We start from the raw sequence: 56828 nt of genomic DNA, 5'->3' as shown, positions 1-56828 counted from the left end.
GAGGCCTTTGGAACAGCACAGCTCCACTTGCAGACCCCAGAAGGCCCATTGCTTTGTGACCTCAGTTCAGCCAGATCGGAGCGTTATGCCTTTCCTGGCGCTCACCCTGAGGTGAAGCCTGCGGATCTACTGAACGACCTCAAGCGGCGTGACTTCAGCATCAATGCGATTGCCGAGCGACTGCCATTGAGCTCGAACCCGTTGCTTGATCCCTTTGCTGGCGAAGCGGATTTGAAAGCAGGGCAGCTCAAGCTGCTGCATCCCCTCAGCCTTGAAGACGACCCCAGCCGGTTGCTGCGGGGAGTGCGCTACGGAACGAGGCTTGGGCTGGAACTGGCGGCAGAAACCACGGCACAGGTGGACAGCACCCTGGCCGCCTGGCCCTGGACTAACGACGCACCAGCACTGGCCTCCCGCTCGCGGATGGAACTGGAGCTGCTCCTCTCAGAATCTTGCTGGCGTTCAGCCGTTGAACTTCTGGAGAGCTGGAGAGGTTTGGAGCTCATTCAGCGCGGCTGGAAGGCATTACCACCAAGAAGCTCGGCTTGGCTGCAACGGCTTGGCCAATGGGGCCATGCCATTGATCCGAACTGGAGCGCTGAAGAGCTGAGGCTTGTGGGGCTGCTCTGGCTCGTGCCCCATCAATATAATTTGGTGGCTATCGCCAAGCGCCTGCAACTGGCCCACCGCCAACAGCAGCTGCTGAGCCGCGGCCTGGAGCTGCAAAGGTGGCTTGAAGGCCTGAGCCCTCAGAACACAGACGCTTGGAAAGCCAGCGATTGGACTTTTGCGCTGGAAGAGCGCGGGGCTAAAACAGAGCCATTAATGGTCTTGATGCCATTAGGCCCAAGCAGACATCTGCAATTTCGACGGCCCCTGCTGCGCTGGCTCATGTGCTGGCGCTTAATCGAGTCACCACTCAGCGCCAAGGAGCTCATGAATCAGGGGCTATCAGCAGGCCCCAAGCTAGGGAGCCGGCTTAAGGAACTTCGAGGCCAAGCCATCAACCAGCACGCTTAAAGCCGCGCCAGATGGCGCCGGCCCGCCGCGGCCGAAGCAACGCCGACAGCAACAAGCGCAGTTGCCGCAGCTGCCTCACCCAAGGCGGGCAATGGCGGCGCAAGAAGCGCAAATAACTAATTGTGGAGAGCTCAATTCGGCGACTCGATGGGGTGACACTGCCCTCCCCCTTCTGATGGCTGACGACCACCTGCGGCAACCAGAGCACAGGTGCCCCTTGCTGCGCCAAGCGCAGACAGAGGTCCATGTCTTCGTAATACAGGGGGAAACGGGAATCGAAACGCGCGGGCGGCTGATGAGCCGCAGGTTGCAGCAGCAAACTGCAACCGCTGAGCCAATCCAGCCGAACTGGCTCACGGCGCAAAGAATCAGCTGAGCTGACTTTGCGTCGGCGGAAATTCAGCCCCTGATCAAGCCAGCCGGCACTGGGTTCGATGGTGCCGGTTGCGTCCTGCACAGCGGTTCCCACAACAGCCTGATCTGTCAGATCAACCAGAGCCTCAAGCAACTGCTGAGCTTCATCACCCTGGGGCAAAGACGTATCGGGATTGAGCAGCCAAACCCAGCCTGTGTATCCGGTTTGCTGCAGATAGTCGAGAGCGCGATTGCAACCCGCCCCAAAGCCACCACCCTGTTCTCCTTGCAGCACCAGCAAAGGGAGCGAGCCCAAATGCCGGCGCAATGGCCCTGGATCCAACGGTGCGGACCCCGGGGCCTGATCCACCACAATCCAACGGGCTAGGCCGCCTTGATGACGGCCGAGATCAGCGGCCAGGCTCGCCAGGGAGCTCTGGCTGTGATAGGCAACACTGACCACCACCAGAGGCGACGCCGTGCCCACCGTTCTCAAGTTCAGCTCAGAAGACTGTGGCACCTGTCACCGCATGAGCCATTACGACGGCAAGGTGGCCGAAGAACTGGGGCTTGGCTTTGTCAGCGTGATGTTGCAGGACACCGAGACGTACCGCAAATACCGCAAGGTGTTGATGGCCCAGTACCCCAATAAAGAAGGCATGGGCTGGCCGACCTACCTGATCGTGACTAATCCCGAGGGGGAGTTCGTAATCCATGGCGAGCTCAAAGGCGGCATGCCCAAAGGCGATTTCCGCGACAAGCTCAGCGCGCTGATTCCGGCGTCTTGAGCTGCTGCTCAACCGCCTGTGTTGCTGCTGGCAGCGAACGACTGGCAGCAGGTAGACGCCACAGCTGACCGCCCAGAACTCCACTGAGATCTCCCAAACCCTCCAGCACAGGCGTTGGATTCAATCCCTGCGCCTGATCGGCAACTGCACTGGCCTGCCAGAGGCGTCCAGCTGCGGTGAGCACCACAGCCCGATAGGCCGCAGGCCAGGCGCTCTTGGGCTCCAGCTTCTGTAAGCGCTCAAACCAGTGATCAGCCTCTAGTGGCCTGTTCTGCAGAACCTTCAGAAGAGCCAGGCTCCACAGCGCCTGACGATCATTGGGATCAGCTGCAAGAGCAGCAGTTGCCTGTTGCTCCACCCGCTGCTGATAGAGCCGATGACCATCAAGCTGGTGCTCAACACCCACAGCTGCAAACACTGGATCAAGCCCGGCAGGGCCTAGGGCCAAACCGGCCGCTAACTGAGGGAAGCGTTGCTCAAAAGGCACCGGCTGGGAAGCCTCCGGCCGGCGCGCCCACAGCTCATAGGTGCCCCCCTCGGGCCGCTCCCACTGCTGCTGCAGTGCAAAGGAGCCACTGCTGCGAATCGCCTGCGAGAACTGCTCAGCGCTGCGGCGCACTGAGCCCTGATCACCTGTCGCCAGGAGCACTTGCTGCGCCTGCTCAAGCGCCGGTTGGATGTCAGCGGAGCTGGAACCGAGCTGCCGGCCAACCAAGCCGCCGCCCCCGCGGCGCCCCAAAAAACTGATGCTGTGTTGATTGAGCTGGGGCCGACTGGGCACCACGATCAGCGTGCGCGGCGTTGCAGGGTCAGCACCCTGAGCAGCCTCCACAATCTGCTCGATCGGCTGCGGGAAAACAGGCGCCCAGAGAATCGACTGAAAACGGGTCTGAACGGTTCCCCAAGCGGCAACTAATAAACCAACCCCCAGCAGGGGCTGGCCCCAGCTTTTTGGCATCACAGCCAGCAGAACCAACCAACTACGGGCTAACAACAAGGCCAGCAAGGGCAGCAATGGAGCGAGATAACGGGGATCTTTGTTGGGGCTGAGGGTGGTCAGCAACCAACCGCTCAAGAGAACGAACCAAAGCCAGGCCCCATCGCCCCGCGGCCAACTCGGCCTGCGGGAGGCCACCACGGCTCCTGCCAAACCGCCGATCAACGGGATCTGACCGATCAGGCCAGGCAACCGCTGGGGGTACCACAGCCAGCCCGCCAGAGACGTGGCATTGGGATCCCCCTCGCGGGCCGCCGACTCCAAGGTGGCGCGGTTGGTGCCACCTATGGCGGTGATCAGGTTGTGGCCCAGCCAGGGAGCCACCAAAGCCAGCACAAAGCCGAATGAGGCCACCAACTGCCAGCGCCGCTTTCGCTCCTGCAGCCCCACCACCACAGCCCAAAGCGCCGGACCCAACAGCACCAACAAGGCGCTTTGCTTGATCAACAGCGCGCTAGCCAGCGCCAGCGCAGCCAAAAGAGCGGTGATCCAGGTGGCCCCGTTTGGCCGCAGCCATCGCCCCAACAACCACTGCGCCCAAATGCACCCCGCACAGAGGGGAATCTCCAGCACGTAGTCGACGCGCCATTCCGCCAGCCCCGGAGCCACAACACAAAAAAAAGCCGCCAACAGACCAAGCCCAGGGCCTTGCCATTGCCGGCCCCAAAGCGCAACGCCCACCAGCAAAAGACCAAACCAAAGGCTCAAGCTCCAGGCCGCCTGATCAGGGCTATCGCCTGAAACCGCCATCACCGTGCCGTTCACCAAGGAGGCCAGCGGCGGGATCTTGGGGGAATGGTCCAGCAGCGCTGGCCAGCCTTGCCAGCTGCCAGCGGGCAGCAATCCCAAGGCGCGGCCGTGGTCTAAAGCGCTGTTGAGATAGTCGGCTTGATCCCAGGAGGGCAAGCGCTGATCCAAAGCCAGCCAGCGCCGATCCAACAGCGTGCTCAGGAGCCACAGCAGCGTTAGTAATGGCCAGAACAACGCCTTCAAAGCGGCCCCTGGCTTTGGACGGTGCCAATCAGCGCTGCCTGAGCAAACGCGGCTGATCGCATGGCTGCCAAGCAGGGGCCAGCCTGCTGCTCAGGAACAGCAGCTAGCAAAGGCCCGCAGGTCTGCGGATCAATCAACAACCGCGCACGGGTTCCCAACAGCTCTGGCCACCTCGCCAGCGCAACAGCATTGCTGGGCGCCAAGGTGCTGGCAACTCCTGCCTCCAGGAGCTCCATGGATCCCGCCAAAGACGGCACCTGATCAGCCTGCAGCTGCACATCCACCCCCGTTGAGGCATCGAGCATCTCGTTGAGATGGCCCAATAGGCCAAACCCTGTCACATCAGTGCAAGCGCTGCAGCCATGGGCGGCCAGGAGCTCAACCAGCGGCGCCTGGCTCTGTTGCATCACCTCCAGCGCAGCTGTCAGCCAATGGGGCTCTGCCAAACCAGCCTGTGCTGCTGCAAAGAGCACGCCTGTGCCAATCGGCCGACTCAACAGCAACGCATCACCAGGCCTCAGCGGACCCTTCCCCCAGCTCATTTGGCCGCCAGGCAGCTGACCGTTGACGACCAAGCCCAGGCTGAGCTGTTTGGCCAAAGGCTTTCTGGGATCGCTGGCCTCCAGGGCCTGCAAGGTGTGCCCGCCAATCAGCGGCATCACCGATTGCACCCCCGCCAGGGTCTGCGTGAGCAGTTCCTGCTGCACTGCCTCAGAGCATCGGGGCAAGGTGACCAGCGCCTGACCATGACGCAGCGACGCCCCGCAAGCCCAGAGATCTGAGCTGGCATGCAAAGCCGTGAGGCGTCCATTAAGCCAAGGGTCGGCCAGCAGAGCAGGGAAACCATCCACGCTCTGCAGCCAGTCATCGCCAGTAGCCGCTGCATCCTCCGCAGGGAGCAGCTGGCCGCCTGCCAACTGCTTCAAAGCGCCACGCAGTGGCCCATCAGGAAGCTTGGCAGCACAGCCACTGCAGGCCATGGGCTGATCACTCCCCATCTGGGGCGGGAGCAGCATCGCCATAAAGCGTTGATCGAGGTGTTGTTTCCAGCGCCAGATCCGGCGGCTGGGGCCGACCTGCCGGCCTGCCCATAGGGCCCAAGCGCGGCCGCGGCCGTCGCCCAGCAATTGAAGGGCATGGGGTTGCGGGCGCCAGCGCCGTAGAGGTCGACGCGAAACAACGCGCTGCAGATTGGCTGCCAGAACAGGGGCTGCTCGCACCGCCCAAACACCACTGGAGGGACGCGGTTGCCCATCAATCACGCCGCAGTCACCGGAAGCGAACACGGCGGAGTCATTCACCGAACGCAGATCGGCTCCTGTGAGCACGCGGCCGCGGCCGTCTAGGGCCAGGCCGCTTTGAGCAAGCCAACTCGGGCCCCAGCTGCCCGTGCAATGGAGCTCCAGTTCCACATGACCACGCATGAGCGAAGGATCCAAAACCACTCCTGCCGCATTCAGCGCGCCACGAAAGGCCTGCCAAAAAGTGCGCTCTGGATCACCCGACAGACTGACGGCAAAGCCACGAGCAGCGAGAGCCAAACTGACTTCCACCGCCGCAGGACCACTGCCAACCACCCGGACGGCAGCACCCAGTGGCAAGGCCGCCAGCACAGCCAACACCGGCTCAAGCGGCTTGATCGGTAAGCACCCCGCACGCTTGGGGGCCCTGACTTCAGCACCCAAATTGAGGCTGAGCCACTCATAAGCCAGAGGCGGGCGATCGCCTTTGAGGCTGAGCTGCCTGTTAGCGGTGTCCAAACCAGTGACCCTGGCCTGCACGAAGTTGACCGCCGCGGCCCGGCAAAGGCCCCAGAGATCAAGGGCACAAGCCTCAGGCGCCACAGCACCGCTAAGGCACGCAGGGATCAAGCCGGAATAGAGGCTGGTGGGCAGAGCGCTCACCAGGGTGATGGCTTCCACCGCTGGCCGCGTCGACGGCCGCATGGCCCATTGCCGCAGCAACAGGGCATGGCTATGGCCACCACCAGCGAGCAGCAGATGGCTCACCGGTAACCGCTGGGGTTGGCCTGCTGCCAAGCCCAACCATCACGGCAGCATTCCTCAAGGCCTCGCCTGGTGCTCCATCCCAAAAGCTCTTTAGCCAAAGCAGGATCAGCGACGGTGCTCGCGGCATCACCAGGACGGCGCGCCACCAGCTCATAGGGAACAGGACGGCCTGAAGCCTTTTCAAACGCCTGAACCACCTTCAACACTGAATGGCCCTGGCCGCTGCCGAGGTTGAGGGTCAGCTGCTGATCAGCTGAATCCAGCAACACCTCCAACGCAGCCCGGTGGCCTTCCGCCAAATCCATCACGTGGATGTAATCGCGCACACCGGTGCCATCGGGCGTGGGCCAATCACTGCCAAACACCTTCAGATGCGGCCGTTGCCCTACAGCCACCTGGCTCACAAACGGAAAGAGGTTGTTGGGAATCCCCAGCGGGTCTTCACCGATCTGGCCACTTGGATGGGCCCCAACAGGATTGAAATAGCGCAGAGAAGCCACCCGCCAGCCGGGCTCACTGGCCGCCACATCAGCAAGCATCTGCTCAACGGCTGCTTTGGTGCGGCCGTAGGGGTTGTTGGGCTGCACAGGCGCTGCCTCGGGGATCGGCACATGATCGGGGATGCCATAGACCGTGGCACTGCTGCTGAACACCAACGTGCGGCAACCCGCAGCAGCCATGGCTTCCAGCAACACCCTGGAACCTGTGAGGTTCACATCCCAATAGAGCAGAGGCTTCTCAACCGATTCACCCACGGCCTTCAGGCCAGCGAAATGCACCACCGCGTCGACGCCATGGGCCAAAGCGCGCTCCACCGCATTGGGATCACGCAAATCACCTGTCACCACATCGATGGATTGCCCAGTAAGGGCCTCCACCCTGCGCAAGGCTTCTGGTGAGCTGTTGGAAAAGCTGTCAAGCACCACCAATTGATGGCCGGCCTGTTGCAACACCACAGCGGTGTGGCTGCCGATAAAACCAGCTCCCCCGGTCAGCAACAGTCGTGCCATTCGGCTGGTTCGCCAACAAAGACGTGCATTCTGCTCAGCAGGGCAAGATGAACTGCAATTGCAGGGCGAATCTCGGGTGGAGCAGCTGCAGAGCTTGCGGGGCATGGTGGATCTGTTGCCAGCCGCAACGAGCCGGTGGCAGTGGCTCGAGCAAACCGCCCGGGAACACTTCCGTCGCTCCTGCATCCGAGAAATCCGCACGCCTCTGCTGGAAGCCACCGAACTCTTCGCCCGCGGCATTGGCGAAGCCACCGATGTGGTGGGCAAGGAGATGTACAGCTTTAACGATCGAGGCGATCGCTCCTGCACCCTGCGGCCGGAAGGCACCGCCAGCGTGGTGCGCGCAGCCATACAACACGGCCTGCTGAGCCAGGGGGCACAGCGGCTTTGGTATGGCGGGCCAATGTTCCGTTATGAGCGGCCCCAAGGTGGGCGCCAACGGCAGTTCCACCAAATCGGCATTGAATTTCTAGGCTTTGCTGATCCCCGCAGTGATGTGGAAGCGATTGCCATTGCCTGGGATCTCCTGGAAGCCCTGGGCATCACCGGCTTGCAGCTGGAACTCAATTCCCTCGGCAGCCGCGACGACCGCCAGGCCTACCGCGATGCCCTAGTGGCTTGGCTTACCGAACGCCAAGACCAACTCGACACCGACTCGCAGCAGCGTCTGGCCACCAATCCCCTGCGGATCCTCGATTCCAAAAACCCTCAGACCCAGCAGCTTTTGCAAGACGCCCCCAACCTGGAGCAAAGCCTCAGCGATGCCAGCCGCGAGCGCTACGAGGAGGTCAAAGCAGGGCTGAGCGCTCTGAACATTCCGCACCTCTGCAATCCACGCCTGGTGCGGGGATTGGATTACTACGGCCACACCGCTTTTGAGATCACCAGTGACGCCCTCGGCGCACAAGCCACCGTGTGTGGCGGCGGTCGCTACGACGGGTTGGTTGAACAGCTGGGAGGTCCAGCCGCAGCCTGCGTTGGCTGGGCCATGGGTCTGGAAAGGCTGATGTTGCTGCTCCCGGATAAATCACAGCAATCCCAGCCGCCTGATGTGGTGGTGATCAGTCAAGGGAGTGCAGCAGCAGCTCTCGCCGTGCCTGTGGCGCGCCAACTGCGCCAAATCGGACAAGCCGTCGACGTGGACCTCAGCGGTGCTGGCTTCGGCAAGCAGCTCAAGCGCGCCGGCAAAAGCGGCGCCCGCTGGGCCGTGCTGATTGGCGATGAGGAAGCCAGCAGCGGCCAGCTGCAACGCAAAGACCTGAACAGCGGCGACAGCAGCACGATTGCCCTGCAAAGCCTTGCTGAGAACTGGATCAGCTAATTGGTCAGCTGAAAAGTCACTCAGAGACCAGCAGGCTGTCGGTCGATTCCAGGCCTTCCAGCTGGGCTAAATCACGAAAGCTGGCGGAGCGTTCCTGCAGCTCCGCAAACGTTCCAGAGGCAACAACCTCCCCCTTATCGAACTCATAAATGCGATCGCAGCGGGCGATCGTGCTGAGCCGGTGGGCAATCACGACCATGGTGCAGCGGCGTCCCACCACCTCCAGAGCATTAATCACTTCGCTTTCGGTGCGGTTGTCCAAAGCGCTCGTGGCCTCATCCAGCACCAAAACGCTGGCGTTGCGATAAAAGGCTCTGGCCAGGGCAAGTCGTTGGCGCTGGCCGCCTGAAAGCTGGTGGCCGTTTTCCCCGACTGGCGTCAGCAAGCCGTAAGGCAAATCAGCCACATACTCCGCCAGTTGAGCGGCCTCTAAGGCATCCCAGACCTTGTCGTCATCGATGAACTGCTCATCAATGCCAAAGGCCACATTGGCCCGAACGCTGGCATCGAGCAGCTGAATCATCTGCGGAACCTGCGCGCAGCTGGCCTGCCAAGCTGGCAACTCTTCTGGCGTTAAGGGATTTCCATCGAGCTCCAGCTCACCCATCTCGGCTTTGAGCAAGCCCAAAAGCAAATGGGCAATAGTGGATTTGCCGCTGCCTGTTTGGCCCACCAACGCAATCCGCGAGCCGACCGGGATAGTCAAGTTGATGCCGCGCAGTACCCAGTCTTCGCTTTTGGGGTAGCGGAACCAGGCATCACGCAAACGAATCGTGTGCTGCGGGAACACCCCAGCCGGGCTGGGCACCCCAGGGCTACGCAGCGTGAAACGCTCAATCGGCAGCTCCAGCATCGCCACGGTGTTGCTCACCTGAGGCAAGCCGCCACGGAACTCAGTGAGCGAATGGAAGAGCTGCTGCAGTGGGGGAGTCAGCCGCTGGGCAGCAATGGCCAACGCAGAGAGGAACGGCAGGATCCCCAGCACCTTGCTGGGATCTTGTTGAACCAATGCAGGCACAGCACCGATCACGAAGATCAACGTGATCCCTAAAGGCTCAATCAGCTGACGCGGAATGATCGGCAGCAGCACCGAACGCAGGGCATAGCGGCGGGCCCGCTCGCCGGCACTGCTGAAGCTGCTTTGAAAGTGTTCTTCGGTGCCCGTGAGGGTGATGTCGCGAACTGAAGCGAGCGACTCAAGCAACAAGTGGGTAGTCCGCACCTCAAGCCGCAAGTTCTGCTGACGGGCATGGCGCAGATAGGGCGTCACCACCATCGACAGGCCCAGATAAGAAATCACCACCGTCACCAGCAGCAGGAAGCCTGGGAAACGTCCAATCCAAAGAACCCCCAACGAGAGCAGCAGGATCGAAACGGTGGCACTCACCATGCGCAGACAGGGGCTGATCACACCGTTAGCGGCCTGACGAATGTTCGACAGGATTGAGGTGGTGAGCTCAGCAGTGCTGCGGGTGAGGTGATAGCTGTAGCTCTGGCGCAGCACCCTGGCGTGGATCTCATTGGAGAGATCACGCCAAATGCGGGCCGTCACCCGCTCTTGAGCCAGCTGTAGAGCGATCTTTGAAAAAGACGCCAACCAGGCGATGCCAATGAACAGGCAAACCAGCCAAAGGCTTTGATCGATCTGATTACCGCCGAACACTTTCACGCCGGGGAGGTTGTCAGCCAGGCGCGTTCCCACCAACGAGCCCACCATGCGGGCACCGACGGCCACCAAAGCCAGATCCGTCAGGCCGGGGAGGACTGAGAACGGCAACAACCGCAGCAGGGTGCGTCGCCGCTGCGCAGGGAGATGACTGATTAACCGCACCAACAAATCCAACGTCTGACTCCGGCGCCGGATCCAGCCCAGCGGGCCGGTCATGTCATTGCGGTGGGGTTTCACAGCCAAACCCTATGGCCGGCGCGGCAACTCAGCTGCTGCGACGCAACCGGCTGAGCCGCCGGCCCCAGCGCAAACGCCAAGGAGAGAGGGCCTTTAGCGGCTGCTCGCCGCTAACAACACGATCCCAGTGGTCATTGACCACCTCCAACGCCTCGCGCCAGCGCTGACGGACAGCGGATTCGCTGTGGCTAGCCAACAAACGCTGCAGCAACGCAGGTTCAGGCAGCCATCGCTGGGGGTCTCCTGCAGCCGCGGTGATGCGATCGAGATCAGCGCTCAAAGTGCCGCAGCCGATCTGCCAGGCCAGATGCCCTGGATCCAAGGTGTCCGCTAGAGCGTGGTTGAAGCTGCTGAACACCACGCAGCCGCAAGCCAGAGCTTCGATGGGCGGCAGACCAAAGCCTTCACTCACCCCCGCGCGGCGCCAGTGATCGGCCGAGTCGTAGAGCACCACCTTGGCGCTGCGGAACAAATCGCCGAGATCATCCACCCATCCCTGCTGCAATTCCACCTGCAAGCCCCGCTGCCGCAAGGCTGGCAGCAGCTGATTTCGGACATAAGCGCTGCTTTTGCGGGCCTGCACCAGCACATCAATCGGGCGCTCACCATTGCCCCCGCCAAAGGATGGGTCGATGGCATTGGGCACCCATTGCAAGGGTGCACGGGGCGCACGGTCGCCCCAATAGCCCAGGGTGTTGCGGCTCACCGCCAACACCGGCACCCCTGCTGGCAGATCAAAGCCATAGCCACTGCTATGGGCGTGATAAGCCACAGGCCGGCCCCGCAACTGCCGCAGCAGCTCGGGCACATGAAAACCCCAACTCACCAACCAGAGGGCTTCACCAGGTGATCGTTCCTGCTTCAGCAGATCAGGCAGAAAAGCCCGACCAGGCTCGCGCCGCCGGTAGGTGACCACCTCAACACTGGGGGCCAAGCCCTCGCAAAGGCGAGCGCTCTGCAGCTCAACGGATAAGCCTCCACAACGGAAACGGTCCCCGGTGCCGGGGACCAAAAAACGCAACGGGCGCTGACTCACACTCAGGCAGCCACAGGCTCCTCAGTGCTGCCGGCGCGCTGACGGCGGGTGAGGAAACCAAACAGCACCTTGCCAATGGCCGCCACCAAGTTGCCTTCCAGCTCCTGGAACATCTTCATGTTGAGGTGGAAGGCGTGGTTGGCCTCTTCCACGATTCGATCAGCCATCGGTTGATCGATCGGCAGCTCATCCATCGCAGAGCGATAGGTGGTCTTGAAAGCTTTCTCGTCCTCGATCTGGGGGAACACATAAAAGTGCAGCCCGTCATCGGTGGGGTTGTTCATCGCCTTTTGGGCAATGGTCTTGAGGATCTGGCCGCCGGAGAGATCACCCAAATAGCGGGTGTAGTGGTGGCCCACCAGCAGTTCGGGAGAGCTCTGGGCGATCTCGCGAATGCGGGCGACGTATTCCTTAGCCGCCGGCGAAGTTTCCACTTGGTTGCGCCAGTCGGCACCGAAGTAGAAGGTGAGATCTTCCTCAAGCGCCTGACGGCGGTCGAGCTGCTCAAAGGCGATCGGCGCCAACACGGGATGGTCTTTGAGGCGATGCATTTCTTCCTCCATCGCCTCGTAGACGAAATAGAGGTCAGCCACCAACTTGCGGTAGCTGAGCTTGTCGACCACTCCCTTGAGGAAGCAGCTCACAAAACCAGTGTTCTCCGCCATCGTGTGGGATTTCTTTGTCCCTTCACGAAGCTGGGCAGCGAGGGCAACAGCCATGGGGCCAGGCGCGGTTAACAGTTTTCCAACGTAAGCGCCATGACTGGGATCAGGGGCAATCTGGTTGCGAAGGGTTACGGCAGCGGACCAACCAGGTCACGGCAGACCTGCTGAAGCTGAGTGCAAATCGCTTCATCTGGCACGCGTTCACCGCTCACGCTCCAAGGCCCCACGGTGGCGAGTCGCCACTGTTCGCCTTGAAAAGTCATGCCACTGATCAGCATCCCCATCAAGCGAGGCTGCTCGGCATCAGCCAAACGAAGCTGCACCAACAGACTGCGGCATTGCCAGCGCGGGCTCCAGCCGGGGAGATGAAAAGCCAGATCCAATGAGCTGCCTTCAGCAAAGGCGCGGGTTTGGGGGTCATCGCGCCAAGGCCGCAGGTTCGGCTTGAGCTCTGGGAAGCGCTGCCGGAACTGATTCAGCGCCGAAGCAATGAGCTGAGCCAACTCAACGCTGCGGGCCTGCTCAGCGGCATTCATGACAGCGCAGGTCGATCTCTAGGCTCACGATGCCGACAACCTCCGGCTTGCGCATCCCATGGTTAGTTACGAGAAGCTCACACCCCCCAGCAACGGCGGCGTCATCCGCTTCGACAACGGCCAGCCGGTGGTGCCCGACAACCCGATCGTTCCGTTTATCCGCGGCGATGGCACCGGGGTGGATATCTGGCCGGCAACCCAGAAAGTGATCGATGCCGCTGTGGCCAAGGCCTATGGCGGCAGCAAAGCCATTGAGTGGTTCAAGGTCTATGCCGGCGATGAAGCCTGCGACCTCTACGGCACCTATCAGTACTTGCCTCAAGACACCCTGACGGCGATCGAGCAATACGGCGTCGCCATCAAAGGACCGCTCACCACCCCCATCGGTGGTGGCATCCGCTCGCTGAACGTGGCACTGCGTCAGATCTTTGATCTCTATTCCTGCGTGCGCCCATGCCGCTACTACAGCGGAACGCCCAGCCCCCACAAAAGGCCGCAAGACCTTGATGTTGTGGTGTACCGGGAAAACACCGAAGACATTTACATCGGTATTGAGTGGGCCGCCGAGGACCCTGTGGGCCAAGAGCTACTGAGGCACCTCAACGAAACGGTCATCCCCGCCAGCCCGAAGCTGGACAACAAAAAAATCCGCGAGGGTTCAGGAATCGGCATCAAGCCTGTGAGCAAAGAAGGAACGCAACGCCATGTGCGCCGCGCGATCCAACACGCGCTGCGCCTAGAGGGCAAACAGCGCCATGTGACCTTGGTGCACAAGGGCAACATCATGAAATTCACCGAAGGTGCGTTTCGTGACTGGGGCTATGAGCTCGCCACCACGGAATTCCGCGCTAATTGCGTCACCGAACGCGAAAGCTGGATTCTCGACAACAAAGACCTCAATCCCGACCTTTCAACAGCAGACAACTCAAGACTGATTGAGCCGGGTTACGACAACCTCACGCCCGAGAAACAAGCTGCGATCGACGCTGAAGTTGATGGCGTGCTGAGCAGTATCGGCACCAGCCATGGGAATGGCCGCTGGAAAGAGATGGTGCTGGTGGATGACCGCATCGCCGACAGCATCTTCCAGCAAATCCAGACCCGCCCCCAGGAGTATTCGATCCTGGCCACGTTGAACCTCAACGGGGACTACATCTCTGATGCCGCTGCTGCTGTGGTTGGCGGCCTGGGCATGGCGCCAGGCGCCAACATCGGCGATAAGGCCGCCATTTTCGAGGCCACCCACGGCACCGCTCCCAAGCACGCTGGCCTCGACAAGATCAACCCCGGCTCGGTGATCCTCAGTGGCGTCATGATGCTGGAATTCATGGGCTGGCAAGAAGCGGCTGATCTGATCACCAAAGGGCTGAGTGGCGCGATCGAAGCCCAGAAAGTGACCTATGACTTGGCACGCTTGATGGAGCCACCGGTGGATCCACTGAGCTGCTCTGGCTTTGCCGATGCGGTGATTGAGCACTTCGCATGAGTGAGCAGCGCCGCTCTTGGCTGGTGCTCCTGATCACAACCGTGGTCTGCTTAGGAGCAGCGGAAGTCTTCGCGCGGCTGCTGCCCAAGAACTACTACGAGTGGCAGCACCGCTACATGTTCATCAGCGAGGGAGTGAACACCAATAAAACCTTTGCCGATGGCACCACGGCGCAGTGGTACAAACCGGATTCAGCCATCAACTGGGCCGTGTTCTATGGCTACCCATGGCAGAAGCCCAAGCAGGAATACTCGATCTGGTCAACAACCAACAACCTGGGACTTGTTCAAGCCAGTGATGCACAGCTAGGCAAGCCATCGATTGCCATCTTTGGCGATTCGTTTACAGAGCCCCAAGCCACCACACCCTGGTTTTATGCGCTTGAAAATCACTGGAAGCGCCTAGACCCTCAAGGCAACACTCAACTCTTGAATTTCGGCTTTCAGGGAACTGGTATTGGCCGCTGGGATCAAGTCAGCAGGAATCTCTCTGAGCCCTACAACTTCCAAAAGGTGATTTATGTGGCCATCGGCCAGGATTTCGCACGACTTGGAGAAACCGGTTGGAACAAGCGGGATCTGAAATGCCTGGATAACGCAGAAGCCTGCAAAAAAAATCACTACTACCAAGCCATTGCTGGTGACGATCAATCGGAAGCCAAGCTCCAAGAGCGAACGCAGCAACTGATGGGCAAGCGCAATAACACCTTGGACAAGCAACTCCGCTATGGGCTTTGCGGGGTCAGTGAATTAGCTCGGCAGGTCGCCAGTGTGATTGGCAGCCCTTGTTTCGATGGACGTCCGCCCACGGATTATCAAAGCAACCTAAAAACAGCTGTTGGCCATGGCCTGCACTTGTTCCGCCAGCAAGTTGCTCGTTATGGGGCAAACAACGTTTTCCTCGTTTGGATTCCTGAGCGCAATGAAGCCGCAACCGGCCGCGTCTCCCCGATTAGCCAACAATTACTCAAAGTTGCTGATCACGATCTACCCAAAGGTCATGTGATCCGCTGCCCGCTAACAGCAGCCGATTTCTACGACAAAGACGGCCATCAAAATGAGGCCGGCTCTCGGATGATTTATAACTGCGTGGCCCAGGCACTCACCCAGGCCAGCAACAACAATGATCAGAAAATGGAGTAGATGAAAGGCGCCACAACGGAACCTTGAGTAAACACAATCAAGGCGCCCATCAACACAATGGTGACAATCAACGGGGCCAGCCAATACTTCTTACGAACGCGCAGAAAATCCCAGATGTCCTTGGTCAGATCGAGCAGGGCATCCATAGGACTAAGGCAGCGCGAAAGCGTTAAAAGATGCGGGTCAGATTAATGCCGGCTGTGTGGCGTTTTTCGCGGTAAGTGGTCAGTTGCTGGCTGCGGCGGCGCAGGGGGTCATAGCCCGTCAGGCGCATCACCAATGCAATTGGTTGCAACACCAGCAAAAACACGGCGCCAAGAATGATGTGGCTGTTGAACCAGCCCAAGGCATGGCCCAAGGCCATCCACCACTGATAAGGCTGCCGCAGGGTGCGCGGAGCGACTAAACCCAAGCTGAGTGCTGGTATCGCAATCCAGAGGGTCCAGAAGTGAAAGCCGTGGCCGCGCAAGGCGGGCAGGAGCCATCCCAACAGAAGCGGGAAGGCAATGGCGAGCAGCAGACCGAACTCGCGCAGCTGCTTGGTGGTGGGTGAAGTGGCCATAGGGGTCAATCGAGTTCGAATTCCTGCATCCAGCGCTCGTCGCGCTCTTCTGCTGGTTGCTCTTCTTTCAGCAGCAGCTGATTTTCCAGCACCAACACATCCATCTCGGTGCGCATAAAGCAGCGGTAAGCATCCTGCGGGGTGCAAACGATGGGTTCTCCGCGCACGTTGAAGGAGGTGTTCACCACCGTGGGGCAGCCCGTGCGGCGCTGAAAGCTCTTGATCAGGTTGTAGTAACGGGGGTTGGTGCTGGGGCTCACGGTCTGCACCCTGGCGGAATAATCCACGTGGGTGATCGCCGGCAGTTCCGAGCGAGCAATGTTGAGCTTGTCGATGCCAAAAAGCTTCTCCTGCTCAGCCGTCATGGGTTTGCAGAGGCTCTGCTTCACGGGAGCCACCAGAAGCATGTAGGGGCTCTTGCTGGAGAGTTCAAACTGATTGCTCACCTCTTCTTCCAACACCGAAGGCGCAAAGGGGCGGAAGCTTTCGCGGTATTTGATCTTCAAATTCATCACGCTCTGCATCTGCTGATTGCGTGGATCACCAATGATCGAGCGGCCCCCCAACGAACGGGGCCCGAACTCCATGGCACCGTTAAACCAACCGATCACCTTGCCCTGATCCAGCAATTCAGCCAACCGCTCGAACAACAGACGATCCTCCAGGGCATGGAACGGGGCCTTGATCTGCTCGAGGTAGGAGCAGATTTCCGCGTTCTCAAAACGGGGCCCCAGATAGGTGCCATTCATGCCGTCGCCGCTCTGGACCTGACGGGGCTTCTCAAAGTGCTGATGCCAAGCGACCAAGGCAGCGCCAAGGGCTGAGCCCGCATCACCACTGGCAGGTTGAATCCAAACCTGATCAAAGATTCCTTCACGCAGCAACTTGCCATTGGCCACGCAATTGAGGGCCACACCACCGCTCAAGCAGAGATTGCGGGCACCGGTTTCCTGCTGCAATGAGCGGGCCAACTTGACCACGATCTCCTCTGTCACCACCTGAATCGAGGCGGCCAGATCCATGTGGAACTGGGTGAGCTCGGTTTCGCCTTTGCGCGGCGGCCTGCCGAACAACTTGTGGAACTTGCGGCCGGTCATGCGGAAGCCGCGATGGAACTTGAAATAGCTCAGATCAAGCCGGTAAGTGCCATCGGGCTTGATATCGATCAGATGATCTTTGATCTGATCGACGTACTTGGGCTCGCCATAGGGAGCGAGCCCCATCAATTTGTATTCGCCGGAATTGACCTTGAAACCGCAGTAATAGGTGAAGGCCGAATACAACAGCCCAAGGGAATGGGGGAAGTTGATCTCCCACATTGGCTGGAGGCTGCTGCCCTCACCAAGCCAAGCCGAGGTGGTGGCCCATTCACCAACCCCATCCATGCAAAGCACAGCCGCTGATTCAAATGGGCTGGGGTAGAAGGCCGCACCAGCGTGGGAAAGGTGGTGCTCACTGAACAGCAACTCCGGGAGCTCAACCTCGGCTCCCATCGATTCGGCCACCGCCTTGAGCTGTTTTTTGAGCTCGGTCTTGAGGAAGAGCTTTTCCTTCAGCCACACCTGCATGGCTGCCACAAACGAGCGCCCACCACGGGGGGCAGCACCGAGATAGGTCTCCAGCAAACGCTCAAAGGTGAGCAGCGGTTTTTCGTAGTAGATAACTGCATCGAGGTCAGCCAAGGTCAGCCCTTGGCTTTCCAGGCAGTAGCGCACCGCATGCTGCGGGAAGCGCGAATCGTGCTTTTTGCGGCTGAAGCGCTCCTCTTGAGCAGCAGCAGTGGCCACACCATCCACCACCAGAGCAGCCGCGCTGTCGTGGTAGTAGGCAGAGAGGCCGAGGATGCGCACCAAAAACCAGCCGGGGCGCGCAGTCTCCCATGGGGGGCCATCAAAAGCCAGACTGCAGCGATGACTAACCCCTTGCCCGCTAGCGACCCCTGCGTGCACTGCGGTTTTTGCCTGCCCACCTGTGCCAGCTACCGGGTGCTCGGCACAGAAATGGACTCGCCCAGAGGGCGCATCCATACCCTCAAAGCCATTGCCGCCGGGGAGCTGGAACTCGATGCCGCCGTGGCCCCGCATTTCGACAGCTGCCTGGGCTGCTTTGCCTGCGTCAGCGCCTGCCCAGCGGGGGTGCGCTACGACCAGCTGATTGAGCAGGTGCGCCCGCAGCTCAACAAAGCCGAATTGCGCAGCCCCTGGCAACGCCAACTCAGGCGCCTGCTGCTGGGAGTGATCCCTTACCCGCAGCGGCTCCGCGCACTGCTGCAACCCTTTCGGCTCTATGCCGGCGGGCCTCTTCAGCGCCTAGCTCGCATGAGCGGCCTGGTGAAGCTGTTCGGCCCGGAGGTGGCCGCCATGGAGCAGCTATTACCAGCCCTGCCAGAGGGCTCGTTTGGGCCCGACCCCCAAGGCGTATTGCCAGCACAAGGGAAACAGCGCGCCCGGGTGGGCTTGGTACTGGGCTGCGTGCAACGGGTGTTTGATCCAGCGGTGAACCAGGCCACCATCGCTGTGCTGCGAGCCAATGGCGTGGAGGTGGTGCTGCCAGCCAGCCAGGGCTGTTGCGGCGCGGCCTCCCATCACCAAGGAGAGCTCGAGCAAACCCGTGATCTGGCACGCGATCTGGTGAAGCAGTTCGAGGGAGAGCCCTTGGATGCTGTGCTGGTGGCAGCCTCTGGTTGCGGCCACACCCTCAAGCAATACGGCGAACTGCTGCCTGGTGAGGAAGGCTTTTCAGCCCCCGTGCTGGATGTGCATGAATTCCTCAGCCAAATCGGCTTGAGCGAAGCCTTCCAAGCCCAGCTGCAACCCCTACCCAAAGCCGTGGCCTATCACGATGCTTGCCACATGATTCATGGCCAGGGCATCGCCGCTCAGCCGCGGCGACTGTTGCGCGCCATTCCTGAGCTGCAACTGCGCGAAGCCACTGAAGCCGGCGTGTGCTGCGGCAGCGCAGGGATCTACAACCTGGTGCAGCCCGAAGAAGCCGCAGCCCTAGGCCAGCTCAAAGCCGCTGATCTGAGCGGCACCGGAGCTGAGCTGATCGCCAGCGCCAACATCGGCTGCAGCCTGCAGATTCGCCAGCACCTCGGCCCCGATGGACCGCCAGTGCTGCACCCGATGCAACTGCTCGCCATCAGTGCCGGGCTGCTTCCAACAACTGCCAGCAACGGCTGAGCGTTGTCCGGTCCCCCAAATTCCCAGGGAACGTCACCACCGGCAGCCGGCCAAAACGGGGATGGGGCACAGGCGGCTGCACCATGGACAGACCCGGCAGCAACTGACCCAACAGACGCACCTGCTGCAACTGCAATCCCTGCCGCAAGAGCGTCAGGCTGGTGGTGCCGCCTTTGGCAATCACGTATCCCAAAGGCAGCTCAAGGGTCATCACCACCTGGGCCATCTGCAGAGCCAAATCCCTTTGCTTCGCTGGGCTGTAGCCAGGCCGTTCGCCGCGGCTGCTGAACAACACAGGCGTGATGGCACGGCTCAACAACTGCTGGAGCTGATCTCTGAGCGCAGACGGCTCTTGGGGCTCATCAAGGCTGAATTCCACACCGCTGCAGCCGGGCTGCTCAAGCAAATCGACGAGTTGGGCATCGCTGAGCGGCACATGGGAGCCCACCAGCACCAGGCCAGGAGCAGCAATCGGCGGCACTTCACGTGGCTCCAGCAGCACCGACGGCATCCCGCTGAGGCCATTCAGCAGGCTGGCTGCGCTTTGGCAGAGATGCTTCCGGCCCAGGCCCAGCTCAGCGAGCACTCGCTCACCAATCAACTCCAGATCATTCGGGCTGCTGGCATCGAGCACAGCCCATTGCCCCGTCTTCAGCTCTGCCAAGGATTCGGCTGGCTTCAGCCGCACCACAACATTGGCTTGGATCAATCCAGCTGTTTTGTGCTCAAGCCACTGCGGCAAATCGCTGCTGGGGTAGCCAAAGCGCTGATCACGGGCAAACGCCGAGTGATGCAGCGGCTCCCCCTGCAACAGGTGCACGCCGTCTTTAGTCGTGCGGCCCCCCTGCGGAAAAGCTGGCACCAGCAGGTTGGCGGCAAACGGCCCCAGCTCAGCGCGGATCACCTCCAGCTCGAGCGGCGTGTGCCCGCGCAGGGTGGAGTCGCCGCGGCTCACCACCATCCAAGGCCGTGTCAATTGCGCGAGCAAAGGCTTGAGGCGCCGGCACAGGGCCGTGAGCTCTTGGCGCACTTGCTCGGGCTCCAAGGCACGGCTGTTGGTCAACAAAAACAGCAGCGGTGAGGGATCAGCCAAACCCGCCTGCAAGGTGGCGGTGCTGAAATCAAGCAGCAGAGGACAGCCCCGCACGGTCTGCGAGCCGGTGGGGTCATCGTCAAAGACGATGATCTTGGGGCTGCTCGCCATTGCCTGGCATGCCGGATCTGGCTCCACTCCTAACGCCCGACCGGCACGAGCTGGTGGAGCTGGTGCGCGATCTCCACAGCCAAGCCAACCCCTGGGTCCCTAGCGGCCTGGGCAACCATCTGCACTGGGGCCCGCAACCCCAAATCCAAAGCTCCGTGCTGAGCCTGCGCCGCCACAACCAGGTGCTGGAGCATGCAACCGGCGATTTCACCGTGACGGTGGAAGCCGGCATGGCGCTCAGTGAGCTTCAAGCCGTGCTGGCGGAGCGCGGGCAGTGGCTACCCATCGATCCACCACTGGCTGGCCCCAGCAGCATCGGGGGTGTGGTGGCACGGGGCGTCAGTGGCCCACTGCGCCACAAGGCCATGGGGCTCAAAGACCAAATGATCGGCATCAGCCTGCTGCGCAGTGATGGCACAACGGCCCACGCCGGCGGGCAAGTGGTGAAAAACGTGGCTGGCTACGACCTGATGCGCCTACTCACCGGCAGCTGGGGCAGCTTGGCCTTAATCACACAGCTCACGCTTCGCACCCAACCACTGCCCAACCACCGGCTGTGCTTTGGAGTCAAGGGTTCCCTGCCTGCCTTGCAGCAGCTGCGCCAAGACCTGTTGCTCCATAGCCCCCTGGCCCTGGAGCGGCTGGAATGGAAGCATCAAGCCGGCGAGATCAGCTTATGGTTGTCGCTGGTCAGCCTCAACCCTGAGGGTCTGCAGCAGCAGCAGCAGCAGCTCAAGGCGTCACTGGCTCCGGAGCTCAACCTGCAGCCACTGGACTGGGAACCAAGCCCCACGGATGTTGAGAAGGAACCATGGCTGCTGCGGATTGGCGTGGAGCCCCAACGCTCTGATGACCTGCTTGGCCTAGCGGCCATCAAGCCATGGACATTGCAGCTGGGTGCCGCCAGCGGACTCGGCCTCGCCACAGGCCAAGCCGCCAGCCACCAAGTTGCCGAACTGCGCCAGCACTGCGAATCCCTTGAGGGCTACCTGACGGTGCTGCAGGCACCTCAAGGCCAAGACATCCAGGCCTGGGGCAATGCTCCAGCTCGCCCGATCATCGAGGCGGTCAAACGCCAGTTCGACCCGCTGCAGCAGCTCAGCCGCGGCCGCTTACCCGGCGTTGCTCCGGTCCAAGCCGTTCGCGCGTAGGAAGTCCAGGAACCGTGGCGCCAACGATTGGCTGCCGCTAATCGTCATGTGGTTCGAGTCGAAATAACGCAACTGCCCATCGGGAAGCAGGTGGGTGACCCGGCCGTTTTGAAGGAACTCTTCGGTGGGATCAAACACCCGAACATTGGGGTGACCGTTCGCCACCGCAGCAAACACATCGCGCTGGGTTTGCTGCATCTGGGCCACGATCTTGGGATCAGGTGAACAGAGCAGCGAGCGGTTCTCGGGGCCTTGCAGATAAGCCCAGGCTTCACAGGCCACCGGCTCTCGGCGCAGCACCGGCGGATCCACCACAAGAATCAAATTGATGCCCTTTTGCTGCAGCTGGCTCGCCAACGCGCGCATGTCAGCGATGTAGATCTCACGCACCTTGGCGTGATCCTCCAGCCGCTCTCCATCCACCACATAGGGGTAGGTGTTGGTCCGTCCTTTAACGGTGATGTCGGTCAAATAAACGTTGAACCAATTGCTGATCATCAGGCTGTCGCCTGGATTCAACCGCTTCAACGTGCGCTCAAATTCGCCGCGTGAATAGCCCACGCAGGGTCCATAGGCCTTCTTCCGCAAGGTGGGAACCAAGCGAGAACTGTTGAGGCACGAGCCCTTGAAGCTGTAGGTGACTTTTTGGCCTGTGCTCTCGGCGGCGGTTTTCAGCATCGGCAGCATCGCCAACGCATGGGAATCGCCCATCAGGAAGATCTCGCCAGCAGCTGGATTGCCGCCCGCCTGGCTGCACTTCACCAGATCCGTTTGCGTCTCAGGGCCATAGGTCACCCAGGGATCCACCGTGCAGCCACCGAGGGAGAAGCGATCGCTGGTAGGCACAAACGCCGAACGGCTGCCTTGAAACACTGCGCCCCGGTAGGTGAAGCCCAAGGCATCAAGGCCGCACCAGGTCAGCACCACTGCCGCGATCGCCAAAAGCGCTTGCCACAGCCCTGGCAAACTCCAGCGCCGGCAGGGGGTTTCCACAAAGCGGTAGGCCCCCCAGGCCAGGGCCACCATCAAGCCCAAGGCCAACAGCATCAAGGCGGGCTGATCCAAACCGGTGGTCCAGCGCATCAGCGTCAGCACCGGCCAATGCCAGAGGTAGAGGGAATAGGAGAGCAAGCCCAGCTGCACCAGCGGGCGTTGCAGAACACTCCAATCACTGCCGGCATGCAACAGCAGCAAGGTGGCCACCACAGCTGGCAAAGCGCCAGGCGCCGGGAAGCCCTGCTCACTGCTGGTGGTCAGCAGCGCCACAAGTAGTAGGCCCACACCCAGGAGCCGCGCACCCACCAGCACGCGGGGGCCTTGGCAGGCACTCAACCAGTTCTGGCGTTGCGCCAACAGCAACAGTGCGCCAGCACTGAGCTCCCAAAAGCGGCTGGGCATCAGGAAGAACGCCAGGTTGGGGGCCTGGGCCGTCCACACCAGGCTCAACACCAGAGAAGCCGTGATCAGGCCCAGCAACACCTGCACCACCCGCGCCGGCCGCAACCAGCGCGCCATCACCAAGATCAGTAGAGGGAAGAGCAGATAAAACTGCTCCTCCACCCCCAACGACCAGGTGTGGGACAGGGGGTTGAGGTTGGCGTCCTGGGCGAAGTAATCAGTGCCGTTGAGGGCAAAGAAATTGTTGGACCAGCCGTAGAGCGATTTGCTCGCCGCGGTGAACATCCGGCGCGTTTCGCTCGGCGGCACCAGCAGGGCAATGCCGATGCTGGTGAGCCCCACCATCAGCAGCAAATTGGGCATCAACCGCCGCAAGCGGCGCAGATAAAAACCACCCAGTTGAGACCCCAGAGATTCGCCCTGGTGCTTGATCAGCGAGCCAGTGACCACATAGCCCGAGATCACAAAAAAGACGTCGACCCCAGTGAAGCCACCCGGCAGCCATGCCTCATTGAAGTGGTAAAGAATGACCGCCAGCACAGCGATGCCGCGCAAGGCATCGATGTCTGGCCGGTACGTCCAGCTGGATTTTTTACTTGCGACGCTGACAGGGTTTTGGAGAAGTTGCTGCACCCCAGACCCATTCACAGAAGCGCGAATGTATCAGCTTTAGACAGTTGAAACCACGTAGCGGGTACAGAGGCTGCGCTGTTCCCCAGGGGCCAGCTCAAGCTTGCAATCGCCACTGATCAAGCTCTGGCGCGGCCCCGTCCAGGGCTCCATGCACACCATCGATCGCGGCGGATCGGTCCAGAACACCGCCAGATTCCAGGGATCGCTGAGCTCCATCGTGAGCTTCTGGCCCGCCGCGGCGTCCACCAAGGCCACGTTGCCTGCGGGCCGCACCAACAAATCAATGCCCTGATCCAGCTGGGTGAGCACGCCTGCGGTGCTGGCTGCGGCCATGGGTTTGTGATCAAAGCCCTGCTCCGGCATGCCCTCAAAGCTCAAACCCGTCAGGCCGCTGACATTGAAATAAGGGTGCAAACCAAAGCTGAACGGCAACGGCTGATCGCTGCGGTTGTGCAGCGTCATCGCCACCTCAAGCACTCCGGGAGCCAGGCGGTAATCCAGCTGCAGCAAAAATTCGAAGGGAAATTCAGAACGGGTTTGCTCGCTATCGCTGAGCTCCAGCCGCACGCCCCGGCCATCACTCAAGGCACTCAGGCTCCAGGGCAAGTTGCGAGCAAAGCCGTGTTGCTTCAGCGTGGCCGTGCGGCCACCCGTCAACGGCAGGCTGTCGCCGGGGAGGTTGCCGCAGATGGGGAAGAGAATTGGCGCACCACCGCGAACCGATTGGCCAGGGGTGAGAAAGCGCTCTAGGTCCAAATAGATGATTTCGCGGCCCTGCACCTGCCAGCCGGTGAGCAGCCCGCCTCGCTCGGGAACCACCCGAATCAGATCACCGTTTTCAGCGGTGAACACGGAATGGGCATAGGGAGCCGACAGTTCCTGCAGAGGCATGGCTCAAGGCAAGGTGCCCAGCCATTGCAGCAACTCAGCGTTAACAATTGAGGGGACTTCATCGTGGGGGCAGTGGCCTGCCTCCAGCACCACCTCAGTGGTGGCCTCAGGGGCATAGCGCTGGAATGCTTCCCGGCGCCCGGCGGCATTGATCCAGGGATCGCGGATTCCCCAAAGCAACAGCAATGGAGCCTTCAACTCGGCAAACAACTCATCAAGGGGTTGGCCGCTGGGGATGTCGAACACCGTGCGAAACACGCCAAACGCCCCTGGATCGAGGGAGGGCTGGCGGATCGCCTCCACCAGCTCGTCATCGACGTTGGTCTGATCGATATACACCTGCCGCAAGGTGCGGCGAATGGTGGCGGGACGGCGCAGGTTTTCAAACAGCACCCTCTGCACCACAGGGCTTTTCAAGATGGCCGTGCCAATGCTTTTGCGGGCAATGGCGCCCCAACCCTTCAGGGGAGCTTTTTCCTCGCTGAATGGCCCGGCTGCATTCAGCAGCACCACCCCAGCGCAGTCATCGCCAAGGGCTGCACCAGCAGCCAGGGCTGAATAGCCGCCCAAGGAGTTCCCCACCAACACCGTGGGCCGGCCGATGCGCTCGCGCACATAAGCGCAGAGCAAATCGCGCCACAGCGCTCCCCCATAAGCCACCCCAGCTGGCTTAGCGCTGCGGCCAAAGCCGAGCAGATCGACGGCGTGCACCTCATAGCTCTCGGACAGCACAGGGAGGTTGTGACGCCAGTGGTCGGTGGAGGCACCAAAGCCATGCACCAGCAACACAGCGGGGCGCTGCTGATCATCACCAGCAGCAACGCAATGAATCGGGCTGCCGCGAAAAGTCCAAGACGCTGACACAGCGGCGCAAGCCAAGGGCCAGAGATGCTAGGGATACGCGGCGTTTGCCGCCGAGCCTTGCCCCTGAGCAGTAGCGACTGGATCACCTTGGCCAGCGGTTCAGCGCTATGGGCCTTGGCCCTCTACATCCCCTTGAGCGGACCCTTGGGCCGGCTAGAAGCCGAGCTCAGCGGCACGGGCCTCAGCGAGTCGCTGCAAACCACGATCTTGGTGCTGAGCAGCTTGCTGCTCGCTGCAGCCATCGGCCTGATCAGCCAAATCGCCATGAGTTGGGCTCTCGGGCCCAGCTGGGGCGCCAGCTTGGGGCTGATGGCTGTGCTCTCCGGCGCCTTTTGGAGCTTGGCCTCGCGCCGAGAGCAGGACGACTGATTTAAAAGCCAGGGAAGAAGGCTGGAACCCGCTGTTGATAGGCGCTGTAGTCGGGGTAGTAGCGCAGCAGAGCTTGCTCTTCCCGCTTGGCTTTGCCCCTCAGCAACCCCACTAAGCCCAGCAGCAGCAGGGGATGCAGTACACCGCCCTTGATCAACGCCATCCCCAGGGCGCACACCAACACCGCCAGATACAGCGGGTGGCGGCAAAAGCCATACAGACCCTGCGCCTTGAGCTCAGCATTGGGCATCGGCTCAGGAAGTGGCGTGAGGCTGCTGCCCAACTGCACAAAGGCCACTGCCGCCAGCACCAAGCCAGCGATCAGCACCACCACACCAACGACCATCAGCCCTTGCAGAGAGCTCCATTGCAAGGGCCAAGCGGGCAAGGCGATGTCCAAAGCAATCAGCACAAGCTGGCCCAAGAGCCACCATTCACCGCGCCGGTTATCGAGCCAGCCGCCCCAACTGAGTCCCCAATCCCGCATCATTCCGCCGCCTTAACGGTTCAGCCAACTTGCCATCGCTACGGTCCGTGGTGACCGTTGTGCCACCCAATCCCATGAGCGAGCAGCCTGCGGAATTTTCGATGCCTACCCCCGGCGGTTTTCAGGATCCTGAGCGCAGTGGCCTCAGCGCTGATGACCTGTTTGCTGGCATCACTGAGCATCTGTTCTTCACCCTGGGCAAGCTGGCCCCCAGCGCCACGCGCCATGACCTCTACATGGCCCTGAGCTATGCCGTGCGCGACCGGCTGATGACCCGGTATTTGGCTGGCAAAGAAGCCCTGAACGAGCATCCAGCCAAAAGCGTTGCCTACCTCTCAGCGGAATTCCTGATTGGCCCGCAGCTGGGTAACAACCTGCTAATGCTGGGCATCGAGAAGGAGGCAGCTGAAGCCCTACATCGCTTTAACGGCACCACCCTGGACGACGTCCGTGAGGTGGAGGAAGAACCAGGCCTCGGCAATGGCGGTTTGGGGCGCCTGGCCGCTTGCTACATGGAATCGCTGGCCAGCTTGGAAGTTCCAGCGGTTGGCTACGGCATCCGCTACGAGTTCGGGATCTTCGATCAGCTGATCCGCGATGGCTGGCAGGTGGAGATCACCGATAAATGGCTCAAAGGCGGTTGGCCCTGGGAGCTCACCCACCCTGATCAAGCGGTATTTGTGGGCTTTGGCGGCCGCACGGAGGGCTATACCGATGAGCACGGCCGCTACCGCTCCCGCTGGATTCCAGGCGAGCACGCCATCGGCATCCCCCACGACATCCCTGTCCTGGGCTACAAGGTCAACACCTGCGATCGGCTCCGGCTCTGGCGCGCCACAGCTACCGAGTCGTTTGACTTCTACGCCTTCAACATCGGCGATTACTACGGCGCTGTTGAGGAAAAAGTCGGCTCGGAGACCCTCTCCAAGGTTCTCTATCCCAACGACGGCACCGATGAAGGCCGCCGCCTGCGCCTGAAGCAGCAGCACTTCTTCGTCAGCTGCTCTTTGCAGGACATGCTGCGCAACCTGGAGCAGCGCAAGATTCCAGTGACGGAATTCCCGCAGCACTGGGCCGTTCAACTCAATGACACCCACCCAGCAATTGCGGTGGCTGAGCTGATGCGCCTGCTGATTGATGACAAGAACCTGGATTGGGATGTGGCCTGGGACATCACCAGCCGCTCACTGGCCTACACCAACCACACCCTGCTGCCTGAAGCCCTGGAGAAATGGGGCCTGCCCCTGTTCGCCAGCCTGCTGCCGCGCCATCTGGAGCTGATCTTTGAGATCAACCGCCGATTCCTGCAGCAGGTGCGGCTGAAACACCCTGGTGATGACGCCATCTTGCGCAAGCTCTCGATCATTGATGAAGAGGGCCAAAAAGCCGTGCGCATGGCTCACCTCGCCACCGTGGGCTCCCACCACGTCAACGGCGTGGCCAAGCTCCACAGCGATCTGGTGAAGAGCAGCTTGATGCCGGAGTTTGCTCAGCTCTGGCCTGAGAAATTCACCAACGTCACCAATGGCGTTACCCCACGGCGTTGGATTGGCCTCTGCAACCCACAGCTGCGCGGCCTGCTCGATGAGGTGATCGGCCAAAACTGGCTGCACAACCTCGATGAGCTCAAACAGCTCGAGCGCTTCCAAAACGATTCCAGCTTCCTGGAGCGCTGGGACCACACCAAGCTGGAATCCAAACGCCAGTTAGCGAGCTACATCCACCGCCACACCAGCGTGCTGGTGGATCCCGCTTCGCTCTTTGATGTCCAGGTCAAGCGCATTCACGAGTACAAGCGCCAGCACCTCAATGCTTTGCAGGTGATCGCGCAGTATCTGCGGATCAAGAACGGCCAAGGCGATGGCCTGGCCCCGCGCACGGTGATCTTTGGCGGTAAAGCAGCCCCCGGCTACTACATGGCCAAGCTGATCATCCGATTCATCAACGGCATTGCCGAAACCGTTAATTCCGACCCCGACATGGATGGCCGCCTGCGGGTGGTGTTCCTGCCGGATTACAACGTCAAGCTCGGTGAGCGGGTCTATCCGGCTTCGGATCTCTCTGAGCAGATCTCCACGGCCGGAAAGGAAGCTTCTGGCACCGGCAACATGAAGTTCGCCATGAATGGCGCGCTCACGATCGGCACCCTTGATGGCGCCAACGTCGAGATTCGCGAGCAAGTGGGAGCCGACAACTTCTTCCTGTTCGGCAAAACAACTCCAGAAATCGAAGCCCTGCGCAAGAGCGGCTACCGCCCCTGGGAACTCCTTGAGGCACTACCTGAACTGCAGGAGGTGCTGCATTTGGTGGAGCAAGGCCATTTCAGCAATGGCGACACCGAGCTCTTCCGGCCGCTGGTGGACAACCTGCGCGGCCAGGATCCGTTCTTTGTCTTTGCTGATTTCGCTGCCTACTTGGACGCCCAAGACAGCGTCAGCGAAGCCTGGGGCAATCGCCAGCACTGGAACCGCATGAGCCTGCTCAACAGCGCTCGCACGGGCTACTTCTCATCCGACCGCTCCGTGCGTGAGTACTGCGATGGGATCTGGAAAGCAGCGGCTGTCCCCGTAAAGGTGACCTGCCAAAGCAACCCCTAGGGGAGATCAGGCGTTTGGTGTAGCAGCCGGTTGAGCCGCAACCGATCCACATTCAAAGGATCAGGAGCGAGCTCGCCGGCCAGTTCTTGGAACTTCTGCTCAACAGCTTCTGGAACGCGCACATCAAAGATGCGCTCCATCAGCACCTCAATCGAGAAGAGGTGAGCATTGATGGTTTCTAGGTCGCCCAACGCCTGCTGAAGGCTGTTGTCTTCTGTTGCAGCGCCGCCTGCTGCTGCAGGTGACGCCTCACCAGGGTGGGGCTGATTTTTTTGAAGATCTTCCAGCACGCGGCCTGCCAAGGTGCGGAACGCTTGCAACGCCGCCCAATTGAGCTCTTGCTGCTGACGCAGGCTGGGATTTTCACGGATTAACCGGTCGTGCTCGCGGTAGAAGCGCCGGCAATCAGGGCATTGGCAGGGCTCTTCGGGCAAAGAGTGCTCCCTCAGGACCAAATTCCATCATGACATCAGGCAGCCATGGATTGGTCGTCATCTTCTTCCGCCTCATCGGTGGTCGCCGGCAGGGGAATTTCAATGGTGGTCACCACCTGGATGGCGTCACGCAGGCGCATGGCATCGGCAAACCAACCCATAGCTTGCTCGGTATCGCCGCGGCGTTCAGCGTCACTGGCCTGGTCCTCGTGGGCTTCAGCCAGAAGTGCTAACCAGCAGAGGCTGCGGGCCTGAACGACAGACAAATCAAGCTCGGACGGCTGAGTGCTAGCGATTCGCTCGCTCTCCTGCTGCACCAAAAGACGCAAGCGCAGATCGTGGAGCTGGGTCATGACTCCCTGTCAGACGCTTAAACGCTAGCGACAGGGGCAAGGTTTCAACAGGGCACCACCTGTGGAGGTGGCAGCGCCTTGTCACGGGGCTGGCGGGACTCGAACCCACGACCTACGGTTTAGGAAACCGTTGCTCTATCCGGCTGAGCTACAGCCCCTTGAAAGCTCAGTATTGCAACCGATCTAGGCTTTGAATTGGAAAGCAGGCGAGGTGATCGCAGTTGCCGCTGCTTGCAGTGGTGGCTGAGGAAAGTCCGGGCTCCCGAATGGCCAGGCTTGCTGGGTAACGCCCAGTGCGGGTGACCGTGAGGAGAGTGCCACAGAAACACACCGCCGATGGCCGGCTTGCCGGCACAGGCAAGGGTGCAAGGGTGCGGTAAGAGCGCACCAGCAGCATCGAGAGGTGCTGGCTCGGTAAACCCCGGCCGGGAGCAAGGCCCAGGGACGATGGTTGGCCATTGACCGGTCCCGACAACAGCGCGCCGCTCGAGGCCACCGGTAACGGTGGTCCCAGACAGATGATCATCCAGCGAACAGAACCCGGCTTACGTCCTGCTTTCCTTTAATTCCGAAACCCGGGCACAATCAAAAACAAAGCAATGAAAAGTCAGCGGTCGACCAAAACCCGTAATGGAAATAACAAAAGCGTGGAAGCCCGTACTGCGCTTGCAGCGTATCTACGTCGACAATGTAACAAAATAGGGTTAAGAAGTTAACCAGAGCCCATAAAAAAATTAGAACACATCGCGTTTGACTAATTATTGAGCTTGCTGCATGATAATGGGAAGGGCATCAACCAAAGGCTGCATAGTGACTAGCCCCACAGAGGATGCAATTAAATTGGACAAGGAACAAAAAATTTATCGTTACAGGCCAGAAATTGATGGCCTGAGAGCTATTGCAGTCCTCTTCGTTATTATAAACCACTTTAATAAAAACATTTTACCAAGCGGCTTCCTTGGTGTGGATATGTTTTTTGTGATATCAGGATATGTGATCACAATGTCTATTGCGAAGAGGCAAAATCAGGGAAGATACAGACAATTTGTCGGCGATTTTTTCAAGAGAAGGATCCAAAGAATTCTCCCAGCATTAGTGGCTTGTGTTGTAGTTACAAGCCTGATTATTTGCATGGTAAACCCAAGCCCATCGAGATACCTAATGACTGGGCTGTCTTCACTTGTAGGTGCATCAAACATATTTTTGATAATCAACTCCACGGATTACTTTGCGCAATCTGCAGACTACAATCCATTTCTGCAAACATGGTCGCTTGGTGTAGAGGAGCAATATTATCTATTTTACCCCTTAATATTACTCTTCGCAGTCAAAAATCAAAAAATAAGCACATCCGGCCGCATATTTAAGCTAGCATTAATGTGTCTTACCCTATTGTCATTCGCAGCATTTGTTGTTCTTAACATTAGCAACAATATTTCGGGATACTTTTTGATGCCTGCCAGATTTTGGGAAATATCTGTTGGCTGTATCCTGTTTATTAGCCAACAAAAGTCGAATAAATCTGAATTATTCAAAAACAAAGCTATTTCTACAATTGCCCTTTGCGGATTAGTTTTTATTGTATTTCTACCTAGAGGTTACATATTACTCTCGACATTAGCAGCCGTGATCTTAACCTTAATATTAATCTCCGGCTCTGCAAATAATCGCTTTGTAAACTCGGTATTGACAAATAAATTTTCAATTTACCTCGGCATCACCTCCTACTCTTTATACCTCTGGCATTGGCCAGTAATTGTTATAGGCAAATGGACAACGGGCATTAATCTTTTAACAACGCCTTTTTTGATTTTATTAATTCTATTAATTAGCCATCTATCATACAAATACATTGAAAAAAAGTATCGTGGTAAAAGAAGTTCAAGCTTTAGAGCTTATGTCAATGGCGCTCTTCTAATCACCATATCTTCTGCGCTAATAGTAGCTATGGGATTGAATAAATCAGCTCTTTTTGCAGGGCCAGATTCGGTCTTAAAAAACAATAAGAACTATCACTCTTTAGTATTGCCAAGTGTTAATAACAACACTTTATACATTTTTGGGGACAGTCATGCTGGTTCAATTGGAGCCTTGGCTGAAGCATTAAATTACAAAAGCAATGCTGGCATTAAACTCCATGCGCGGGGTTTCTCTATTGAGGGTGTAGACGAATCAAATAAGAATGATTTTCTGCTCAAACCACTCAGCAAATACAGCAAGGAAATCCAAGAAGGAGATTATTTAGTAGTAGTAAAAAATTTCATGAATTACCAAGTCAATGGTGAATTTGAACTGAAGGCAGAAGTAGAGATGGCAAGATTTGCAGAGGCAAAAAATGCGAAGCTAATTTTGTTTAGTCCTATTCCATTTTTTGAAGGCATAGCCCCCAACAGACATTGTTACAAAACCTGGTTTAGACCATTCGAAAATTCCAACAAAGACTGCAATAAAATTATCAGCAGAGATTTTTATGAGCGATATTTTGAACATATTATTACTCAGCAAAGAAAACTAAAAGCAATGCATCCAAATACAGTCTATATATTTGATGCATTTAGAGAATTATGCCCAAGAAATCAGGAACAATGTTCCAACATTAAAAAGGATGGAACAGTCCTCTTTAGAGACTCAGACCACATTACTTCCGAGGCAGCGATAAGCATGTTACCTTCATTTGAGGAATTTCTAGGCAGAGTCCAAAACGAATAAGATTTAAAAAACTTAGATTCATCACTTATGAGAGCTACGTTCAAGATCAAGGACCTGGCCAAAAAAATAAGCCTCTCCTTGGATCAAGCAGATGAAGCAGATCTATCCTTAATAAGCAAAGCACTTACGCACAGCAGTATAAGTAGTAAAAGTAATCATGAAGAGTTAGAATTTCTTGGCGATGCGGTTTTGAGGCTGGCGTGTTCAATGTTCTTAGAAGAATATGACAACACATTATCCGTAGGAGAAAGATCTAAATGGCGAGCGCAGCTGGTAAGCGACCGCTGGCTAGCTGCGCTCGCTGCTGAACTAGACCTCGATGAGCTGATCCAACAGGGAACAGCCACAGAAAAAGACACCACAGCTCGATCAACTGTGCGTGCTGAATGCTGCGAAGCATTAATTGGTGCTGTGTATTTGGCCTGGGGCGGTGCCGATGGCGGACTGCATGCCGTGCGCCAGTGGCTGGATCCGCACTGGCAGCGCAGCTGCCTAGAGCTTGCGGAGGATCCGCACCGCCACAACTGGAAATCCGCCCTGCAAGAACTCACCCAAGCCCAACAAGCCGGGCTGCCGAGCTACACCACAACAGAAGAAAACACCAACCACGGCGATCAGAGACGCTTTCGCAGCGTGGTGAGCGTCAACGCCAAAGAAAAAGGCTATGGCTGGGGTCCTTCACGCCGCCTTGCCGAACAAGATGCCGCACGCGAGGCCCTCGAACAGCTCAAACCTCGGTCAGGGTCTTAAGCGGCAACGTCACAAGCTTGTCCCAGTTACCGCCTTCGAACAGCACCGCAGCCCTATCACCGCTGATGCGCTGCACAAAGCCCTGGTAGCCGTTGTAGATCGAGCGGCCATCACTCACCCGCACGGTGCTGCCAGGGAGAATCATCACCACAACTTGGAGGGGCTTCAGGCTAAGCGGCGATGGAAGAGGAGTTCTTAGTTGTGGGCCAGGTGGTGGCAGCCCAAGGGCTCAAGGGCGAAGTGCGCATCCTGCCGGCCAGTGATTTCCCGCAGCGCTTCACAGAACCCGGCAGCCGTTGGCTGCGCCGCCGGGGCCATAACGAGCAAGAGGTGCAACTGCTGAGCGGCCGCCAACTACCGGGCAAAGAGCTTTTTGTGGTGCGCTTTGAAGGCATCAATGACCGCACCGCAGCAGAAAGCTTGGTACAACAGGAATTCCTTGTCACCGCCGACGACATCCCAGAACTGGAAGACGGCGAGTTCCATGTGAGGGACCTGCAGGGCTTGTCCGTGCGTCTTGAAACTGAGTCCGACCCCATTGGTTTTGTCGTGGATCTCCACCACGGCGGCAATGATCTGCTTGAGATTGAGCTGAAGGCCGATGGTCGCCGCTGTCTCGTTCCCTTTGTCGAGGCGATCGTTCCTCAGGTGGAACTGGAAGAGGGCTGGCTACTGATCACTCCCCCCAAAGGACTGCTGGATGGCTGAGCCCAAGGCTCACTCCACCGTGACGCTCTTGGCCAAATTGCGGGGTTGATCCACATCAAGCCCGCGCCTGGCAGCGATGTGATAACTGAGCAGCTGCATCGGAATCAGCGTGAGCAGCGGCGAGAGCAACTCATCCACCGCTGGAACAGGCAGCAACTCATCGAAGATCTCTGTGTCGGGGCATTCCGGGGCCACCCCAATCAGGCGCGCGTCTCTGGCCTTGGCTTCTTGGGCATTACTGAGCACCTTGTCGAACACCGGCCCAGGCATGGCAACACTCACCACGGGCACGTCAGCGTCAAGCAAAGCAATCGGGCCGTGCTTCATCTCACCGGCGGGATACCCCTCGGCATGGATGTAGCTGATCTCCTTGAGCTTGAGGGCGCCTTCCAAAGCGATGGGGTAGTTGATGCCGCGGCCTAAGTAGATGACGGTGCGCGTGTCGGCAAAGGCATGGGCCAGCTCGGCGCAACGCAGGTCTAGCCGGTCGATCAAAGTCTGCAGCTGCGCCGGAAGCACCCGCAATTCAGCCAACAGGGGATGCAGTTGCTCACGGGATCGCGCACCACGCAAATCCGTGAGCTGGATGGCCAAGCCATAGAACGCCAGCAACTGACCCAGGAAGGTTTTAGTCGCTGCCACACCCACTTCAACGCCAGCAGCGATGTCGATGAGTTGGGGCACCAAGCGGCCCAAGGAGCTTTCGGTGCGGTTGGTGATGCCTAGCAGGCGCGCTGCGTAAGCGGGATCGCCATGCACAGCGCAACGCTGCTGCTCCATGGCCAAGGCCGCCAAGGTGTCAGCGGTCTCTCCTGACTGAGTCACACCAATGGTGAGGGTGTGGGGCGCCAACGGAGGAGGTGAGTAGCGGAATTCACTGGCGTAATGAACGCTGGTGGGAATTCCAGCAAGCTGCTCCAACAGATGGGCCCCCACCAGAGCGGCATGGCGGCTGGTGCCGCAAGCCAAGATCTGAATGCGATGCACACCCTCGAGCAGGCTGCGCTCAATCGGCAACGCCACCAAGGGATCATTGGGGCCGCCCTCCGGCAAATGGCGCAGCAACCAACGGGCTGCGGTTTCGGGCTGCTCATGGATCTCCTTGAGCATGAAGTGGCGGAAGCTGCGCTTATCCGCCACGTGGTCGGTGCCCTGCAACTGGGTTGGCGGTCGCTGCTGCCGATCACCGGCTTCGTTGTAGAGCTCAATGCCCAAAGGCCCCAAGAGGGCCACTTCCCCATCTTCCAAAGGAAGGATGGTGCGAGTCACACCGGCCAGCGCGGGTGTGTCGCTGGCGCAAAGAAATTCACCTTCACCAAAGCCGATCAACAAGGGCGCCTGCCGGCGAGCCACCACCAAGGCATCGGGGCACTGGGCCCAAACCACAGCCAAGGCGTAGGCACCATCGAGCTGAGGCAAGGCCTGTTGAACGGCCTTGAGCAAGGTGGCGCCATCAGCGGGGGATCCTGCTGATAGCAGACCTTTTAACTCTTGTGAAACGAGGTGAGGAATGACCTCAGTGTCGGTATCGGATTGAAAGGCCGCCCCGCCTGCTGCCAGACGCTCTCTGAGGCTGCGGTGGTTTTCGATGATGCCGTTTTGAACCACCGCCAACTCACCGGAACCATCCAGGTGGGGGTGAGCGTTGCGCTCCTCGGGCTTGCCGTGGGTGGCCCAACGGGTATGGCCGATGCCGCAAGAGCCTGCAGCGCCACTGGCTTCAAAACGCTGGGTGAGGTTGATGAGCTTGCCTTCAGCGCGCAGGTGGCTCAGCTGACCGCCATGAACCGTGGCGATCCCGGCTGAATCGTAGCCGCGATACTCCAGTTGCCGCAGGCCATCCAAGAGCAACGGAGCTGCATCACGGGTGCCAATGACCGCAACGATGCCGCACATCCGCGCCTACTCCTGATCAATAAAAAAGCCCGGCAGGGCCGGGCAGAGCATAGGGATGAAAACCCTTGAAATCAGTAAGCCAGACCCATCGAGCGGGTGGTTTCATCGCCCAGATAGACGCGGATGCTGAGGAAGTCCGTTGGGCAAGCCGTTTCACAGCGCTTACAGCCCACGCAATCTTCCGTGCGAGGGGACGAAGCGATCTGGCCAGCCTTACAGCCATCCCAAGGCACCATCTCGAGAACATCGAGAGGGCAGGCACGAACGCACTGGGTGCAACCGATGCAGGTGTCGTAGATCTTGACGGAATGGGACATGCCCTGGCCATAAGAGAACCGTTTCGCCAAGGTACCCGCGCTCCTGCCGTCCGACCGCTTGAACGTCAAGCCCGTCATCGTTGTTAACGCGTTTGGGGCTGGCCCGTAAGATGCTCGGCGCCAAGAAGCCCAGGCCATGTCCCAGGAAATTCTCGAGAAGGTTCGTTCAATCGTGGCTGAGCAGCTCAGCGTCGATGCCGCTGAGGTCAAGCCTGAATCCAACTTTCAGAACGATCTGGGTGCTGACTCCCTCGACACTGTCGAGCTGGTGATGGCCCTAGAAGAAGCCTTCGATATCGAAATCCCTGATGAGGCCGCTGAAGGAATCGCCACCGTTGGTGATGCCGTGTCCTACATCCAAGAGAAAAAGGGCTGATCGCAAAGATCTGCTTGTTGCAACACCATGGCTGAGTCGTCCCGCCGGGTGGTGATCACGGGTCTTGGCGCCGTGACACCCATTGGAAACACCGTCGCCACCTATTGGGCCGGGCTGCAGTCCGGTGCCAATGGTGTGGCGCCGATCACCCTGTTCGACGCGTCCAAGCACGCCTGCCGCTTTGCCGCAGAAGTGAAGGACTTCGATCCCAGCGGTGTGCTTGATCCCAAAGAAACCAGGCGCTGGGATCGCTTTTGCCAATTCGGCGTTGTGGCTGCCAAAGAGGCGCTGGCTCACAGCGGCCTTGAAATCACCGATGCCAATCGCCAGCGCATCGGCGTAATCATCGGCTCTGGCGTTGGCGGCTTGCTGACAATGGAAACCCAAGCCCACGTTCTCGAGGGCAAGGGGCCAGGGCGCGTGAGCCCGTTCACGGTGCCGATGATGATCCCCAACATGGCCGCCGGCCTGGCGGCCATCGCCCTGGGGGCTCAAGGGCCCAGTTCAGCTGTCGCCACCGCCTGCGCCGCTGGATCCAACGCCATTGGTGATGCCTTCCGCTTACTGCAGCAAGGCCATGCCGACGCCATGGTCTGCGGAGGCGCTGAATCAGCGATTACACCGCTTGGGGTTGCTGGCTTTGCCAGCGCCAAAGCGCTCTCGTTCCGCAACGACGATCCAGCTACGGCCAGCCGTCCCTTTGACGCTGAGCGTGATGGCTTCGTGATTGGTGAGGGCGCCGGCATTTTGGTGCTGGAAACCCTCGACCATGCCCAAGCCCGTGGTGCTGAGATCCTTGGCGAGGTGGTCGGCTACGGGATGACCTGTGATGCCCACCACATCACCTCACCCATCCCGGGTGGCTTGGGCGGCGCCAGAGCCATGAGCCTCGCTCTCAGCGATGCAGGGCTGAAGACCGATGACATTGATTACGTCAATGCCCACGGCACCAGCACCCCAGCCAACGACAGCAACGAAACCGCTGCCATCAAAACCGCCCTGGGCGAACGGGCCATGGCCATCCCGGTGAGCTCCACCAAGTCCATGACTGGTCACCTGCTGGGTGGCAGCGGTGGCATCGAAGCCGTCGCTGCGGTGCTAGCACTGCAGAACGGTGTGGTGCCTCCCACCATCAACCACCAAAATCCCGATCCCGCCTGTGATCTGGATGTCGTTCCAAATCAGGCACGTGAGCAGATAATCTCTACGGCCCTCTCCAATTCATTTGGATTCGGCGGTCACAACGTCTGCCTCGCTTTCCGTCGCTACGCGTGACGGGGTCCCCTTACCTCCCCTACGAGATCCCCATGGTCGCTGCACCTGTTTCGCTCGACACCCTCTGCATCAACAGCATTCGCATGCTGGCGGTCGATGCGGTCAACAAGTCCAATAGCGGCCACCCCGGTCTGCCAATGGGCTGTGCACCCATGGGCTACACCCTCTGGGACAAGTTCCTCAAGCACAACCCCAAGAACCCGAAATGGTTCAACCGCGACCGTTTCGTGCTCTCAGCGGGCCACGGCTGCATGCTGCTCTACGCCTTGCTGCACCTGACCGGCTACGACTCGGTCACGATCGAAGACATCAAGCAGTTCCGCCAGTGGGGCTCCAAAACACCTGGTCACCCCGAGACCTTTGAAACCCCCGGCATTGAGGTAACCACCGGCCCTCTGGGTGCCGGTATCTCCAACGCTGTTGGCCTGGCGATTGCCGAGGCTCACTTGGCTGCCAAGTTCAACAAGCCTGACGCCAAGGTCGTCGATCACTACACCTACGTGATCATGGGCGATGGCTGTAACCAAGAAGGTGTGGCCTCGGAGGCCTGCTCCTTGGCCGGCCACCTCAAGCTGGGCAAGCTGATTGCCCTCTACGACGACAACCACATCACCATTGACGGGCGCACCAACGTCTCCTTCACCGAAGACGTGCTCAAGCGCTACGAGGCCTACGGCTGGCATGTGCAGCACGTGGCTGACGGCAACACAGATGTGAATGCCATCGCCAAGGCCATCGAGGCGGCCAAGGCTGTCACCGACAAGCCTTCGATCATCAAGGTGACCACCACCATCGGCTACGGCTCGCCCAACAAGAGCGACACCGCCGGTGTGCACGGCGCTCCCCTGGGTGAAGAAGAAGCCGCTCTGACCCGCCAGCAACTGGGCTGGGATTACGGCCCCTTTGAGGTGCCCCAGGAGGCCTACGACCAATACCGCCAGGCCATCGAGCGTGGCTCCAGCCTCGAGGCTGAGTGGAATCAGGCCCTGGCCGGCTACCGGAGCAAGTACCCCAGCGAAGCCGCTGAATTCGAGCGCATGCTGCGCAATGAACTGCCCCAGGGATGGGACAAGGATCTGCCCACCTACACCGCCGATGACAAGGGTCTGGCGACCCGCAAGCACTCCCAGATCTGTCTGGGTGCTCTCGGCCCCAACCTGCCTGAGCTGATCGGTGGCTCCGCTGACCTCACCCACTCCAACTACACCGACATCAAGGGGGAAACCGGCTCCTTCCAGCCGGAAACCCCTGAAAAGCGCTACCTGCACTTCGGTGTACGCGAGCACGCCATGGCGGCTGTGCTGAACGGCATCGCTTATCACAACAGTGGTTTGATCCCCTACGGCGGCACCTTCCTGGTGTTTGCCGACTACATGCGCGGTTCGATGCGCCTGTCAGCCCTCAGCGAGCTGGGTGTGATCTATGTGCTCACCCACGACTCCATTGGCGTTGGTGAAGACGGCCCAACCCACCAGCCAATCGAGACCATTCCCTCGCTGCGGGCTATCCCCAACATGCTGGTGTTCCGTCCTGGTGATGGCAACGAAACCAGCGGTGCCTACAAGCTGGCCATCGAGAACCGGCATCGCCCCAGCGCTTTGTGCCTTAGCCGCCAAGGCATGGCCAACCAGGCCAACTCCTCGATCGAGAAAGTCGCCCATGGCGGCTACATCCTTGAGGACTGTGACGGCATCCCTGAGCTGATCCTGATCGGCACCGGCACCGAGCTTGACCTCTGCGTCCAAGCCGCCAAACTGCTCACCGCTGAGGGGAAGAAGGTGCGTGTGGTCTCCATGCCCTGCGTGGAGCTGTTCGATGAGCAGAGCGATGCCTACAAAGAGCAGGTTCTGCCTTCTGCCATTCGCAAGCGCATCGTGGTGGAAGCCGCCGAGGCCTTCGGCTGGCACCGCTTCATCGGCCTGGATGGTGACAGCGTCACCATGAACCGCTTCGGCGCTTCTGCTCCTGGCGGCACCTGCATGAAGGAATTTGGCTTCACCGTTGAGAACGTGGTGGCCAAGTCCAAAGCTCTGCTGGGTTGAGCCTCCAATAGCCAAACAAAAGCCCCCCAAATGGGGGGCTTTTTTTGTGCCTATGCGCTGAGTGAAAAAGGCTCAGTCGGCCCGATCGAGCTTGGCCGTGCTCAGCTCAGCCCCGCCTTTGGCCTTGAGCACTTCTTCCAGACCCTCGAGGTCTTTATCAGTGATCTTGGTCTGCATCGGGCAGTGCTTGGGCCCACACATGGAGCAAAACTCAGCCTGCTTGTAGATGTCAGCTGGCAGGGTTTCATCGTGATACTCCTTGGCCCGCTCAGGATCGAGAGACAGCTCAAACTGCTTATTCCAATCGAAGGCATACCGCGCCCGGCTGAGCTCATCGTCGCGATCACGGGCACCAGGACGGTGGCGGGCGATATCAGCCGCGTGGGCAGCAATCTTGTAGGCGATTAGGCCCTCGCGCACATCTTCTGCGTTCGGCAGACCCAAGTGCTCTTTGGGGGTGACGTAGCAGAGCATGGCGGTGCCATGCCAGCCAGCCATCGCAGCACCAATGGCACTGGTGATGTGGTCGTAACCAGGGGCGATGTCAGTGACCAGAGGACCCAGCACATAGAAGGGGGCTTCGCTGCACTCCTCCATCTGCTTTTTGACGTTGAACTCGATCTGGTCCATGGGCACGTGCCCAGGGCCTTCCACCATCACCTGAACGTCATGCTTCCAAGCGCGGCGGGTGAGTTCGCCCAAGGTCTTGAGTTCAGCCAGCTGGGCATCGTCAGAGGCATCGTGCTGGCAGCCAGGCCGCAAGGAGTCGCCTAAAGAGAAGGTGCAGTCGTAGCGCTTGAAGATCTCGCAGATGTCTTCAAAGCGGGTGTAAAGAGGGTTTTGCTTGTGGTGATACAGCATCCACTGGGCCAAGATGCCGCCGCCGCGGCTCACAATCCCGGTGAGCCGGCCCTTGACCTTGGGCAGGTGCTCAATCAGCAGGCCGGCGTGGATGGTTTGGTAATCAACGCCCTGCTGGCAATGCTTCTCGATGATGTGGAGGAAATCATCTTCGGAGAGGCGCTCGATCGAGCCATGCACGCTCTCGAGGGCCTGATACACAGGCACAGTGCCAATCGGCACTGGCGATGCGTTGATGATCGCCGTGCGCACCTCATCGAGGTTCACGCCACCGGTGGAAAGATCCATCACGGTGTCGGCGCCATACTTCACTGCCAACTCCAGCTTCTTCACCTCTTCTGAGGCATCGGAGGCGTTGGGGGATGCGCCGATATTCGCGTTCACCTTGCACTTGCTGGCGATGCCGATGGCCATCGGCTCCAGATTCGTGTGGTTGATGTTGGCCGGGATGATCATGCGACCCCGAGCCACCTCCTCCATCACCAGCGATTCCGGCAGGTTCTCCCGTTTGGCCACATAGGCCATTTCTTCGGTAACTACACCCTGGCGGGCGTAATGGAGCTGGCTGACATTGGCACTGCCGCGGCGCTTCTCAATCCAGGCACTGCGCATGACGAAGGTTCCTCAACAGGGAGGGGGGCCGCCGCACATCCAGCACTTCCCTGCGCCGGCATAACCCGGAATCAGGTTCGGAGGGTGTGATCTCAGCCATGGCCGTTGATCCGGCGACGGCACCCCTAGTGACTCCAAAAAGCTAGCAAGACCGCTAGGGCAGCAGCTTTTCCAAACGACGTTGCTGCAAACGCAACTTCAAGCCTTGGCCGGCTTCACGCACGGTCTCGTTGTCATCAGCGCAGCCTTGCTCGGCCAACTGCTGCAGAGGCTCCATGGGCATATCATCTTCAGCGGCCATCGCCGCCAGGATGCTGGTGCGAACCAGCCAGTGGTCGTCGCGGGCATAGAGATCCAACAGCGCCTGGAGGGCCTGCTCGCCGCCATGACGGGCAACAGCGTTAGCCGCTTCAGCGCGAACGTTGTGATCGCTCTCGGCTTGCATCACCTTCAGCAGGGCCTGCAGCCCCTGGGGGTTGCGCTTGTAGCCCAATCCCATGCAGGCCAAGGAGCGCACCACAAAAGCGTCGTCATCCAGGCATTGCAGCAAAAGCGGCACACACTCTTGAGGTTCAAACGGCTGCATCGCCGTAATCGCACGCATCCGCAAGGTCGTGTCGCCACTGGTGATGGCCGCCTCAATCGCCGGCAAATCCATGCCACTGGGTTGTTGGGCTTCGGTGCTCATGGCGTTGGCTCGCGCTCGCGTAAGGCGCGCAGCAGCTGGCGCCGGCGGCGACCATAGCCAGCAGATCCAGCCACCAGCAGCCCCGAACCAATCAAAACCGCAGGCAGAGCCTGCAAACGCTCAGCACCCTGCCGCTGGCCCACGCCAAAGAGCCCTAATAGGGCCAACAACACCAATAGAGGTGTGGCCAACGCCAACAGCAGGCGTGAGTTCACAGCGCAGCTCCGCTCTGCTGGCAATGCTGCTCCAACCAGCGGCGCAATGTTGCCGAAAGCAGCTCAACCGCCAACGGCAAACAGGCCTCCTCAGGGTTAAACGCTCCGTTATGCAAAGGCGCGCAGCCCTCGGGCCCCGCCACACCAAGACGGAACATGCACCCGGGAACATGGCCCAAATAGTGGGCAAAGTCTTCGGCTCCAAGGCTGGGCTGCTCGAGCTCGAGCACCCGCTCACGCCCTAACTGCTCGAGGGCCACCTGCTCCAACAAGCGCGTGAGCTCCAAGTCGTTCTGAACCGGTGGGGCGATGCCGCGAAACCGCACCGTGGCCTCACCGCCGTAAGCACGGCAGATCTGCTGCGCTGTGCTTTCCACCCACGCAGGCAGCTCCTCGTAGAGGGCTGTGTCCAAACAGCGCAGGGTGCCAAGCAACTTGACGCGATCAGCAATCACATTGAAAGCGCGGCCCCCTTCAATCCGCCCAAAGCTCAGCACCACCGGTTGCAGCGCATCAAGCCGGCGGCTGATCGCCTCCTGCAAGCCACTGATCAGCCGGGCCGCAATCCAGATCGCATCCACCGACTGATGGGGCCGGGCCCCATGGCCTGATTCCCCCAGCACCTCCACCTCCAACTCCGCCGCCGCGGCCGTTAAGGAGCCATGGCGCACGCCAATGCTCCCCACAGGAATGCTCGGAAACACATGCACCCCATAGAGGCCGCTCAGGCCATCCACGGCACCAGCCTCCACGAGCCACCGGGCGCCTTCCGCAGTTTCTTCGGCGGGCTGAAACAGCAGCCGCACCCGGCCCGGCAACGGACGCGGGTCACGCGCCAAGGCCATGGCCACACCAAGGCCCACACAGGTGTGCAGATCGTGGCCGCAGGCATGCATCAAGCCCAGCTCTTTGGAGGCAAAGGGCAGGCCCGTGCGCTCTTCGATCGGCAACGCATCGAGATCAACACGCAGGCCGATCACGGGGCCATTCTCGGGGCCCAATTCGGCCACCACGCCGGTGCGGCCCACACCTTCACGCACTTGCCAGCCGAGTTGACGCAATTCACCAGCCACCAACGCCGCAGTGCGCTGTTCATGGCCGCTCAACTCCGGATGGGCATGCAGATAGCGTCGGATCTCCAGCAGGGCGGCCTGATCGTTCATGCCTGGCCCCCATCGAGAGCCAAAAACCGCTGCAATGCGCTCACTGGCTCAGGCGGCCAGCGGCGCACCTGCAGCAACCACTGCGGATCGCTGTAGCGCTCATCCAATCCTGAAGCTGCGGCCCAATGGCTCTCGGCCTCACCAGCGTTGCCTTGCTCCCAAAGCAAGGCTGTTAAGGCTGCGCGGGCATCCGCAAACAGGGGGTAACGGCGAATCAACCGACGCAATTCCTTCTCTGATATCTCCAGCTCATCGATTTGAAAGGCTGCCAAAGCAGCACTAGAGCGCGCCATGGCCATCCCTGGCTGAGCAAGCGATGCCGCTTCAAAGCGCTCCCGTGCGACAGGCCAATCCCCAAGGCTTCCGGCCACATTGCCCAGGTTGTAAAGGGCGGCTGCCTCATCGGGCTGACGCTCCAAAATCCAGTTGTAATCCGCTGCTGCTTGATCCCATTGGGCTAGGGCTTCTTCAGCGGTGCCGCGATTGAGATGGGGGTCGATCGCCTCAGGTTCCAAGCGGATCGCCTCGGTCTGATCGGCAATGGCACCCTCTGGGTCGCCCAAGGCCAAACGCACATTGCCGCGGTTGCTCCAGGCTGCGCTGTCTGCTGGAGCAAGCTCAATCACGCCATCCCAAAGTCCGAGAGCTTCAGCGAAACGTCCCTGTTGGCTGGCCTCCAAAGCCTGGTGAAACTGATCGGCCAGCCCGGTGGTGCCCAACAGCAACGCCAACAGAGTTGGCATCAGCCAAGCCATCAAGCGGCCTCCAAATGGGCCCTGCCGGCGTCGGTCAACACACGCCCGCGAGGGGTGCGCTGCAGAAAACCAAGTTGCAACAGAAACGGCTCCACCACAGCTTCCAGCGTGTCGGGGTCTTCACCCAACGCTGCTGCCAGGGTATCGAGGCCCGCTGGACCACCGCCGTAGCTGGTCTCAAGCAGGCTGAGCAAACGGCGGTCGGAGGGATCGAGGCCGCGGCCATCCACCCGGTGCATCGCCAAGGCTTCCACCACCACTGGTGCTTCCACAGAGGCAATCCCGCGAACGCTGGCGAAATCCCGCACACGCCGCAGCAGGCGATTGGCGATCCGCGGGGTGCCCCGGCAGCGCCGGGCAATTTCAGCGGCGGCCTCAGCCGCTAACTCCAACCGCAGCAGTTGGGCCGAGCGGGACACGATCGCTTCGAGATCACTGCAGCTGTAGAACTCCAGCCGCTGAATCAAGCCAAAACGATCCCGCAAGGGTGAGCTCAAAGACCCGGCTTTGGTGGTCGCCCCCACCAAAGTGAACGGCGGAAGCTCCAAGCTGCGGGTGCGGGCCGCTGGACCAGCGCCCACGGTGAGATCAAGGCGAAAATCCTCCATCGCTGGATAGAGCAGCTCTTCCGCCACCCGGTTCAGCCGGTGAATTTCATCAATAAACAGCAGCTCGTGGGGCTGCAGATTCATCAACAGGCCAACGATGTCGCGCGGACGTTCAAGGGCTGGCGCACTAGCGATGCGGCAGGACACACCCAGCTCTTCGGCAAGCACCAACGCCATGGTGGTTTTGCCCAGACCCGGTGGGCCATAAAGCAGCACATGGTCGAGCGCATCGTTGCGCAGGCGGGTGGCCTCAACAGCAATCCCCAGCACCTGCTTGAGCTCGCTCTGACCGATGTAATCAGCCAAGCGGCGGGGCCTCAAACCTTCATCACGGCCGCCATCACCCTCAGCAGCCGTGGCCTCTGGGGCCACCAGACGCTTGGGCGCTGGTGGCTTGCTGCCGCTGCTGGAGGACTGAATTGCCATGGCTCGAGGTTACGGACAATCCATGCGTCAGCATGAAATGAAAAGGGCGAGGGCGTGGCCGGCAAGGGCAAAGGAGCAAGAGCGGCAGCCAAAAAGCGCCTTGAAGCGCAGAAGCTGCTGGCGGACAACCGCCAGGCCCGTCATCAGTACGAAATCCTCGACACCCTGGAAACCGGCATTGAACTGCTGGGAACGGAGGTAAAGGCCATCCGCGCCGGCAAGGCCAACCTGCGCGACGGCTTCTGCCTGATCCGCCAGGGGCAGCTGCAACTGCACAACGTGCACATTGCCGGCCATGAGCAGGCCAGCCGCTATTTCAACCATGAGCCGCTGCGGGTGCGCAGGCTGCTGGCCCATCGCCGCGAGATCGACAAACTCAGGGGGCAGCTCGACACCAAAGGGCTCACCTTGATCCCTTTGAACATTCACCTAAAAGGCAGCTGGATCAAGCTCACCATTGGCCTGGGCAAAGGGCGAAAGCTCCATGACAAACGCCAGGAAGAACGCCGCAAGCAAGACCAGAAGGATCTGCGCTCCGCCCTCAAACGCCTCTAATTCCCAAAGGGATCAACCGTGGGCTGCTTGATCTCATCAAGCACCGAATCCTGCTCGGGAGTTTGGGGCTGAGGCTGGTTGGGCGGCTGAGCTAAAGGTTGCTGCTGGCGAGGCCGTTGGGGCTCGCGCGCAGGCTTCGGCAAGGGCGGATCCACCCGCACCGAGAGGCTGATCAAGCCAGGGGCAAGGCCATCGTTGCGAATCAATAATTGCACCGGGGAGTTCTCCACCCGGGCCACGCTGAGCACCCGCAATGGGCCCCGCGGCTCCAGCACCTTGCCATTGGCGGCAAAGAGGCTCATCTGCATCAATGGCGTGCCATTGACCCCCAGCACCAAGCGGTGGTTTTTGGGCAGGGTGATGGCGATCAACTTCGCCCCTTGCCCATCAACGGAGGTGCTCAGTGAACTCGGCACGTTCAAGACAGGCTTGAGCTGCTCCACCTTGAGGCCTTCCAAGCTGCGCAGAGCAGCGGCATACCAGATCTGCCGCACAGGCTCAGCAGGAATCGTCTCTGGATTGCGGCCCGGCAGCAGGTTCTGAGCGCTGCTGCTGACCAACTGCCTCAGCACCAATGGACTCAGTCCCTCTTTGGTGAGGGATTTCTCACGTTCCTTCCAATCAGCTGCTGTGTAACTGCCCAGGCGTTGGCGCAGGGGAACAGGAAGCTGCTCAACGCGCACGAGCCACTCCTGAGCCAAGTCATTCCAAATTTTGCGCAACGGCGCATCCTCCAAGGAGTCGGTGGGTGCTCGCCCACCCCGCTCCGGGAACTGAGCCGCGAGGCTGCTATCCACCAACTTGAGAAACCAGGTCTGATCGACCTGCAACGCCTTGAGGCGGTTGAGCAATTGCTGGCGTTGATCCAACTCGGCTGGCGGCAAGCTGAGTTCTGGTGCAAGCGCTGTAGCCGGGCGGTTGCTCTGGCGGTTACGGCCCAGCAGCAGCCAACCCAAAGCTGAGCCCACCAACGCTGCCAAGAGCAGGGCAATCACCACAGGCCAAAAACGACCTTCCGCGGCTTGTTCTTTGGCGCGCCGGCGCTCATCGCGGGTTGGACGCGTGGAGGAAGGGGCAGGAGATGCCTCTACTGGCTGCTCTGGCTTGAGCTGCGGCAGCAACACAGCTGTGCGATCCGAGCGGCTCACCGGCCCGGTGCTCTCAGGAACCGGCAGAGCGGTTAACGCCTCAGCCACCTCAGCCGCTGAGTGGAAACGCTGATCAGGGCTTGTTGCCAGCAGCCGCTCCAGCACCTGGCGAAACGCAGCATCCAGATCAATCCCTTCCGGCCAGCGCCAGGCCAGCGACACGGGATCCATTAAGGCTGCTGGCTCTTCACCACTAAGCAGCACGAGGGCCACAACACCGAGGCTGTAGAGGTCCATCCACAGCCCATAGGGCTCGTGCCTGGCCTGGGGTGGGGCATAGCCCGCTGTGGCAGCAGTCAGAGGTTGGCCAACGACGGCGGCTTGCAGGCCGAAATCAATCAGCACCGGCAGTCCATCGCTATCGCGGCGGACCAAATTGGCGAGGGTCAGATCGCCATGCACCAGGTTCTGCCCATGCAGAGCAGCTAAGGCAGGCAGCAACTGCCGCAGCAGCAGCAGCACCTCCCCAGAGCCAAAGACAAGCTGCCGCTCTTGGCGGGCCTGCAGCAGGTCTTGATAGGTGCGCCCATTAATCCATTCGCGCACCTGCCAGCAACCACCCTCGGCAGGCAACTGCTCCCCTAAGCGGGGAATTTGGGGATGCAGCACGGCCTTGAGCCGCTCCAAGCGCTGCTGCAAGGCCGCTAACTCTTCATCCGTGAGCCCCCACCAGGCGCGAATGGCCACGGACAACTCACCCACCAACGTGTCGGCGCCGCGCCAGAGGCGCGTGCCCTCAGCCTCGCTGAGAACCTCATCGAGGCGATAACGGCGCTCGAGCAAGGCTCCACTGGCGGCCTCAGCAGGGGTCGGCACGGCCACTCTTCTGGCTCTTAAGCGACGCTACCGAGTTGCTGCCGCTCTGGCTGGCGCAGCCCCCGGCTTTGCAACCACTCCTTATTCCAAATGCGGGAGCGATAGCGATCACCGCCATCACACAACACCGTGACGATGCGATGTCCAGGGCCTAAGCGCCTGGCCAACTCAACAGCCGCGGCCACATTGATCCCAACCGATCCACCCAGGAACAGACCTTCATGCCAAAGGAGGTCGTAAAGCACGTCAATGGCGGTCTGATCATCGATGCGGATCGCCTCATCGACGGGAGCCCCCTCCAAATTGGCGGTGATGCGGCTGTTGCCAATGCCCTCGGTCACCGAGGACCCTTCACTGGCCAATTCCCCGGTGCTGGCCCAGCTGTGCAGGGCGCTGCCATGGGGATCGGCCAACACGCAGCGGACGGCACCGGATTGCTGCTTGAGATAAAGCGCCACACCCGCGTAGGTGCCGCCAGTGCCTGTTGCAGCCACCCAGCCATCCAGCCGGGCTTCGCATTGCTGCCAGATTTCCGGACCGGTGGTGTCGGCATGGGCCTGACGGTTGGCGCGGTTATCAAATTGATTGGCCCAAACCGCACCCGGAATCTCCTCAGCGATCCGGCCTGAGAGTTTCACGTAATTGTTGGGATCCCGGTACGGCACGGCAGGCACCGTGCGCACTTCAGCCCCAAGGCTGCGCAGCAGCTCGATCTTTTCGGCCGACTGCGTTTCTGGGATCACGATCACGCAGCGGTAGCCGCGGGCATTGCAGAGGTGCGCCAGGCCGATGCCGGTGTTACCGGCCGTGCCCTCGACAACGGTGCCGCCTGCTTTGAGCTCACCACTAGCTTCGGCAGCCAAAAGAATTCCCAGTGCAGCACGGTCTTTGACCGAACCGCCGGGGTTCATGAACTCAGCCTTGCCGAGGATTTCACAGCCGGTGCGCTCGCTGAGATGCTCCAGGCGAATCAGCGGGGTGTTGCCCACCGCTCCAACGAATCCGCGCGTGATCCCCATCCTGCTGTCGACTGCGTTTGCGCAGGCTAGGGTCCCGCCACCGGGCGCCCTGCGGATGATCCGACACTCCCCAGCGCCGGTGCTCGAGCGCTTGAGCGCGATCCGCGACCGCAGCATTGATCTGGTGGCACCGCTGGAGCCAGAAGATCTGATGCTCCAGGGCATGGCCGATGCCAGCCCCCCCAAGTGGCACCTGGCCCACACCACCTGGTTTTTTGACACCTTCCTCCTGCAGCCCAACCGGCCCAACTGGCAGCCGCTGCCAGAGGGCTGGGGTGTGTTGTTCAACTCCTATTACGAAGCGGCAGGTCCTCGCCATCCCAGGCCCCAGCGGGGCCTGCTCAGCCGGCCCACCATCGCTGAGGTGTTGCAATGGCGTGAGCGGGTGGATCAGGAGCTGCAAAGCTGGCTGCTGGAAGGCATGAATCATGAGCAAGCTCAACTACTGGAGTTGGGCTTGCAGCACGAACAGCAGCACCAAGAGCTGTTGTTGATGGATCTTCTCGATGGCTTCAGCCGCAATCCACTGGCTCCCAGCTACGCCCCTGATGCCCCAGCACCCCCGGCTCAGGGGCGCAGCGGCCATTGGTTGGAGTTAGAGAGTGGTCTGATCAGCATTGGTGTTGAACCGGGCGATTCCGTATTCCATTTCGACAACGAAACGCCTCGGCAAACCGTTTGGCTGGATGCCTGTGCGCTGGCTGATCGCTTGGTCACCAATGCGGAGTTTGAAGCCTTCATGGCTGCTGGTGGCTACCAAAAACCACATCTGTGGATGTCTGAGGGCTGGAGCTTGGTGCAAGAGAACGGCTGGGCAGCTCCCCGCTACTGGCGCGCTGATGGGATGGAATTCAGCCTGCGCGGATTGCAATCGCGGGAAGCCGAAGCCCCAGTGCGGCATCTGAGTTGGTTTGAAGCGGATGCCTATGCCCGCTGGGCTGGTGCGCGGCTCCCGACCGAAGCGGAATGGGAGCAAGCCGCGAGGCAATATCCCGCCGCCGCGGCGGATTGGTTTGACAGCCTCTGGCAGTGGACTGCGAGCCCTTACACCCCCTATCGCGGTTTCAAGCCGGCGGCGGGGGCTGTTGGTGAATACAACGGCAAATTCATGAGCAGTCAAATGGTGCTGCGCGGCAGCTCTTTTCTGACGCCAGCTGGCCACGGGCGGCTCAGCTACCGCAACTTCTTTGGGCCCCAGTGCCGCTGGCAGGCCGCTGGAATCCGCCTGGCGGTGGACCGCTGATGAGCCCCCACGCCACCGCTCAACACTTTGAGCTCCTTGATCTGCATCCAGCCCCCACTGATGTGAGCAAAGCGGTCATCGACGGGCTCAAACGCACCCCCAAGCAACTGCCGGCCTGGCTGCTTTACGACCGCCAAGGCTCAGCCCTTTTTGATGCCATTTGCCAGCAACCGGAATACACCCTTACCCGACTTGAGAAAGAGCTAATAGGCTCGCAAGCTCAAGCGATCGCGGAGGCACTACCGGCTGAAGCCCTCGTCGTGGAATTTGGCGCCGGCAGTGCTGAAAAGGTGTCGCCATTGCTCGGTGCAATGGACAAGCCCAGCTATCTGGCCATCGACATCAGTGCTGAGCACCTGCAGGAAGCTGGCACTCGCTTGCAAGAGCGTCACCCGAGCATTCCCATGCTGGGGATCTGCGCCGACTACAGCCAACCGTTGGAACTGCCGTTGCCCAAGGCATGGCAAAGCAAGCCGATGGTGGGATTTTTTCCCGGTAGCTCGTTAGGCAACTTTGAACCCGATGCAGCGATCAACTTCCTGCAGAGAATTCGCCAACTGCTGGGAGAGAACGCTCAACTGTTGATCGGCATTGATCAACCCAGGGAGCCATCACTGCTGGAAGCGGCCTACGACGACAACGCAGGAGTCTCAGCCGCTTTCGCCAAAAATCTTCTGCTCAGGCTGCAACGCGATTTGGCAATCGAACTGGACCCTGAGCCCTTCACATACCAAGCCGCTTGGGAGCCAAAACACCAGCGCATTGCCATGACACTGGTGGCCAACAGCCCGCAAACCTGGACCATCGGCGCTTCACGCATTCCGTTTGCCGCTGGTGAAGCGCTCATCACCGAATACAGCTACAAGTACGCGCCGTCTGATTTTCTGGCTCTTGCTGCGCAAGCGGGATGGCAAGGTTCCCAGCGCTGGAGTGACGCTGACGATCACTTCAGCCTGCACCTGCTCACTCAGGGCGATGATGCCCGCATGAACGCCTAAGCCATGGGACGCGAAGAACAACGGGCCGCCGTTCGCCGCATGCGCGAATCCTTGATCGAAGAACTTGAAGGCGTCTACCGGCGGGCTTTTGATGCCATTGGCAGCAACGACATGGGGGAAGGGGCTGTGGCCAGGCTGACCCAATTGCTGCTGCGCTCCCGCGAAGGAGCCATTGCCCCACTACAAGAGGAGATCGAAGCGCCCCTCATCACCAAGGCCCCGGAACCTCCGCAAAGCTGAGTCATGGAGAGCAGCTGGTGGCAACGGCTAGAGCAAGAACTTGAGCTGCAATTTGATCGCTTCCTAAGCGACCACCCCAATCAAAAAGAGCTGCTAGATCAGGAGCATTGGAATGAGCAGCAACGGCGCAAACACCACCGCCTGCTCAGCATCGATCAAGAAGCCCAAGACCTTCGCCAACGCCTACTGAAGCTTTCCAAAGACATCAGTGCTTGGAGCGAGCGGGTCAAGCGAGCACGCATGGCCGGCGCGGATGATCTGGCCGGCCGCGCCGAAACCCATCTCAGCCATTTGATGGGACAAGGGCGGGCCCAGTGGCAGGCCCTGGCCTCACTGGGGGAGGAAGCGAAACAACTGAAGCAAGACCTTGCCGCAGCCAAACAACCACCGAAATCAAGAACAGGCACTGCTGCCGACCTGGAGGACGCCTGGAGACGTTTTGAAGCCGAGCAGGAGCTCGATGAATTGCGTCGACGCAAAGGGTGATGGGATTCCATCAACAAACCGAACTGGTTGAAATAAAATAATTAAATAGCAGAATAAAAAGTTTAATATATATTTATTTACAATTTACCTAAAAAACAATCAAAGCACCAATTTGTTATTGCTGCAAGAAGAAGATATAGCTGGGTAAGCGCTTACACGTCAAATACTACACTAAGCTAACGCCAGTAATATAGGTAGATTTGGTATAAAATAATTAATTTAGCTTAACTATAAATGATTAATTCAGTGTATGCGTTTATTTGAAAGTATGTAAAAAATCAAAACTGTTGGCCAAAATTTCTTTCTATTTCATTGAAGCTTTTTGAACCAACTAGAGCCTCTCCAGGCGAATGTGTATATCTCCACTGACTATCATGACCCCCAAGCCAAAGATCTCCTGAGCCGTTCTGCCATACTGTTGTGTTAACGCCTGATATTACGTCAGCTGCAACGATTTCCCATCCAGGCCATGTTTTGTCACCAAATTTTGATCCTAAATAAGTAATAGACTGGACGTCTTGGCCATCAATCTTCGCATAACCATAACCTTCACTATCTTTAAAAAGTTCAGTGCTGCCATACGACTCGATCGTATTTAACGACATACCAATTAAGTTATCGCCATTAAAGTCTTGATTAAAATTCTTCTCTATTTCACTGAAGCTTGTTGAACCATCTCGAGCCTCTGCAGGTGAATGTGTATATCTCCACTGACTATCATGACCCCCAAGCCAAAGATCTCCTGAGCCGTTCTGCCATACTGTTGTATTAACACCTGATATTACGTCAGCTGCAACAATTTCCCATCCAGGCCATGTTTTGTCACCAAATTTTGATCCTAAATAAGTAATAGACTGGAAGTCTTGACCATCAATTTTCGCATAACCATAACCTTCGCTATCTTTAAAAAGTTCAGTGCTGCCATACGACTCGATCGTATTTAATGACATGCCAATAAAGTTATCGCCATTAAAGTCTTGATTAAAATTCTTCTCTATTTCACTGAAGCTTGTTGAACCATCTCGAGCCTCTCCAGGCGAATGTGTATATCTCCAATGACTATCATGACCCCCAAGCCAGAGATCTCCTGAGCCATTCTGCCATACTGTTGTGTTAACACCTGATATTACGTCAGCTGCAACAATTTCCCATCCTGGCCATGTTTTGTCACCAAATTGTTCACCCATATATGTCACAATTGATACCGGGTCTGAATCAATTTTAGCGTAGGCATAACCACCATATGATTTGAAAAGCGAAGTACTCCCTGTTTGTTCAGCAAGGGAATATACAACGGCTTCATTGACAGGACTAAAGGAATCAAGTCCATCGATTAACTTATCTGAGAGATATCCACTTTCAGAGCCAAGACCAAAATATCCGGGCTGAACAGAGTATGGATTTATATCCAAAGACACCTCAGAATCAAAATAGCTATTTACCACAACTCCTTGACTAGTTTTGCCGATTTCATGAGAAGCAAAATCTAACAAATAATAACCAAGAGGATCAAAGCTCAGTTTCACATCAGACAACTTAAAAGAATTATCAATATAGTAGAGGTATAATTTAGTGCCTGCGCTAAAACCTGAAATTGCAAATTTATTGTCTATGTGACCACTAACCCTGTATGTGTCGCCGTTTTCATAAAAATATTGACCAGATATTGACCAATAAGAATCTTGGTAGTCGGCTTCATAATAGCTATTAAAGAAGTCAAAATCAGCACTCTTGTGAGAAGTCAGAAATCCAGACTCAGAACCTAATCCTTTAGTGCCAAAAGTAGACGAAGAAGGCGTGCAAAGAATTCCAACTTCTGAATCAAAATAATCGCCGATTAAAATGGAATCTGCTTTATTGCCATAGATATTTGCTGCATCAGTGATAAGATAATATCCTGCCTGGCCAAGCTCATTGAAAGTTTTATCGAATGAATCATTGGCTGAATCACCTGCTCTGACAATTTGATTTACCTCATAATTTCCACCGCCAAAGCGACTACTGATGGCACCTGAAAAGGTGTAGTAGTCTCCATTCCCATAAAAATATTTACCCTTTACTACTGAAAACCTTAGTTTACTGCTGTCATAAATCGTGAGATTATCAATCGCCCACTCGTCCCAACTACCACCCGAACTACTCAACTGTCTCCAACGGAACTGGGTGGAATCAGTGGCTACTGATGCTGAAAGCTCAGCAACATATGTTCCCCATACCTGAGAAGTGGAGGTAATGGAATAGCTTTTCAGCTCATTCCAACTACGTCCATCAGTAGAATACTCAAGAACAACTTCTTCTCCAGGATCAACCTCTTCACCACCATTAAAATCATCTCCGTAAATAAGATCAAAACTAACCGTCGCCCCCTGATCTAAGTCAATGGCTTTCGTGGTCGCCGATCGAGTTCCATCACCTGAAAAGAAAAGCGATTCACTACGGCCCGTAAAATTGCTATTGACTGAGCCAAGACTGATCGACTTCCAGAAGTCAGACGTCTCTCCATCAGCAAAGTCATCCTTCAGACCAGATGCTGGAACCTCTATGGGTGGAGATGGCGTCTGACTGTCAGCGACTAATGCAAAAGGATCGGGATTACCAGCCCAATTAGCTACGACATCATCACCTGCGACCACACCGCCCATTAACAGAGCACCCGCTACATGGGGCGCTGCCATGGAAGTGCCACTCAAATAAGCAAGACCACCTCCTTGGTAGTAGGAAAGAATGCTGACACCAGGTGCAGCAACATCAACATCATCCCCACCACTCGGATCATCCCAGTTGGACCAAGACGACATTCGGTATTGATTATCAACTGCCGAAACGGTGTAGACATTGGAGTGATCACCAGCAGCAGCTGGCGAGTAGTAATCAGCATCGTCGCCGCTATTACCAGCTGCAATCGCAAATTGAATGCCTTGGGAGGCAGCATTCTTCACAGCAGCATCTAAACCTGAGCTAAATCCACCACCCAAGCTCATGTTAATGACAGCCTTGGATTTATCTAAGCCATTGGTATTAATGACACCAACAGCATGATTAATAGCACTAATGATGGTGCTGTAGCTCGCTCCACCACCCGAGCTATTAAAAACCTTGAGCGAAATCACTTCAGCCCCAGGCGCAACACCAACAACACCCACTCCATTGGCTAAGGCAGCAATGGTTCCAGCCACATGGGTTCCATGACCATTGCCATCAGTGAAAGCTGACTCACCACTAATCCAACTCTTTGACCAAGCTTTGTTAACAAGAAGATCACCGGTTGTATCCAGCACCCCTGAATCAATCACAAAGGCATACGTGCCAGTGCCAACATTGCCTTGCTTGGAAACATCTTGCCCATCCCAAACCGCTTGAACGCCATAGGGAAGGACTTCACCAGTGCTAGCGATGCCGTTGTTATAAACAGGCAGGGCAGCCAGTTCAGCCTGATCTTGAAGCTCGAAGGTGTTATCTAAAGAGGAGAAAACCTCTCCAGTAATCACGTCATCCAGACGCACTTCAGATCCATCCGGATCAACTACAGGAACAAAGTCGCGGGTGCTCGTCTGGTTAATAGGGCGAGCACTGACCGGCGGTGTGAGTGGAAGAGGCTGATCCAGCTCCACGCTCTGGACCGTGGGCACTCGCCGCAGCTGATCGGCCTCTTGGCCCGTGAGCTCAACTGAAAAACCATTGAGCTCTCGAAAAACTTGAGTGGGCTTGGCCTCTACCTTTGCCTGTTTGAGCGCTTGTGATGCCTTCGCTGGCACCTCATCTGGCTCACTGTCACCCTCCAAGAAGGCGTAGTGGGGTTCCCAGCTGCGACCACTCTCTTGAGCGATGGCCTGACGCAGCACACCAGGGCCTTCGGCTTTCGCCTTGCCTCCTAGTAGCAGCTCATCAAGAAAGGTGGCCATGGGGTTGATAGGACCAACAGAGAAGAGAACTCGTCTGTTGTTCCTTGACTCTGATTGAGAGAGGGTGTTTTTGAACCCAGTATCTCCTCACGAGAACGTGAAAAGACGATGAGAGCAAGCCAAAGGCATGTCCAATCGTGAACAACCAAGGCGTGGCCATGGGTTAAAGGGAAGCCTGCTTTGCAGACACAATTTCTTCTAGCAAGAAAATGCCTGCACTCCTAGAGAGGCACCAGCAAATCCAATGGGCTTCTGGCTAACCAAGCTGCTCCCCCAGCTGATCTACCCACTTGGGTTGGGGCTGCTGCTGCAACTGATCGCCATCGGCGGCCGCAAAAAGCGTTGGGCCTTGCCGCTCTCGATGACGGGATGGCTGGTAATCGCCGTGCCAGCGATGCCAGTAGTGAGTGATGCCCTGCTGAGGCAACTGGAAGATCAAGCGGCAGCACTCACCCCCAAATCCATCCCCCAAGCTGATGCGGTGCTGGTGCTGGGTGGGGGCGTCCGTCCAGCACCAGCTAAGGGCCTGGGTGTGGAGGTCAATGAGGCTGGCGATCGGCTGCTCTGCGGCGTGAGGCTCTGGAGGCAGGGCAAAGCACCGGTGCTGATCACCAGTGGCGCCAGGGTGAGCTTCAAGCCCAATGACCCGATTGCCCCAGAGGCGGTGCTGAGTCAGCAGCTGGCCCAAGAGCTGGGGGTTCCAGCGTCTGCTGTGCTGCTCAATGACACAGCGCGAACCACCGCAGAAGAAGCGCAACGCATCAACCAGCTCGCTGCAGAGCAAGGCTGGAAGCAGCTGATTTTGGTGACCAGTGCTTTCCACATGCCCCGCGCCTTGGCCAGCTTCCGCCGCCAAAGCAATCTCGAGATCATCCCGTTGGCCTGCGATTACCGGCTGGATCCACAACACCAAAACCAGGCCTTCAGCTGGGGTGAGCTGCTGATCGATCTGGTGCCCAGCAGCGGCGCTTTAAACCAAACAACCCAGGTGCTCAACGAGCACCTGGGTCTGCTGGTCTACAAATTGCGGGATCAGGCTTAAGCCTTGGGGGCCGGGGGAACCAAGTTCACGCCTTCGGGGGGCGGAGTGGGGTCGGGATCAGCAATCAGCATGTGCTGCAGCACGATCTCAGGACGTTCGCTATCGCGCCAACGGATCCGATACGCCGGCATCTTGGTGCCGCGGCTGGTGGTTTGCTCCACGGCCTCCATCACCCAACCCCGGCGTGACCGGCCCTGGGGATTGCGCTTCACCACAGCATCGGCGTGGGTGAAACGAAAACCGACGCGCTCTCCACTCATGCCAGAGGAAATCTACTCAGTTGAACCATTATCCACTGCGGCGGACCCGTCTCGGCTTTCCGGCCGCAGCAGCGGAAACGCGATCACATCACGGATCGACGGGCTGTCGGTGAGCAGCATCACCAGCCGATCAATGCCAATGCCCAAACCACCGGTGGGAGGCATGCCCACCTCAAGCGCATTCAAAAAGTCCTCATCAACGCGCTGCGCCTCCAAATCACCCGCTGCGCGCCGCTCTTGCTGCGCCTCCAGTCGTTGACGCTGATCCACAGGATCAGTCAGCTCACTAAAAGCATTGCCGTGCTCACGGCCGACAATGAACAGCTCAAA

At 58.9% G+C, this 56828-nt stretch carries 53 protein-coding genes, 1 tRNA gene, 1 other RNA gene and 1 riboswitch (2 of these 56 running past the window's edge); of the genes, 22 read left to right on the top strand and 33 right to left on the bottom strand.

Features of this window, described 5'->3' with window-relative positions; all coding sequences use genetic code 11:
- A protein-coding gene (locus SynMINOS11_RS00840; protein ID WP_186549188.1) for a CCA tRNA nucleotidyltransferase crosses the window boundary here: on the top strand, positions 1-1020 show its 3' portion. The gene continues 222 nt to the left of window position 1, outside the view; the window shows 1020 of its 1242 coding nt (coding positions 223-1242); its start codon lies off the left edge, out of view; its stop codon occupies positions 1018-1020.
- Here SynMINOS11_RS00840 and SynMINOS11_RS00835 read toward each other — a convergent pair.
- Positions 1004-1861 (bottom strand): glycosyltransferase family 2 protein, encoded by an 858-nt coding sequence (locus SynMINOS11_RS00835; RefSeq protein ID WP_255445433.1) that lies wholly within the window; start codon positions 1859-1861, stop codon positions 1004-1006. The genes SynMINOS11_RS00840 and SynMINOS11_RS00835 overlap by 17 nt on opposite strands.
- A 43-nt stretch (positions 1862-1904) precedes the next feature.
- On the opposite strand from SynMINOS11_RS00835, the gene SynMINOS11_RS00830 reads away from it, so the two are divergent.
- Entirely contained in the window at positions 1905-2162 is a 258-nt protein-coding gene (locus SynMINOS11_RS00830) for a hypothetical protein (protein WP_050815428.1), read from the top strand.
- Here the strand turns inward: SynMINOS11_RS00830 and SynMINOS11_RS00825 are convergent.
- Genes SynMINOS11_RS00825 through galE form a run of 3 tightly spaced genes read right to left on the bottom strand, consistent with a single transcriptional unit; the run spans position 2137 to position 7171 of the window.
- The gene (locus SynMINOS11_RS00825) at positions 2137-4152 is read right to left on the bottom strand and encodes a glycosyltransferase family 39 protein (protein ID WP_186549184.1); all 2016 of its coding nucleotides are present in this window, start codon (positions 4150-4152) and stop codon (positions 2137-2139) included. The two genes, SynMINOS11_RS00830 and SynMINOS11_RS00825, sit on opposite strands and share 26 nt — an antisense overlap.
- On the bottom strand, positions 4149-6161 hold the full coding sequence (gene selD, locus SynMINOS11_RS00820) for a selenide, water dikinase SelD (RefSeq protein ID WP_186549182.1): 2013 nt from the start codon (positions 6159-6161) through the stop codon (positions 4149-4151). Before selD ends, SynMINOS11_RS00825 begins: the two co-directional genes overlap by 4 nt.
- Positions 6158-7171: a UDP-glucose 4-epimerase GalE gene (gene galE, locus SynMINOS11_RS00815; RefSeq protein WP_186549180.1), complete on the bottom strand. Its 1014-nt coding sequence runs from the start codon at positions 7169-7171 to the stop codon at positions 6158-6160. The genes selD and galE overlap by 4 nt, the downstream gene beginning before the upstream one ends.
- Positions 7172-7247: 76 nt before the next feature.
- On the opposite strand from galE, the gene hisS reads away from it, so the two are divergent.
- Positions 7248-8492, top strand: a complete 1245-nt coding sequence (hisS, locus tag SynMINOS11_RS00810; RefSeq protein WP_186550607.1) for a histidine--tRNA ligase — start codon at positions 7248-7250, stop codon at positions 8490-8492.
- A 16-nt stretch (positions 8493-8508) separates the two neighbouring features.
- Here the strand turns inward: hisS and SynMINOS11_RS00805 are convergent, their stop codons facing one another.
- The 4 genes from SynMINOS11_RS00805 to SynMINOS11_RS00790 form a co-directional block, all read right to left on the bottom strand.
- Entirely contained in the window at positions 8509-10377 is a 1869-nt protein-coding gene (locus SynMINOS11_RS00805; RefSeq protein ID WP_255445432.1) for an ABC transporter ATP-binding protein, read from the bottom strand.
- A 49-nt stretch (positions 10378-10426) separates the two neighbouring features.
- A complete protein-coding gene (locus tag SynMINOS11_RS00800; protein WP_255445431.1) occupies positions 10427-11434 on the bottom strand; it encodes a glycosyltransferase in 1008 nt (335 codons plus the stop codon).
- 2 nt (positions 11435-11436) lie between these two features.
- Positions 11437-12153, bottom strand: a complete 717-nt coding sequence (locus tag SynMINOS11_RS00795; RefSeq protein WP_186549176.1) for a biliverdin-producing heme oxygenase — start codon at positions 12151-12153, stop codon at positions 11437-11439.
- Between the two features lie 74 nt (positions 12154-12227).
- A complete protein-coding gene (locus tag SynMINOS11_RS00790; protein ID WP_186549175.1) occupies positions 12228-12635 on the bottom strand; it encodes a hypothetical protein in 408 nt (135 codons plus the stop codon).
- Positions 12636-12693: 58 nt separating this feature from the next.
- Between SynMINOS11_RS00790 and SynMINOS11_RS00785 the strand changes: the two genes are divergently transcribed.
- Together SynMINOS11_RS00785 and SynMINOS11_RS00780 are read left to right on the top strand one after the other, a co-directional pair.
- The gene (locus SynMINOS11_RS00785) at positions 12694-14121 is read left to right on the top strand and encodes an NADP-dependent isocitrate dehydrogenase (protein WP_186549173.1); all 1428 of its coding nucleotides are present in this window, start codon (positions 12694-12696) and stop codon (positions 14119-14121) included.
- On the top strand, positions 14118-15263 hold the full coding sequence (locus SynMINOS11_RS00780; RefSeq protein WP_186549171.1) for a hypothetical protein: 1146 nt from the start codon (positions 14118-14120) through the stop codon (positions 15261-15263). The genes SynMINOS11_RS00785 and SynMINOS11_RS00780 overlap by 4 nt, the downstream gene beginning before the upstream one ends.
- Here SynMINOS11_RS00780 and SynMINOS11_RS00775 read toward each other — a convergent pair.
- The 3 genes from SynMINOS11_RS00775 to SynMINOS11_RS00765 are packed head-to-tail and all read right to left on the bottom strand — an operon-like array spanning position 15248 to position 17678.
- Entirely contained in the window at positions 15248-15409 is a 162-nt protein-coding gene (locus tag SynMINOS11_RS00775; protein WP_186550909.1) for a DUF5989 family protein, read from the bottom strand. The genes SynMINOS11_RS00780 and SynMINOS11_RS00775 overlap by 16 nt on opposite strands.
- A gap of 23 nt (positions 15410-15432) precedes the next feature.
- Positions 15433-15825 carry an SxtJ family membrane protein gene (locus SynMINOS11_RS00770; RefSeq protein ID WP_186549169.1) on the bottom strand — a complete coding sequence of 131 codons (393 nt, stop codon included), beginning with the start codon at positions 15823-15825 and terminating at the stop codon, positions 15433-15435.
- 5 nt (positions 15826-15830) lie between these two features.
- A complete protein-coding gene (locus SynMINOS11_RS00765; RefSeq protein WP_222929710.1) occupies positions 15831-17678 on the bottom strand; it encodes a carbamoyltransferase family protein in 1848 nt (615 codons plus the stop codon).
- Between the two features lie 57 nt (positions 17679-17735).
- Here SynMINOS11_RS00765 and SynMINOS11_RS00760 point away from each other — a divergent pair, with 57 nt between their 5' ends.
- Positions 17736-19007, top strand: a complete 1272-nt coding sequence (locus SynMINOS11_RS00760; RefSeq protein WP_186549165.1) for a (Fe-S)-binding protein — start codon at positions 17736-17738, stop codon at positions 19005-19007.
- Here SynMINOS11_RS00760 and SynMINOS11_RS00755 read toward each other — a convergent pair.
- Entirely contained in the window at positions 18967-20211 is a 1245-nt protein-coding gene (locus tag SynMINOS11_RS00755) for a four-carbon acid sugar kinase family protein (RefSeq protein ID WP_186549163.1), read from the bottom strand. The genes SynMINOS11_RS00760 and SynMINOS11_RS00755 overlap by 41 nt on opposite strands.
- A gap of 8 nt (positions 20212-20219) precedes the next feature.
- Here SynMINOS11_RS00755 and SynMINOS11_RS00750 point away from each other — a divergent pair, with 8 nt between their 5' ends.
- Complete coding sequence (locus tag SynMINOS11_RS00750; RefSeq protein WP_186549161.1) at positions 20220-21362, top strand: FAD-binding oxidoreductase; 1143 nt, start codon at positions 20220-20222, stop codon at positions 21360-21362.
- Here the strand turns inward: SynMINOS11_RS00750 and SynMINOS11_RS00745 are convergent.
- From SynMINOS11_RS00745 to SynMINOS11_RS00735, 3 genes are read right to left on the bottom strand one after another with little or no spacing between them, the layout of a single operon-like run.
- The gene (locus SynMINOS11_RS00745; protein WP_186549159.1) at positions 21324-23393 is read right to left on the bottom strand and encodes an acyltransferase family protein; all 2070 of its coding nucleotides are present in this window, start codon (positions 23391-23393) and stop codon (positions 21324-21326) included. The genes SynMINOS11_RS00750 and SynMINOS11_RS00745 overlap by 39 nt on opposite strands.
- A gap of 36 nt (positions 23394-23429) precedes the next feature.
- The gene (locus SynMINOS11_RS00740; RefSeq protein ID WP_186549157.1) at positions 23430-24284 is read right to left on the bottom strand and encodes an aldose epimerase family protein; all 855 of its coding nucleotides are present in this window, start codon (positions 24282-24284) and stop codon (positions 23430-23432) included.
- Between the two features lie 3 nt (positions 24285-24287).
- The gene (locus SynMINOS11_RS00735) at positions 24288-25163 is read right to left on the bottom strand and encodes an alpha/beta fold hydrolase (protein WP_186549155.1); all 876 of its coding nucleotides are present in this window, start codon (positions 25161-25163) and stop codon (positions 24288-24290) included.
- Positions 25164-25205: 42 nt separating this feature from the next.
- Between SynMINOS11_RS00735 and SynMINOS11_RS00730 the strand changes: the two genes are divergently transcribed.
- A complete protein-coding gene (locus SynMINOS11_RS00730; protein ID WP_370586172.1) occupies positions 25206-25517 on the top strand; it encodes a hypothetical protein in 312 nt (103 codons plus the stop codon).
- 1 nt (position 25518) lies between these two features.
- Here SynMINOS11_RS00730 and SynMINOS11_RS00725 read toward each other — a convergent pair whose 3' ends face one another.
- Complete coding sequence (locus tag SynMINOS11_RS00725) at positions 25519-26004, bottom strand: methyltransferase family protein (RefSeq protein WP_255445430.1); 486 nt, start codon at positions 26002-26004, stop codon at positions 25519-25521.
- A gap of 74 nt (positions 26005-26078) precedes the next feature.
- Here SynMINOS11_RS00725 and SynMINOS11_RS00720 point away from each other — a divergent pair, with 74 nt between their 5' ends.
- Positions 26079-28601: a glycogen/starch/alpha-glucan phosphorylase gene (locus SynMINOS11_RS00720; RefSeq protein ID WP_186549149.1), complete on the top strand. Its 2523-nt coding sequence runs from the start codon at positions 26079-26081 to the stop codon at positions 28599-28601.
- Here the strand turns inward: SynMINOS11_RS00720 and SynMINOS11_RS00715 are convergent.
- The 3 genes from SynMINOS11_RS00715 to SynMINOS11_RS00705 all read right to left on the bottom strand — a co-directional run bounded on the left by SynMINOS11_RS00715 (position 28598) and on the right by SynMINOS11_RS00705 (position 29546).
- A complete protein-coding gene (locus SynMINOS11_RS00715; RefSeq protein ID WP_011934557.1) occupies positions 28598-29035 on the bottom strand; it encodes a hypothetical protein in 438 nt (145 codons plus the stop codon). The two genes, SynMINOS11_RS00720 and SynMINOS11_RS00715, sit on opposite strands and share 4 nt — an antisense overlap.
- Before the next feature lie 35 nt (positions 29036-29070).
- Positions 29071-29388: a hypothetical protein gene (locus tag SynMINOS11_RS00710; protein ID WP_186549147.1), complete on the bottom strand. Its 318-nt coding sequence runs from the start codon at positions 29386-29388 to the stop codon at positions 29071-29073.
- 84 nt (positions 29389-29472) lie between these two features.
- Positions 29473-29546 (bottom strand) — tRNA-Arg (locus SynMINOS11_RS00705).
- Positions 29547-29587: 41 nt separating this feature from the next.
- Between SynMINOS11_RS00705 and rnpB the strand changes: the two genes are divergently transcribed.
- From rnpB to rnc, 3 genes are all read left to right on the top strand, one after another.
- Positions 29588-29951: RNase P RNA component class A (gene rnpB, locus SynMINOS11_RS00700), an RNA gene on the top strand.
- 247 nt (positions 29952-30198) lie between these two features.
- Positions 30199-32097: an acyltransferase family protein gene (locus tag SynMINOS11_RS00695; RefSeq protein ID WP_186549145.1), complete on the top strand. Its 1899-nt coding sequence runs from the start codon at positions 30199-30201 to the stop codon at positions 32095-32097.
- Positions 32098-32124: 27 nt separating this feature from the next.
- The gene (gene rnc / locus SynMINOS11_RS00690) at positions 32125-32847 is read left to right on the top strand and encodes a ribonuclease III (protein WP_186549143.1); all 723 of its coding nucleotides are present in this window, start codon (positions 32125-32127) and stop codon (positions 32845-32847) included.
- Here the strand turns inward: rnc and SynMINOS11_RS00685 are convergent.
- Positions 32825-32992 (bottom strand): NAD(P)H dehydrogenase subunit NdhS, encoded by a 168-nt coding sequence (locus SynMINOS11_RS00685; protein WP_083831734.1) that lies wholly within the window; start codon positions 32990-32992, stop codon positions 32825-32827. The two genes, rnc and SynMINOS11_RS00685, sit on opposite strands and share 23 nt — an antisense overlap.
- 35 nt (positions 32993-33027) lie before the next feature.
- Between SynMINOS11_RS00685 and rimM the strand changes: the two genes are divergently transcribed.
- A complete protein-coding gene (rimM, locus tag SynMINOS11_RS00680) occupies positions 33028-33555 on the top strand; it encodes a ribosome maturation factor RimM (RefSeq protein ID WP_186549141.1) in 528 nt (175 codons plus the stop codon).
- A gap of 9 nt (positions 33556-33564) precedes the next feature.
- On the opposite strand, the gene glmS is transcribed toward rimM, so the two are convergent.
- Both glmS and psaC read right to left on the bottom strand, forming a co-directional pair.
- Complete coding sequence (gene glmS, locus SynMINOS11_RS00675; protein ID WP_186549139.1) at positions 33565-35451, bottom strand: glutamine--fructose-6-phosphate transaminase (isomerizing); 1887 nt, start codon at positions 35449-35451, stop codon at positions 33565-33567.
- A gap of 71 nt (positions 35452-35522) precedes the next feature.
- On the bottom strand, positions 35523-35768 hold the full coding sequence (psaC, locus tag SynMINOS11_RS00670) for a photosystem I iron-sulfur center protein PsaC (protein WP_011934551.1): 246 nt from the start codon (positions 35766-35768) through the stop codon (positions 35523-35525).
- Between the two features lie 136 nt (positions 35769-35904).
- Between psaC and acpP the strand changes: the two genes are divergently transcribed.
- The 3 genes from acpP to tkt are packed head-to-tail and all read left to right on the top strand — an operon-like array spanning position 35905 to position 39461.
- Positions 35905-36144 (top strand): acyl carrier protein, encoded by a 240-nt coding sequence (gene acpP / locus SynMINOS11_RS00665; protein WP_011934550.1) that lies wholly within the window; start codon positions 35905-35907, stop codon positions 36142-36144.
- 27 nt (positions 36145-36171) lie between these two features.
- Positions 36172-37419, top strand: a complete 1248-nt coding sequence (gene fabF / locus SynMINOS11_RS00660) for a beta-ketoacyl-ACP synthase II (protein ID WP_186549137.1) — start codon at positions 36172-36174, stop codon at positions 37417-37419.
- A gap of 32 nt (positions 37420-37451) precedes the next feature.
- Positions 37452-39461: a transketolase gene (tkt, locus tag SynMINOS11_RS00655; RefSeq protein WP_186550603.1), complete on the top strand. Its 2010-nt coding sequence runs from the start codon at positions 37452-37454 to the stop codon at positions 39459-39461.
- Between the two features lie 72 nt (positions 39462-39533).
- On the opposite strand, the gene thiC is transcribed toward tkt, so the two are convergent.
- The 6 genes from thiC to ruvB form a co-directional block, all read right to left on the bottom strand.
- Entirely contained in the window at positions 39534-40934 is a 1401-nt protein-coding gene (gene thiC, locus SynMINOS11_RS00650; protein ID WP_186549135.1) for a phosphomethylpyrimidine synthase ThiC, read from the bottom strand.
- Positions 40935-40964: 30 nt separating this feature from the next.
- A riboswitch (TPP riboswitch) is annotated at positions 40965-41071 on the bottom strand.
- Positions 41072-41088: 17 nt separating this feature from the next.
- Complete coding sequence (locus SynMINOS11_RS00645; protein ID WP_186549133.1) at positions 41089-41622, bottom strand: HEAT repeat domain-containing protein; 534 nt, start codon at positions 41620-41622, stop codon at positions 41089-41091.
- Positions 41619-41837, bottom strand: coding sequence for a DUF3188 domain-containing protein (locus tag SynMINOS11_RS00640; RefSeq protein ID WP_011934545.1), 219 nt, complete (start codon positions 41835-41837; stop codon positions 41619-41621). The genes SynMINOS11_RS00645 and SynMINOS11_RS00640 overlap by 4 nt, the downstream gene beginning before the upstream one ends.
- A complete protein-coding gene (locus SynMINOS11_RS00635) occupies positions 41834-43000 on the bottom strand; it encodes an amidohydrolase (RefSeq protein WP_186549132.1) in 1167 nt (388 codons plus the stop codon). Before SynMINOS11_RS00635 ends, SynMINOS11_RS00640 begins: the two co-directional genes overlap by 4 nt.
- The gene (locus tag SynMINOS11_RS00630) at positions 42997-43743 is read right to left on the bottom strand and encodes a tetratricopeptide repeat protein (RefSeq protein WP_255445429.1); all 747 of its coding nucleotides are present in this window, start codon (positions 43741-43743) and stop codon (positions 42997-42999) included. The genes SynMINOS11_RS00635 and SynMINOS11_RS00630 overlap by 4 nt, the downstream gene beginning before the upstream one ends.
- An 11-nt stretch (positions 43744-43754) precedes the next feature.
- The gene (gene ruvB / locus SynMINOS11_RS00625) at positions 43755-44789 is read right to left on the bottom strand and encodes a Holliday junction branch migration DNA helicase RuvB (protein WP_186549128.1); all 1035 of its coding nucleotides are present in this window, start codon (positions 44787-44789) and stop codon (positions 43755-43757) included.
- 54 nt (positions 44790-44843) lie between these two features.
- On the opposite strand from ruvB, the gene smpB reads away from it, so the two are divergent.
- On the top strand, positions 44844-45344 hold the full coding sequence (smpB, locus tag SynMINOS11_RS00620; protein ID WP_186549126.1) for an SsrA-binding protein SmpB: 501 nt from the start codon (positions 44844-44846) through the stop codon (positions 45342-45344).
- Here the strand turns inward: smpB and SynMINOS11_RS00615 are convergent.
- Positions 45341-47308, bottom strand: coding sequence for a serine/threonine protein kinase (locus SynMINOS11_RS00615; RefSeq protein ID WP_255445428.1), 1968 nt, complete (start codon positions 47306-47308; stop codon positions 45341-45343). The two genes, smpB and SynMINOS11_RS00615, sit on opposite strands and share 4 nt — an antisense overlap.
- A 17-nt stretch (positions 47309-47325) precedes the next feature.
- Entirely contained in the window at positions 47326-48327 is a 1002-nt protein-coding gene (locus SynMINOS11_RS00610; protein WP_186549122.1) for a cysteine synthase A, read from the bottom strand.
- Between the two features lie 55 nt (positions 48328-48382).
- On the opposite strand from SynMINOS11_RS00610, the gene egtB reads away from it, so the two are divergent.
- The 4 genes from egtB to SynMINOS11_RS00590 are packed head-to-tail and all read left to right on the top strand — an operon-like array spanning position 48383 to position 51294.
- A complete protein-coding gene (gene egtB, locus SynMINOS11_RS00605; protein WP_186549120.1) occupies positions 48383-49570 on the top strand; it encodes an ergothioneine biosynthesis protein EgtB in 1188 nt (395 codons plus the stop codon).
- Positions 49570-50568, top strand: a complete 999-nt coding sequence (egtD, locus tag SynMINOS11_RS00600; protein WP_186549118.1) for an L-histidine N(alpha)-methyltransferase — start codon at positions 49570-49572, stop codon at positions 50566-50568. Before egtB ends, egtD begins: the two co-directional genes overlap by 1 nt.
- A gap of 3 nt (positions 50569-50571) precedes the next feature.
- Positions 50572-50808 (top strand): hercynine metabolism small protein, encoded by a 237-nt coding sequence (locus SynMINOS11_RS00595; RefSeq protein ID WP_186549117.1) that lies wholly within the window; start codon positions 50572-50574, stop codon positions 50806-50808.
- 3 nt (positions 50809-50811) lie between these two features.
- Positions 50812-51294, top strand: a complete 483-nt coding sequence (locus tag SynMINOS11_RS00590) for a hercynine metabolism protein (protein ID WP_186549115.1) — start codon at positions 50812-50814, stop codon at positions 51292-51294.
- 278 nt (positions 51295-51572) lie between these two features.
- Here the strand turns inward: SynMINOS11_RS00590 and SynMINOS11_RS00585 are convergent, their stop codons facing one another.
- Complete coding sequence (locus tag SynMINOS11_RS00585) at positions 51573-55196, bottom strand: S8 family serine peptidase (protein ID WP_186549113.1); 3624 nt, start codon at positions 55194-55196, stop codon at positions 51573-51575.
- Positions 55197-55440: 244 nt separating this feature from the next.
- On the opposite strand from SynMINOS11_RS00585, the gene SynMINOS11_RS00580 reads away from it, so the two are divergent.
- Positions 55441-56238, top strand: a complete 798-nt coding sequence (locus tag SynMINOS11_RS00580) for a YdcF family protein (RefSeq protein WP_186549111.1) — start codon at positions 55441-55443, stop codon at positions 56236-56238.
- On the opposite strand, the gene SynMINOS11_RS00575 is transcribed toward SynMINOS11_RS00580, so the two are convergent.
- Together SynMINOS11_RS00575 and lysS are read right to left on the bottom strand one after the other, a co-directional pair.
- Positions 56235-56498 carry a hypothetical protein gene (locus tag SynMINOS11_RS00575; RefSeq protein WP_011934533.1) on the bottom strand — a complete coding sequence of 88 codons (264 nt, stop codon included), beginning with the start codon at positions 56496-56498 and terminating at the stop codon, positions 56235-56237. The two genes, SynMINOS11_RS00580 and SynMINOS11_RS00575, sit on opposite strands and share 4 nt — an antisense overlap.
- Positions 56499-56510: 12 nt before the next feature.
- Positions 56511-56828 carry the end of a lysine--tRNA ligase gene (gene lysS / locus SynMINOS11_RS00570; protein WP_186549109.1) on the bottom strand. 1191 nt of this gene lie beyond the right edge of the window, so 318 of the gene's 1509 nt are visible here — the last part of the coding sequence; its start codon lies beyond the right edge, outside the window; it ends in the stop codon at positions 56511-56513.

Source organism: Synechococcus sp. Minos11 (assembly GCF_014279855.1).
Taxonomy (GTDB): Bacteria; Cyanobacteriota; Cyanobacteriia; order PCC-6307; family Cyanobiaceae; genus RCC307.
Note: the sequence above shows the minus strand (reverse complement) of the source record. Positions and strands in the feature narration are given on the sequence as shown.

Bases quoted from the DNA above. Each gene is read 5' to 3' on its own strand.
- SynMINOS11_RS00775 (WP_186550909.1), bottom strand. From the start codon at position 15,409: ATGGATGCCCTGCTCGATCTGACCAAGGACATCTGGGATTTTCTGCGC.
- SynMINOS11_RS00645 (WP_186549133.1), bottom strand. From the start codon at position 41,622: ATGAGCACCGAAGCCCAACAACCCAGTGGCATGGATTTGCCGGCGATT.
- SynMINOS11_RS00755 (WP_186549163.1), bottom strand. From the start codon at position 20,211: ATGGCGAGCAGCCCCAAGATCATCGTCTTTGACGATGACCCCACCGGC.
- SynMINOS11_RS00585 (WP_186549113.1), bottom strand. From the start codon at position 55,196: ATGGCCACCTTTCTTGATGAGCTGCTACTAGGAGGCAAGGCGAAAGCC.
- SynMINOS11_RS00635 (WP_186549132.1), bottom strand. From the start codon at position 43,000: ATGAACGATCAGGCCGCCCTGCTGGAGATCCGACGCTATCTGCATGCC.
- tkt (WP_186550603.1), top strand. From the start codon at position 37,452: ATGGTCGCTGCACCTGTTTCGCTCGACACCCTCTGCATCAACAGCATT.
- SynMINOS11_RS00770 (WP_186549169.1), bottom strand. From the start codon at position 15,825: ATGGCCACTTCACCCACCACCAAGCAGCTGCGCGAGTTCGGTCTGCTG.
- egtD (WP_186549118.1), top strand. From the start codon at position 49,570: ATGAGCCCCCACGCCACCGCTCAACACTTTGAGCTCCTTGATCTGCAT.
- SynMINOS11_RS00830 (WP_050815428.1), top strand. From the start codon at position 1,905: ATGAGCCATTACGACGGCAAGGTGGCCGAAGAACTGGGGCTTGGCTTT.
- glmS (WP_186549139.1), bottom strand. From the start codon at position 35,451: ATGTGCGGCATCGTTGCGGTCATTGGCACCCGTGATGCAGCTCCGTTG.
- SynMINOS11_RS00785 (WP_186549173.1), top strand. From the start codon at position 12,694: ATGGTTAGTTACGAGAAGCTCACACCCCCCAGCAACGGCGGCGTCATC.
- rnc (WP_186549143.1), top strand. From the start codon at position 32,125: ATGAGAGCTACGTTCAAGATCAAGGACCTGGCCAAAAAAATAAGCCTC.
- ruvB (WP_186549128.1), bottom strand. From the start codon at position 44,789: ATGGCAATTCAGTCCTCCAGCAGCGGCAGCAAGCCACCAGCGCCCAAG.
- SynMINOS11_RS00685 (WP_083831734.1), bottom strand. From the start codon at position 32,992: ATGATTCTCCCTGGCAGCACCGTGCGGGTGAGTGATGGCCGCTCGATC.
- SynMINOS11_RS00740 (WP_186549157.1), bottom strand. From the start codon at position 24,284: ATGCCTCTGCAGGAACTGTCGGCTCCCTATGCCCATTCCGTGTTCACC.
- SynMINOS11_RS00630 (WP_255445429.1), bottom strand. From the start codon at position 43,743: ATGCCAACTCTGTTGGCGTTGCTGTTGGGCACCACCGGGCTGGCCGAT.
- psaC (WP_011934551.1), bottom strand. From the start codon at position 35,768: ATGTCCCATTCCGTCAAGATCTACGACACCTGCATCGGTTGCACCCAG.
- acpP (WP_011934550.1), top strand. From the start codon at position 35,905: ATGTCCCAGGAAATTCTCGAGAAGGTTCGTTCAATCGTGGCTGAGCAG.
- galE (WP_186549180.1), bottom strand. From the start codon at position 7,171: ATGGCACGACTGTTGCTGACCGGGGGAGCTGGTTTTATCGGCAGCCAC.
- SynMINOS11_RS00795 (WP_186549176.1), bottom strand. From the start codon at position 12,153: ATGGCTGTTGCCCTCGCTGCCCAGCTTCGTGAAGGGACAAAGAAATCC.
- thiC (WP_186549135.1), bottom strand. From the start codon at position 40,934: ATGCGCAGTGCCTGGATTGAGAAGCGCCGCGGCAGTGCCAATGTCAGC.
- SynMINOS11_RS00710 (WP_186549147.1), bottom strand. From the start codon at position 29,388: ATGACCCAGCTCCACGATCTGCGCTTGCGTCTTTTGGTGCAGCAGGAG.
- SynMINOS11_RS00590 (WP_186549115.1), top strand. From the start codon at position 50,812: ATGGAGAGCAGCTGGTGGCAACGGCTAGAGCAAGAACTTGAGCTGCAA.
- SynMINOS11_RS00720 (WP_186549149.1), top strand. From the start codon at position 26,079: ATGAGCGAGCAGCCTGCGGAATTTTCGATGCCTACCCCCGGCGGTTTT.
- SynMINOS11_RS00595 (WP_186549117.1), top strand. From the start codon at position 50,572: ATGGGACGCGAAGAACAACGGGCCGCCGTTCGCCGCATGCGCGAATCC.
- SynMINOS11_RS00805 (WP_255445432.1), bottom strand. From the start codon at position 10,377: ATGACCGGCCCGCTGGGCTGGATCCGGCGCCGGAGTCAGACGTTGGAT.
- SynMINOS11_RS00610 (WP_186549122.1), bottom strand. From the start codon at position 48,327: ATGGGGATCACGCGCGGATTCGTTGGAGCGGTGGGCAACACCCCGCTG.
- SynMINOS11_RS00780 (WP_186549171.1), top strand. From the start codon at position 14,118: ATGAGTGAGCAGCGCCGCTCTTGGCTGGTGCTCCTGATCACAACCGTG.
- fabF (WP_186549137.1), top strand. From the start codon at position 36,172: ATGGCTGAGTCGTCCCGCCGGGTGGTGATCACGGGTCTTGGCGCCGTG.
- SynMINOS11_RS00760 (WP_186549165.1), top strand. From the start codon at position 17,736: ATGACTAACCCCTTGCCCGCTAGCGACCCCTGCGTGCACTGCGGTTTT.
- SynMINOS11_RS00725 (WP_255445430.1), bottom strand. From the start codon at position 26,004: ATGCGGGATTGGGGACTCAGTTGGGGCGGCTGGCTCGATAACCGGCGC.
- rimM (WP_186549141.1), top strand. From the start codon at position 33,028: ATGGAAGAGGAGTTCTTAGTTGTGGGCCAGGTGGTGGCAGCCCAAGGG.
- egtB (WP_186549120.1), top strand. From the start codon at position 48,383: ATGATCCGACACTCCCCAGCGCCGGTGCTCGAGCGCTTGAGCGCGATC.
- SynMINOS11_RS00575 (WP_011934533.1), bottom strand. From the start codon at position 56,498: ATGAGTGGAGAGCGCGTCGGTTTTCGTTTCACCCACGCCGATGCTGTG.
- SynMINOS11_RS00750 (WP_186549161.1), top strand. From the start codon at position 20,220: ATGCCGGATCTGGCTCCACTCCTAACGCCCGACCGGCACGAGCTGGTG.
- SynMINOS11_RS00790 (WP_186549175.1), bottom strand. From the start codon at position 12,635: ATGAATGCCGCTGAGCAGGCCCGCAGCGTTGAGTTGGCTCAGCTCATT.
- SynMINOS11_RS00580 (WP_186549111.1), top strand. From the start codon at position 55,441: ATGGGCTTCTGGCTAACCAAGCTGCTCCCCCAGCTGATCTACCCACTT.